At 44.1% G+C, this 57,671-nt stretch carries 50 protein-coding genes and 1 pseudogene (2 of these 51 only partly in view); 26 read left to right on the top strand and 25 right to left on the bottom strand.

All coding sequences use genetic code 11. The annotated features are described in order from the left end of the window. Both R7Q39_RS05960 and rnk read right to left on the bottom strand, forming a co-directional pair. Window positions 1–222, bottom strand: the 5' end (the start) of a protein-coding gene (locus tag R7Q39_RS05960) for a diguanylate cyclase domain-containing protein (protein ID WP_258615868.1). 738 nt of this gene lie to the left of the window's left edge; the window shows 222 of its 960 coding nt (coding positions 1–222); its start codon is at window positions 220–222; its stop codon lies off the left edge, out of view. A 237-nt stretch (window positions 223–459) separates the two neighbouring features. Next, window positions 460–867 (bottom strand): nucleoside diphosphate kinase regulator, encoded by a 408-nt coding sequence (gene rnk / locus R7Q39_RS05955; protein WP_005390213.1) that lies wholly within the window; start codon window positions 865–867, stop codon window positions 460–462. A gap of 526 nt (window positions 868–1,393) precedes the next feature. On the opposite strand from rnk, the gene nirB reads away from it, so the two are divergent. From nirB to cobA, 4 genes are all read left to right on the top strand, one after another. Continuing rightward, complete coding sequence (gene nirB, locus R7Q39_RS05950; RefSeq protein WP_205461013.1) at window positions 1,394–3,958, top strand: nitrite reductase large subunit NirB; 2,565 nt, start codon at window positions 1,394–1,396, stop codon at window positions 3,956–3,958. A gap of 13 nt (window positions 3,959–3,971) precedes the next feature. Continuing rightward, window positions 3,972–4,295 carry a nitrite reductase small subunit NirD gene (gene nirD, locus R7Q39_RS05945; RefSeq protein WP_005387969.1) on the top strand — a complete coding sequence of 108 codons (324 nt, stop codon included), beginning with the start codon at window positions 3,972–3,974 and terminating at the stop codon, window positions 4,293–4,295. A gap of 194 nt (window positions 4,296–4,489) precedes the next feature. Next, a complete protein-coding gene (locus R7Q39_RS05940) occupies window positions 4,490–5,338 on the top strand; it encodes a formate/nitrite transporter family protein (RefSeq protein ID WP_005387971.1) in 849 nt (282 codons plus the stop codon). A 206-nt stretch (window positions 5,339–5,544) separates the two neighbouring features. Beyond that, window positions 5,545–6,303, top strand: coding sequence for a uroporphyrinogen-III C-methyltransferase (gene cobA, locus R7Q39_RS05935; protein ID WP_017634651.1), 759 nt, complete (start codon window positions 5,545–5,547; stop codon window positions 6,301–6,303). Window positions 6,304–6,319: 16 nt separating this feature from the next. Here cobA and R7Q39_RS05930 read toward each other — a convergent pair whose 3' ends face one another. Beyond that, window positions 6,320–6,760 (bottom strand): DUF4174 domain-containing protein, encoded by a 441-nt coding sequence (locus R7Q39_RS05930; protein ID WP_005376058.1) that lies wholly within the window; start codon window positions 6,758–6,760, stop codon window positions 6,320–6,322. A gap of 119 nt (window positions 6,761–6,879) precedes the next feature. Between R7Q39_RS05930 and R7Q39_RS05925 the strand changes: the two genes are divergently transcribed. Beyond that, the gene (locus R7Q39_RS05925) at window positions 6,880–7,368 is read left to right on the top strand and encodes an NYN domain-containing protein (protein WP_017634650.1); all 489 of its coding nucleotides are present in this window, start codon (window positions 6,880–6,882) and stop codon (window positions 7,366–7,368) included. A gap of 86 nt (window positions 7,369–7,454) precedes the next feature. Here R7Q39_RS05925 and R7Q39_RS05920 read toward each other — a convergent pair whose 3' ends face one another. Continuing rightward, window positions 7,455–8,786 (bottom strand): anaerobic C4-dicarboxylate transporter, encoded by a 1,332-nt coding sequence (locus R7Q39_RS05920; RefSeq protein WP_005376060.1) that lies wholly within the window; start codon window positions 8,784–8,786, stop codon window positions 7,455–7,457. A 419-nt stretch (window positions 8,787–9,205) separates the two neighbouring features. Here R7Q39_RS05920 and R7Q39_RS05915 point away from each other — a divergent pair, with 419 nt between their 5' ends. Both R7Q39_RS05915 and R7Q39_RS05910 read left to right on the top strand, forming a co-directional pair. Beyond that, window positions 9,206–9,943 (top strand): siderophore ferric iron reductase, encoded by a 738-nt coding sequence (locus tag R7Q39_RS05915; RefSeq protein WP_005376062.1) that lies wholly within the window; start codon window positions 9,206–9,208, stop codon window positions 9,941–9,943. 89 nt (window positions 9,944–10,032) lie between these two features. Further along, on the top strand, window positions 10,033–12,204 hold the full coding sequence (locus R7Q39_RS05910) for a TonB-dependent receptor (RefSeq protein ID WP_318075908.1): 2,172 nt from the start codon (window positions 10,033–10,035) through the stop codon (window positions 12,202–12,204). 75 nt (window positions 12,205–12,279) lie between these two features. Here the strand turns inward: R7Q39_RS05910 and R7Q39_RS05905 are convergent, their stop codons facing one another. After that, a complete protein-coding gene (locus R7Q39_RS05905) occupies window positions 12,280–12,441 on the bottom strand; it encodes a DUF2986 domain-containing protein (RefSeq protein ID WP_318075907.1) in 162 nt (53 codons plus the stop codon). 136 nt (window positions 12,442–12,577) lie between these two features. Here R7Q39_RS05905 and R7Q39_RS05900 point away from each other — a divergent pair, with 136 nt between their 5' ends. Then, window positions 12,578–13,087 (top strand): GNAT family N-acetyltransferase, encoded by a 510-nt coding sequence (locus R7Q39_RS05900; RefSeq protein WP_005387984.1) that lies wholly within the window; start codon window positions 12,578–12,580, stop codon window positions 13,085–13,087. 14 nt (window positions 13,088–13,101) lie between these two features. After that, window positions 13,102–13,491, top strand: a complete 390-nt coding sequence (locus R7Q39_RS05895; RefSeq protein WP_005387988.1) for a nitrous oxide-stimulated promoter family protein — start codon at window positions 13,102–13,104, stop codon at window positions 13,489–13,491. Between the two features lie 49 nt (window positions 13,492–13,540). On the opposite strand, the gene R7Q39_RS05890 is transcribed toward R7Q39_RS05895, so the two are convergent. Together R7Q39_RS05890 and trxC are read right to left on the bottom strand one after the other, a co-directional pair. Beyond that, window positions 13,541–14,701, bottom strand: coding sequence for an MFS transporter (locus R7Q39_RS05890; RefSeq protein WP_151515542.1), 1,161 nt, complete (start codon window positions 14,699–14,701; stop codon window positions 13,541–13,543). A gap of 176 nt (window positions 14,702–14,877) precedes the next feature. Further along, entirely contained in the window at window positions 14,878–15,312 is a 435-nt protein-coding gene (gene trxC, locus R7Q39_RS05885; RefSeq protein WP_213877365.1) for a thioredoxin TrxC, read from the bottom strand. Between the two features lie 162 nt (window positions 15,313–15,474). Here trxC and R7Q39_RS05880 point away from each other — a divergent pair, with 162 nt between their 5' ends. Beyond that, on the top strand, window positions 15,475–16,569 hold the full coding sequence (locus R7Q39_RS05880) for a ketoacyl-ACP synthase III (RefSeq protein WP_086047382.1): 1,095 nt from the start codon (window positions 15,475–15,477) through the stop codon (window positions 16,567–16,569). Between the two features lie 86 nt (window positions 16,570–16,655). On the opposite strand, the gene R7Q39_RS05875 is transcribed toward R7Q39_RS05880, so the two are convergent. The 10 genes from R7Q39_RS05875 to R7Q39_RS05830 all read right to left on the bottom strand — a co-directional run bounded on the left by R7Q39_RS05875 (window position 16,656) and on the right by R7Q39_RS05830 (window position 30,088). Then, window positions 16,656–17,981, bottom strand: a complete 1,326-nt coding sequence (locus tag R7Q39_RS05875) for a DUF1501 domain-containing protein (RefSeq protein WP_158173096.1) — start codon at window positions 17,979–17,981, stop codon at window positions 16,656–16,658. A 9-nt stretch (window positions 17,982–17,990) separates the two neighbouring features. Beyond that, window positions 17,991–19,559 (bottom strand): DUF1800 domain-containing protein, encoded by a 1,569-nt coding sequence (locus R7Q39_RS05870; RefSeq protein WP_318075906.1) that lies wholly within the window; start codon window positions 19,557–19,559, stop codon window positions 17,991–17,993. A 407-nt stretch (window positions 19,560–19,966) separates the two neighbouring features. Then, window positions 19,967–21,229 carry a hydroxymethylglutaryl-CoA reductase gene (locus R7Q39_RS05865; RefSeq protein WP_318075905.1) on the bottom strand — a complete coding sequence of 421 codons (1,263 nt, stop codon included), beginning with the start codon at window positions 21,227–21,229 and terminating at the stop codon, window positions 19,967–19,969. A 351-nt stretch (window positions 21,230–21,580) separates the two neighbouring features. Beyond that, complete coding sequence (gene manA / locus R7Q39_RS05860) at window positions 21,581–22,798, bottom strand: mannose-6-phosphate isomerase, class I (RefSeq protein WP_318075904.1); 1,218 nt, start codon at window positions 22,796–22,798, stop codon at window positions 21,581–21,583. A 124-nt stretch (window positions 22,799–22,922) separates the two neighbouring features. Further along, window positions 22,923–24,263: an MFS transporter gene (locus R7Q39_RS05855; RefSeq protein ID WP_318075903.1), complete on the bottom strand. Its 1,341-nt coding sequence runs from the start codon at window positions 24,261–24,263 to the stop codon at window positions 22,923–22,925. A 6-nt stretch (window positions 24,264–24,269) separates the two neighbouring features. Next, window positions 24,270–25,772 carry a signal transduction histidine-protein kinase/phosphatase UhpB gene (gene uhpB / locus R7Q39_RS05850; RefSeq protein WP_318075902.1) on the bottom strand — a complete coding sequence of 501 codons (1,503 nt, stop codon included), beginning with the start codon at window positions 25,770–25,772 and terminating at the stop codon, window positions 24,270–24,272. Beyond that, complete coding sequence (gene uhpA, locus R7Q39_RS05845; protein ID WP_158155167.1) at window positions 25,772–26,380, bottom strand: transcriptional regulator UhpA; 609 nt, start codon at window positions 26,378–26,380, stop codon at window positions 25,772–25,774. Before uhpA ends, uhpB begins: the two co-directional genes overlap by 1 nt. A 138-nt stretch (window positions 26,381–26,518) precedes the next feature. After that, complete coding sequence (uhpT, locus tag R7Q39_RS05840; RefSeq protein WP_021707729.1) at window positions 26,519–27,913, bottom strand: hexose-6-phosphate:phosphate antiporter; 1,395 nt, start codon at window positions 27,911–27,913, stop codon at window positions 26,519–26,521. Between the two features lie 406 nt (window positions 27,914–28,319). Further along, on the bottom strand, window positions 28,320–29,150 hold the full coding sequence (gene fdhD / locus R7Q39_RS05835; RefSeq protein ID WP_318075901.1) for a formate dehydrogenase accessory sulfurtransferase FdhD: 831 nt from the start codon (window positions 29,148–29,150) through the stop codon (window positions 28,320–28,322). A gap of 53 nt (window positions 29,151–29,203) precedes the next feature. Beyond that, entirely contained in the window at window positions 29,204–30,088 is an 885-nt protein-coding gene (locus tag R7Q39_RS05830) for a LysR family transcriptional regulator (RefSeq protein WP_017820178.1), read from the bottom strand. 660 nt (window positions 30,089–30,748) lie between these two features. Here R7Q39_RS05830 and R7Q39_RS05825 point away from each other — a divergent pair. Both R7Q39_RS05825 and R7Q39_RS05820 read left to right on the top strand, forming a co-directional pair. Next, window positions 30,749–33,073 carry an FdhF/YdeP family oxidoreductase gene (locus tag R7Q39_RS05825; RefSeq protein ID WP_256900053.1) on the top strand — a complete coding sequence of 775 codons (2,325 nt, stop codon included), beginning with the start codon at window positions 30,749–30,751 and terminating at the stop codon, window positions 33,071–33,073. A gap of 195 nt (window positions 33,074–33,268) precedes the next feature. Beyond that, entirely contained in the window at window positions 33,269–33,745 is a 477-nt protein-coding gene (locus R7Q39_RS05820) for a DM13 domain-containing protein (RefSeq protein ID WP_256900054.1), read from the top strand. A gap of 198 nt (window positions 33,746–33,943) precedes the next feature. On the opposite strand, the gene R7Q39_RS05815 is transcribed toward R7Q39_RS05820, so the two are convergent. Then, window positions 33,944–34,393 (bottom strand): YkgB family protein, encoded by a 450-nt coding sequence (locus R7Q39_RS05815; RefSeq protein WP_005376100.1) that lies wholly within the window; start codon window positions 34,391–34,393, stop codon window positions 33,944–33,946. A gap of 147 nt (window positions 34,394–34,540) precedes the next feature. Between R7Q39_RS05815 and R7Q39_RS05810 the strand changes: the two genes are divergently transcribed. Beyond that, window positions 34,541–35,341: a PhzF family phenazine biosynthesis protein gene (locus tag R7Q39_RS05810; protein WP_025767753.1), complete on the top strand. Its 801-nt coding sequence runs from the start codon at window positions 34,541–34,543 to the stop codon at window positions 35,339–35,341. A 140-nt stretch (window positions 35,342–35,481) separates the two neighbouring features. After that, window positions 35,482–36,180 (top strand): aspartate/glutamate racemase family protein, encoded by a 699-nt coding sequence (locus tag R7Q39_RS05805; protein WP_318075900.1) that lies wholly within the window; start codon window positions 35,482–35,484, stop codon window positions 36,178–36,180. Between the two features lie 67 nt (window positions 36,181–36,247). Here R7Q39_RS05805 and R7Q39_RS05800 read toward each other — a convergent pair. Beyond that, a pseudogene (locus tag R7Q39_RS05800) lies at window positions 36,248–37,840 on the bottom strand (FAD-dependent oxidoreductase); the annotation flags it as partial. Between the two features lie 56 nt (window positions 37,841–37,896). Here R7Q39_RS05800 and R7Q39_RS05795 point away from each other — a divergent pair. Further along, window positions 37,897–39,630: a recombinase family protein gene (locus R7Q39_RS05795; protein WP_318075899.1), complete on the top strand. Its 1,734-nt coding sequence runs from the start codon at window positions 37,897–37,899 to the stop codon at window positions 39,628–39,630. 602 nt (window positions 39,631–40,232) lie between these two features. Here the strand turns inward: R7Q39_RS05795 and R7Q39_RS05790 are convergent. Further along, window positions 40,233–40,883, bottom strand: coding sequence for a HEPN domain-containing protein (locus R7Q39_RS05790; RefSeq protein ID WP_031812613.1), 651 nt, complete (start codon window positions 40,881–40,883; stop codon window positions 40,233–40,235). A gap of 400 nt (window positions 40,884–41,283) precedes the next feature. Here R7Q39_RS05790 and R7Q39_RS05785 point away from each other — a divergent pair, with 400 nt between their 5' ends. From R7Q39_RS05785 to tmk, 6 genes are all read left to right on the top strand, one after another. Then, window positions 41,284–43,779 carry a CHAT domain-containing protein gene (locus tag R7Q39_RS05785; protein WP_318075898.1) on the top strand — a complete coding sequence of 832 codons (2,496 nt, stop codon included), beginning with the start codon at window positions 41,284–41,286 and terminating at the stop codon, window positions 43,777–43,779. Next, window positions 43,772–44,680: a hypothetical protein gene (locus tag R7Q39_RS05780; protein ID WP_318075897.1), complete on the top strand. Its 909-nt coding sequence runs from the start codon at window positions 43,772–43,774 to the stop codon at window positions 44,678–44,680. Before R7Q39_RS05785 ends, R7Q39_RS05780 begins: the two co-directional genes overlap by 8 nt. Before the next feature lies 1 nt (window position 44,681). Beyond that, complete coding sequence (locus tag R7Q39_RS05775; RefSeq protein WP_262644042.1) at window positions 44,682–45,266, top strand: hypothetical protein; 585 nt, start codon at window positions 44,682–44,684, stop codon at window positions 45,264–45,266. Window positions 45,267–45,331: 65 nt separating this feature from the next. Further along, on the top strand, window positions 45,332–45,652 hold the full coding sequence (locus tag R7Q39_RS05770) for a hypothetical protein (RefSeq protein ID WP_025589001.1): 321 nt from the start codon (window positions 45,332–45,334) through the stop codon (window positions 45,650–45,652). 93 nt (window positions 45,653–45,745) lie between these two features. After that, window positions 45,746–47,002, top strand: a complete 1,257-nt coding sequence (locus R7Q39_RS05765; protein ID WP_318075896.1) for a radical SAM protein — start codon at window positions 45,746–45,748, stop codon at window positions 47,000–47,002. Further along, complete coding sequence (tmk, locus tag R7Q39_RS05760) at window positions 46,990–47,568, top strand: dTMP kinase (RefSeq protein WP_031812607.1); 579 nt, start codon at window positions 46,990–46,992, stop codon at window positions 47,566–47,568. The genes R7Q39_RS05765 and tmk overlap by 13 nt, the downstream gene beginning before the upstream one ends. Before the next feature lie 57 nt (window positions 47,569–47,625). Here the strand turns inward: tmk and R7Q39_RS05755 are convergent, their stop codons facing one another. Continuing rightward, window positions 47,626–49,935, bottom strand: coding sequence for a hypothetical protein (locus tag R7Q39_RS05755; RefSeq protein ID WP_318075895.1), 2,310 nt, complete (start codon window positions 49,933–49,935; stop codon window positions 47,626–47,628). An 852-nt stretch (window positions 49,936–50,787) separates the two neighbouring features. On the opposite strand from R7Q39_RS05755, the gene R7Q39_RS05750 reads away from it, so the two are divergent. From R7Q39_RS05750 to R7Q39_RS05740, 3 genes are all read left to right on the top strand, one after another. Continuing rightward, complete coding sequence (locus R7Q39_RS05750) at window positions 50,788–51,072, top strand: GIY-YIG nuclease family protein (protein WP_176703755.1); 285 nt, start codon at window positions 50,788–50,790, stop codon at window positions 51,070–51,072. A gap of 61 nt (window positions 51,073–51,133) precedes the next feature. Then, entirely contained in the window at window positions 51,134–51,469 is a 336-nt protein-coding gene (locus tag R7Q39_RS05745; protein ID WP_318075894.1) for a hypothetical protein, read from the top strand. 289 nt (window positions 51,470–51,758) lie between these two features. Then, window positions 51,759–52,487: a hypothetical protein gene (locus R7Q39_RS05740; protein WP_318075893.1), complete on the top strand. Its 729-nt coding sequence runs from the start codon at window positions 51,759–51,761 to the stop codon at window positions 52,485–52,487. A 64-nt stretch (window positions 52,488–52,551) separates the two neighbouring features. On the opposite strand, the gene istB is transcribed toward R7Q39_RS05740, so the two are convergent. Continuing rightward, window positions 52,552–53,292, bottom strand: coding sequence for an IS21-like element ISVch3 family helper ATPase IstB (gene istB / locus R7Q39_RS05735; RefSeq protein WP_193257227.1), 741 nt, complete (start codon window positions 53,290–53,292; stop codon window positions 52,552–52,554). Window positions 53,293–53,302: 10 nt separating this feature from the next. Beyond that, the gene (gene istA, locus R7Q39_RS05730) at window positions 53,303–54,835 is read right to left on the bottom strand and encodes an IS21-like element ISVch3 family transposase (protein WP_039425104.1); all 1,533 of its coding nucleotides are present in this window, start codon (window positions 54,833–54,835) and stop codon (window positions 53,303–53,305) included. Window positions 54,836–55,136: 301 nt separating this feature from the next. Here istA and R7Q39_RS05725 point away from each other — a divergent pair, with 301 nt between their 5' ends. Beyond that, window positions 55,137–55,466: a hypothetical protein gene (locus tag R7Q39_RS05725; protein ID WP_318075892.1), complete on the top strand. Its 330-nt coding sequence runs from the start codon at window positions 55,137–55,139 to the stop codon at window positions 55,464–55,466. A 70-nt stretch (window positions 55,467–55,536) separates the two neighbouring features. On the opposite strand, the gene R7Q39_RS05720 is transcribed toward R7Q39_RS05725, so the two are convergent. Continuing rightward, window positions 55,537–56,865: an ATP-binding protein gene (locus tag R7Q39_RS05720; protein ID WP_318075891.1), complete on the bottom strand. Its 1,329-nt coding sequence runs from the start codon at window positions 56,863–56,865 to the stop codon at window positions 55,537–55,539. A 237-nt stretch (window positions 56,866–57,102) separates the two neighbouring features. Between R7Q39_RS05720 and R7Q39_RS05715 the strand changes: the two genes are divergently transcribed. Further along, complete coding sequence (locus tag R7Q39_RS05715) at window positions 57,103–57,390, top strand: hypothetical protein (RefSeq protein ID WP_318075890.1); 288 nt, start codon at window positions 57,103–57,105, stop codon at window positions 57,388–57,390. 199 nt (window positions 57,391–57,589) lie between these two features. On the opposite strand, the gene R7Q39_RS05710 is transcribed toward R7Q39_RS05715, so the two are convergent. Further along, window positions 57,590–57,671, bottom strand: the 3' portion of a protein-coding gene (locus tag R7Q39_RS05710) for a hypothetical protein (protein ID WP_318075889.1). The gene runs 431 nt beyond the window's last position; 82 of the gene's 513 nt are visible here — the last part of the coding sequence; its start codon lies beyond the right edge, outside the window; it ends in the stop codon at window positions 57,590–57,592.

The raw sequence follows: 57,671 nt of genomic DNA, 5'->3' as shown, positions 1-57,671 counted from the left end.
CGTTTCAACCGTCGCGGTTAACTCATGGGGCTGATAACCTAGCATTTTTCCCCACTGCATATTGAATATCGTCAAAGTACCTGAAGGAATATGCTGCTCCCACAAACACAGTCCATTACTGTCGAGTGCAGCATTCAACTTTTCTTGTAGTCGCGCATTCTTCCGCTTCAGCTCTTCATTTTCTTTTTCTAAGCAGGCAATTCGAGTTAGATATTCTTCCATTTTGCGCATAATTTACGTCGTTTTCGGAGCGACAATATACGAAAAATACTTTGCAATTTCTATGATTGAGCTTGGAGATATAAATATTGAATATGCGGTAAATAATAAAGAATCGGTGATGTTACTTAAGAGCAGTAAAGTAAATGCTTGGAAAACAAAGAAGGAAATAGGGGTAAGCGAGGGGCTCTCCTGGTGCAAAGTCTTAAATGGAGGCCTTTGCACCGGGACTACTGAGGGTTAGCGGTTTAGTGCACCACAACGCTCAGGTTGGTATGTGATATCGACAATTTCAATTGTCTTCACTTGATTATTTGGCATTGGCCAGTCAAGTTTTTGGCCGACAGACAAACCGATCAGTGCGCTGCCTACGGGTGCAAAAATAGAGATATCATCACTGCTTTTCAGTTCAGAAGGGTAAACCAGTGTCTTTGTCATGGTTCTATCTTCACCTGAAAATTTAAACTCTACAGTCGAGTTCATCGTGACCACGTTATCTGGCATTTGTTCTGGCTCAAGAACTGTTGCTCGGTCGAGCTCTGCTTCTAATTCCACAAGCTCCGCTGCGATGTTTGGCATTTTATCCAACAAAGCCGTGATTCGGTTCATATCTAAGCTTGAGATGTAGATAGAATTGTTTTCTGACATTTTATGACTCCCAAATAAAAGGCCGCCTCACAAAAATGGGACGGCACTCTATATGTCAATTACGGTATCAATCATATGGACGCTATTCCATATGAACTAAACCCGATTTTAGTCTTTATAGTGCGACTTAGCTAGTAAAAAATTTTTGTTGTGAAGCTTGATTTTTCTAAATCTTTCAATCACTTCAGATATTGTTCTCTGATCACCTTGAAACGGTGAAGTCAAGTGAGTGCGTCGTTTAGAAGCAAAACAGGATTTATCGTAGGTGTGCTCGGTTTCGATGGTCAGCCTTACTTCATTAAGCAAAACGGTATAGTCCGTTGCTAGCATGGCTTCGGTTATCTCAATTTGTTAAAACTACAAATATCCGTTAATAAATTACTTTTTATTTCGCAATAGTCAGATAAATACGTTCATCTACCCCTTTAGGGTAGTTTGAAATTGTAATTGATTTACATCATGTATTAATTTTCTTTCACAATTAACAATGAGCTCAGTGATAAGAACCTAACCCTTAGGAATTATAATGAGCAAGTTGAAGCTAGTAGTCATCGGTAACGGTATGGTAGGGCACCGTTATATTGAAGACTTAGTCGAGAAAGCTGATATGTCTAATATAGACATTACGGTTTTCTGTGAAGAACCTCGTGTCGCATACGACCGTGTGCACCTTTCCTCTTACTTTTCTCACCATACTGCAGATGAACTTTCTTTAGTAAAAGAAGGCTTCTACGAGAAACACGGTATTAACATGCTGATCGGCGAACGCGCGATTAACATCAACCGTGAAAACCGCATTGTTTACTCAAGCACTGGCCGTGAAGTTCAATACGACAAGCTGATTCTTGCTACTGGCTCATTCCCATTTGTTCCACCTATCAAAGGTCACGAAAGCAAAGACTGTTTTGTTTACCGTACTATCGAAGATCTTAAAGCGATCGAAGCGTGTGCGAAGAAGAGCAAATCAGGCGTTGTTGTCGGTGGTGGTCTGCTAGGCCTTGAAGCAGCAGGCGCACTGAAAGCACTGGGTGTAGAAACGCACGTTGTTGAGTTCGCGCCAAAACTAATGGCTGAACAACTTGACCTTGCTGGTGGTAACCAACTTCGTCAAAAGATCGAGCGTATGGGCGTGAACGTTCACACCAGCAAAAATACGCTTGAGATTGCGCCAGAAGGCACAAATGCACGCAATGTTATGCGTTTTGCTGACGGTTCAGAACTAGAAACAGACTTCATCGTATTCTCTGCAGGTATTCGTCCACAAGACAAACTAGCACGCCAAATGGAGCTAGAAGTGGCACCTCGTGGCGGTGTTGCTATCAACGATCATTGTCAGACTTCTGATGAGAACATCTACGCGATTGGTGAGTGTGCGTCTTGGAACGAAATGTTCTACGGCCTTGTTGCTCCTGGCTACAAGATGGCGACAGTTGCCGTTGATCACCTACTAGGTAACACAGAAAGCAAATTCGAAGGCGCTGACATGTCTGCGAAGCTGAAACTTCTAGGTGTAAAAGTAGGTTCAATCGGTGACGCGAACGGTCGTACTGAAGGTTGTAAGAGTTACGTTTACCAGAACGAAGAACAAGAAGTCTACAAACGTCTTATCGTTTCTAAAGACAACAAGAAACTGCTTGGCGCGGTTATGGTTGGCGATACGTCTGACTACGGCGACCTGCTTCAACTTATGTTGAACGAAATCGACCTACCAGAACACCCGGATGCGTTGATCCTTCCTGCACACGCAGGCGCTGAGAAACCAGCACTAGGTGCAGACGCTCTACCAGAAAGCGCAGTGATCTGTTCTTGTTTCGACGTGACAAAAGGCAAGGTCGCACAAGCGGTCGCTAATGGTCACCACACGTTGGACGACATCAAAGCAGTGACGGGCGCGGGTACAGGCTGTGGTGGTTGTATTCCTCTAGTGACCTCTGTTCTAAATGCTGAGCTTGCTAAGTCTGGTATCGAAGTGAAGAACGACGTGTGTGAGCACTTTGCATACTCACGCCAAGAGCTGTTCCACCTAATCCGCATTGAAGAGATCAAAACGTTTGATGAGCTTCTAGAGAAATACGGCAAAGGTTACGGCTGTGAAGTTTGTAAACCACTGGCTGGTTCTATCTTGGCTTCTTGCTGGGGTGAGCACATTCTTAAGCCACAACTGGTTAAGCTGCACGACACGAACGATAACTTCCTAGGTAACATCCAAAAAGACGGTACTTACTCTGTTATCCCACGTATGGCGGGTGGCGAAGTAACACCTCAAGCACTGAGTGCACTAGCGAACGTTGCAGCAGAATACAACCTATACACCAAAGTAACCGGTGCTCAGCGTATTGGTCTGTTTGGTGCTCAAAAAGACGATCTTCCAGAGATCTGGCGCAAGCTTATCGACGCTGGTTTCGAAACAGGTCAAGCGTACGCAAAAGCACTTCGTATGGCGAAGACATGTGTGGGCTCAACTTGGTGTCGTTACGGCGTTCAAGACTCTGTTGGTCTGGGTTCTTACATCGAGAACCGTTACAAAGGCATTCGTACACCTCATAAGATGAAGTTCGGTGTTTCTGGTTGTACTCGTGAGTGTGCGGAAGCACAAGGTAAAGACCTTGGCATCATCGCGACTGACGCAGGTTGGAACATGTACGTATGTGGTAACGGCGGCATGAAACCTCGTCACGCAGACCTACTTGCAAGTGACCTAGATAAAGAAACACTAATCAAGTACATCGACCGCTTCATGATGTTCTACATCCGTACTGCTGCGCCACTACAACGCACATCAGTTTGGATGGAAAACATGGAAGGTGGCGTTGACTACCTACGCGAAGTGATTGTTAACGATAAGCTTGGTATCAACGCTCAACTAGAGGCAGACGTAGCGAAGCTTGTAGACGAGTACGAGTGTGAGTGGACTGCGACCATCAACGACGAATCACAACTGACTCGTTTCGCGCACTTCATCAACTCTGACAAGCGCGATGAAAACGTCGTGTTTGTACAAGAGCGTGAACAGCACCGCCCAGCAACCTTCACGGAAAAACACCCTGAAGCGAAAGGCGACATCCTACACGTAGCGATCACTGAAGCATAAGGGAAGGTTGATTATGTCATTTGAAAAGATTTGCCAAATAAGCGACATCGTACCGGGCACGGGTGTTTGTGCACTGGTTGATGGTCAGCAAGTTGCGGTATTCCGCCCAACACAAGCAGAAGAAGTGCTGGCGATCAGCAACACAGACCCGTTCTTCCAATCAAACGTGCTTTCTCGCGGTTTGATCTGTGAGCACCAAGGCGAGCTTTGGGTGGCTAGCCCACTTAAGAAGCAACGCTTTAACCTGACAACAGGTGCGTGCATGGAAGACGAGCGTTTTAGCGTGAAAGCGTACAAAACCCGCGTAACAAACGGCGAAGTAGAAATCTCTGCGTAAGCTTGGTTTTCATTCCCTCCTCTTAGGGGAGGGAATGAACTGAAACCTAGATTTAATAGACAAAGGCTTTCCAAGCATCAACTCAGGGGAACAGGGAAGCGAGGTGTTGTAGACAGCGTTCAGGTGTCAACGGGAAGCCTTTCTCTATTAAATCTTTAACTTTTTAACTTTCAATTTTGGATAAGGACACATTCATGTCTACTGATTTTAAGCCTGCAGAATTCGTGCAAACCATGATCAATGTTGGTGAAGCGAAAACCAATACAAGCACGCGAGATCTTCTGCTTCGCGGTACGATGGCTGGCGTTATTCTTTCGCTTGCGGTGGTGGTTGCTATTACCGCGATTGTACAAACGGGTATCGGTCTTGTAGGAGCACTTGTTTTCCCCGTTGGTTTCGTAATTCTAAGTGTGATGGGGTATGACCTAGTAACCGGTGTTTTTGGTCTAGCGCCTCTGGCTAAGTTTGCTAACCGTCCGGGCATCACTTGGGGTCGTATCTTCCGTTGTTGGGGGCTTGTAGGCTTGGGTAACCTTATCGGTTCTCTGATCGTTGCTTACCTAGTGGCTATCTCTCTAACAGGTAACTTCTCTCTAGAACTGAATGCAGTAGCGAAGAAATTTGTCGCTGTTTCTACCGCGCGTAGCCTTGGTTTTGAAAACATGGGTATGGACGGATGGATCACGTGTTTCGTACGCGGCATCTTCTGTAACCTAATGGTATGTCTAGGCGTTATCGGCAACATGACAGCACGTTCAGTATCTGGTCGCGTAGCAATGATGTGGTTCCCAATCTTCATCTTCTTCGCTCTAGTATTCGAGCACACAGTAGTAAACATGTTCCTATTCCCACTAGGTATGATTCTAGGTGCGGATTTTGGTATCGCGACTTGGTTGAACTTCAACCTTATCCCAACCATCCTAGGTAACATTGTTGGTGGTCTAGTAATGACTTGTATTCCACTGTACCTAACTCACGCTAAAACTGCGCCTTCTATCAATGCTGAAGAAGAAGTAAAAGCGCAACCTGCAATGGCTAAATAACCATTAACGGGTAATTCGCTTAATATGGTCCCGCTTCTGGATGGGCGGGACTATTCTCTAACTAGATTTCAATTTTTAACTTTCACTTTCGCGACATATTTTATTGATTTAGCTATAAAAAGTAATAACTCCTTAGAGTGGTTTTAGCCCTAAGTGCATAACGCGAGTGTTACTCTTTATATCTAAATTTTTCGATAGGCGTTGATATGACTACTGCTCACTCATCTTTAAACAGCGGCTTTGTTTCTCTTGTTGGTGCAGGTCCAGGTGATCCTGATTTGCTCACAGTAAAAGGCTTAAAAGCCATTCAAGCGGCTGAAGTTGTGGTGTACGACCGATTAGTGTCGAAAGACATTCTTGAATTGGCTCACGCATCAGCAGAGATGATTTACGTAGGAAAAAAATTGGACTTTCACTGTGTGCCTCAAGATCAAATTAACCAAATCTTGGTGCAGAAAGCGCAAGAGGGTAAACGCGTTGTGCGCCTAAAAGGTGGGGACTCATTTATCTTTGGCCGTGGTGGTGAAGAGCTAGAAGAGCTAGCCGAATTTGGCATCAAATACGAAGTGGTTCCGGGTATTACGGCGGCGGCGGGCGCGACGGCTTATGCTGGTATTCCATTAACACACCGCGACCATGCACAAAGCGTTCAATTTATCACAGGTCATGTACAAAAAGATGGTCGTGAGATTGAATGGCATTCACTAGCGCAATCCAACAACACACTTGTGTTCTATATGGGTTTGAAGCAAAGCGGCCATATTATGGATAAGCTGATCACTCATGGGTTAGATCCTGAGATGTCATGCGCCATTATTGAAAACGGTACGCGCCCAGAGCAGCGCGTGTTCCAAGGAAAGTTGAACGAGCTATCGATCATGGCAGAGCAAGCCGTGAGCCCAGCATTGATTGTGGTTGGCAGCGTGACTCAACTTCACAACAAGTTGGATTGGTTCGCAAAGTAATACTGCTCAGAAGTGACTATATTTTACAGGGGCTTTGTTGCCTCTGCATTTCTTGCTTACGCATAGGCATTTGATCAATGAGGTTGTTGATAAACGGCCAGTCTGTTTCTGCGCCCCAGCGGTGCTTTTCTAGACCATCTTTACCAAGCAAAATAGCGGTATGAGAACCTTTTTCGACCTCATAAAGACGAGCTAGCATTTTTAAGTCGAACTCTTCTTTAAGCCAAGCAGGAAAGGTATAACCTTGTTCTGTAATGACAAGTGTGACGACATCTCTGTCTTCCAACTCACACTCATTCATAAGTGTTTCTAGCAAGAATTGTTTGACGTATTCATCATTTTCCGGCGCAAAGTAGAGCACACTTCTATGTGGCCAGTATTTGGAGTGCGCTGGATAACCAAATGCTGTCGATGACAAGATACAAGAAAGTAGTATCACTAGTAACTTTCCGCCCATGACAGTTCCCCTAGAAACCCAAATAACTTTTTATACGTTAAGTTTAGTGGAATTGGCTCATTGTGCTTTTTCCAAAACTGGCATAGGGTAGGCAGCAAATAAATTGAGCGTAGAAATAGATGAGTTCGGAAAGCAAACAAAAAATCGCCATTTTGGTTGATGTACAGAATGTGTATTACACCTGTCGCGAAGCGTATCGAAGCAACTTTGATTACAACCAGTTTTGGTATGTTGCCACACAAGGGAAAGAGGTGGTATGTGCTCGTGCTTATGCTATTGCGAGTAACGACCCTAAGCAGCGTCAGTTCCACCATATTCTTCGTGGTGTTGGATTTGAGGTGATGCTTAAACCCTACATCCAGCGTCGTGATGGCAGCTCGAAAGGCGATTGGGATGTGGGTATTACTCTCGATGCAATTGAAATTGCTCCCGAAGTTGAGGAAGTGATTCTAGTTTCGGGAGATGGAGACTTTAGTCTGCTAGTAGAGAGAATTCAGCAGCGCTTCAATAAAACGGTGACCGTTTATGGTGTACCTAAGCTAACATCCCAAACTCTGATTGATTGTGCCGACAATTTTGTCGCGATTGATGACGATTTCTTGCTGTAGTTAATAGTGCAATAAAGAAAGGCGAGTCACTCAGGCTGTACGAAACGTACAATGACTCGCCTCTAATTTATCCTTGATTTGGCTAGTTACGAAGGAATGATCATTTGCCCTAGCAAGTAACCCAAGCAACACGCACCAATCACGCCGATTAAGCCCACAGACATGAATGAGTGGTTGAAGTACCACTTACCAATCTTAGTTGTGCCCGAGGTATCGAAGTTCACAGTCGCGATATCTGAAGGGTAGTTTGGAATAAAGAAGTAGCCGTATACCGCAGGCATCAAGCCGATAAGCAGCGCAGGTTCCAAACCTAAGCCGAGACCAACAGGCAGCATCATGCGAGCCGTTGCAGCTTGAGAGTTCACCACAACCGACACAATGAATAACGCAAGCGCGAATGTCCAAGGATAGTTGGTTACCATCTCTACGATGCCAGATTTAAATTGAGGCATAGCGTACTGGAAGTAGGTATCTGACATCCATGCAATACCGAAGATAGCAATCGCCGCCACCATACCAGATTTAAATACCACCCCATTTGGTACGTCACGCGGGTCAGTTTTGGTCGCAAGCAAAATGATACCGCCGAAGCAGAGCATCATCATTTGAATCACAACTGCCATGCTGATTGGCTTCGAGCCATCTACGATGGTACGAATGTCTGGCCACATCGCGATAACGACGATAACCAAGATAGAAGCAATGAACAGCAATACAGAGTTACGAGCACTTGTTGGTAGTACTTCATCAAGAGACGTCGCAGTTGTGTTGAGGATCTTTTCGCGCCACACAGGATCTTTCAAACGCTCTTGGTATTCTTCATCGTCGTCTAGTTCTTTACCACGCTTTAGGCTGTAAAGTGACATCAACAACGTACCGAATAAGGTTGCAGGTACAGTAACGAGCAGAATTGAGAGCAGAGTGATCTCGTGTTGAATATCAGAGAGTTGCGCCAAGTAGTAAACTACGGCCGCTGAAATTGGTGATGCCGTGATTGCGATTTGAGAGGCGACAGAAGCGGCAGCCATAGGACGCTCAGGACGAATGCCGTTTTTAAGTGCAACGTCGCCAATGATTGGCATGATAGAGTAAACCGCGTGACCTGTACCAAGTAGGAAGGTCATAAAGTAAGTCACGAACGGAGCAATAAGGGTGACGCGTTTTGGGTTCTTACGAAGCACACGCTCGGCAACTTGCAGCATGTATTTCAAACCGCCAGCGGCTTCAAGAATGGAAGCACATGTTACCACCGCTAAAATGATCAACATAACGGTGACAGGAGGAGAGGTTGGCGGCATCTTAAAGATGAAGACTTCAATCACCAAGCCAATTCCGGATACGACCCCAAGGCCTATACCACCATAACGTGAGCCGATATACAGCATCACGAGCAAAAATAAAAACTCAAGATACAACATGTGGATTTCCTTATTCAAAACAGAGGGCTACATAGCCAAATTACCTCTTTGTATTGTCTCGATATTCAGAAAGAAAATACTTCATGTTGTTCACAATCCGCTGGATAAGAAACAGCAATATTCAATTATTGGCAATAACTCACGCTACACAGGGAAACTGTTAACACAGTTTTATCAGGGTGTTTTTATGCTGTGTATTTTTGCGATCATGTGAGCGTTAAATGCGAAGAGGTTTAAGAGTTTGTTGCTATTCATCGCATACGTAACCAGACCTTACAGCTTCACAGAACTCGGAAATACATTCATAACTAACCCTAAGAGTGCTTCTTTGTTATGAAAACGCAAAGGATAATAGTTTGCATTGCGATTGGTGCTTGGGTATAAAGGTGTCAGAATGACTACACCAACAATAAGCCATCATGTCTGAGCAATTTTTCCCGCAACTGTTTCAAACTTCGAGTGAGATTACACCTTACCTACACGGTGATATCGGCGAGATAGGGCAAGAAGCTATCCATATCGAAAATGATATCAACCCGATCATCCAAGGCCTTTACCAGCAAATCTCGGAGGCTCATCCGGAAGCGGGAAAAGCATATTGGTTGACAAGAACGTGGGATTTACTTTGTTGGCAGCCAGTTTATGTCGCATTCATCTCTATTTACGGTTACCACACGTTGCCAAACATTCGCGAGATAGCGCAGCACCTCAAACCTTGTTTTGTTTCTGGGTACCGATTCGCTGACGAAGCGCATATACATGGCGAGCCAGAGGCGTTGATAAAAGAGGCGGGGCGTCAAATCCGAGAACTGTTCGACTTCTATCAACAAGAGATGAGTCAATGGACACGCATTCGTCCTGGCTTCACCCATCAATTGATGTCGGACGGAATCATGGCTTGTTTAATTCGTCTCCAACAGCGCTTTCCGCAAATGACTAACTCGACACTTCAGGAGCATGCGGTCTTGTGGCTAAGCGCAATGGGTTTGGATGTTGATAATAGCCGCTCACTTCATGAGACGGAATCAGATCAGTCGCTAAAGTTAGTAAGAAAAAGTTGTTGTTTAGTCTATAAGTGTGAAGGCAGAAAGCTTTGTGCAGATTGTCCTCGTTTAGAGGAAAATCGACAGCTTATGAGCAAGAAGGTTCTTAATTAACATTTATTTAACTTGTGTAACAGTGCTCGATTTGAGAGTGAGAATAAGTATCATTGCATGCTCTTGTTGACAACAAAAAGATAAATACAATGATGAAAAGGACGTTTTCTTTCAATCTCATCGTACTTGCGATGAGCAGTGGATACGCAGTTAGCTCAATAGCAGCAGAAGATCTTCAACAAACATCGACTCCAAGCGATGAGCAATTGGTTGTTGTAGGCAGTGTGATGCCGAAATCGATCTCCGATATTCCAGGAACGGTTTGGTTTGTTGGCCAAGAAGAGATTGCTCAGCAATATCGTGCGGGCAAGACACTGGGTGATATTCTTTCTGCAACCATCCCTTCTTTAGACGTCGGCACCGGTGGTCGAACTAACTATGGTCAGAACCTTCGCGGTAGAGCAATGTTGGTAATGATTGATGGTGTCTCGTTACAATCTTCTCGCCCGATTAGTCGTCAGTTAGACGCAATAGACCCATTCAACATCGAGCGAATTGAAGTACTATCTGGTGCAACCTCCATTTATGGTGCAGGCGCTACTGGTGGTGTTATTAACATTATCACCAAGAAAGCGTACTCGGATGACTTGTCGTTTGAATCCTACGTGAGTGGCACTACAGGCTTTAATAGCAGCGATGACTTTGATTACAAACTCGCTCAGTCTATCTCGGGTGGTAATGAGCGAATTACCGCTAGAGGTTCGGTTGTGTACACCGAGACACAAGGTGCATTTGACGCAAATGGCGACATTGTCACCCCAGACATTTCACAGGGCTCTTTGCAGTATAATTCAACGCTCGATGTTATGGGATCGACCGAGATTCAAATCTCCGATGCCAGCAAGTTAAACCTTGTCGCACAATACTATGACAGCCAGCAAGACTCGCCATACGGTTTGTACATTGTTAACAATAAATTTGTTGATGTACGAGAGGGGTTCGATTCCGACCGTGAACATGGTACAGAGCGAGTTCTCTTAAGTGCGAACTACGCTCACGACAGCGTATTCGGTCATCAACTGATAGGCGAGTTATCTTACCGTAGTGAAGACCAAACCTTTACTCCTTATTACCAAAGTGCCTCTCAACAAAAAACAGAAGTTTTTGCTGGGCGCTTAGCGTTAGCTAAAAGCTGGGAGTCATTCAAACTTGTTTATGGTGTCGATGCGTACTTAGACCGTTTTGAAAGTAACCAGGCTCTGTTCGATCCAACCATTGCGAACAGCTCTGGGAACTTAATTAATCGAACCTATGCCGAAGTGGGGCGTTACCCAGATGTTGATGTGGCGTCTTACGCAATGTTTGTCCAAGGGGATTACCAAATCAATCAAGATTGGTCAGTACAAGCAGGCTACCGCTACCAATACATGGACAATAAGATTGATGATTTTGTTGCCTATAGTATACAAAAGAAGATCGCATCGGGTAATGGTGTATCAGCGGATGCGGTACCAGGTGGCAGCACTGACTACTCTGTGAGCTTATTTAATTTGGGCACCATTTATCAGCTTAACGATGAATCTCAGCTTTGGGCGAACTTCTCTCAAGGTTTCGAACTCGCTGATCCTGCAAAGTACTACGGCCAAGGTAGCTACGATGCCGCGGATGCAAATGGTCACTACGCGTTGAACAATAGCATTAATGTATCTGACTCAAAAATGTCGGGCATCAAAACGGACAGCTATGAAATTGGTTACCGATTAGATACGGATACTGTCGCACTGCAAGCGGCGGGTTACTATTCGGTTTCGGATAACTCAATCAAGTATGACAAGAAGACGCTCCTAATCACCAATGTTGATGACGAGCAACGTGTATACGGTGCCGAAGCAAACATTAACTACTGGGTAAACCGTGATATTTTGTTAGGTGCATCAGGTCACTATGTGGTTTCTGAGCTTAAAACCAACGGTAAGTGGGAAGATCTAAGCGCGGGTAAAGCAAGTACATCAAAAGCGAACGCGTGGGCGGCTTACTATCAGGATGGCTATTCAGTACGTTTACAAAGCCAGACGATGTTTGATTACAAAGATGACGCAAACAATAAACTAGATGGATACACTACGTTTGATCTTCTTGGTAACGTAACACTACCTATCGGGCAGTTAGGTTTTGGTATTCAAAACCTATTTGACGAAGACTACACAACCGCTTGGGGACAACGTGCGCAGATTCTTTATGCAGCACACTACGATGCTGCAGCGTACGACTACAAAGGAAGAGGTCGCACATTCACACTGAACTACAGTGTCGAATACTAAAGCTAACTATCTCCGAATATCAAAAAAGCCGCTTGAAGCGGCTTTTCTTTTAGGCTTGATCTGTCTGCGCTGTGTCTACAACGTCGTGTGTTCTGAAGCTTGGTTTTGTTCTTCAGCTTCCATTTTCGCGCGTTCAGCTTTGGAGATATAACGCGGCTTATTGCTCTTATGTAGCTTAGCGTTATGCTTCTTCTGCTTCGCTTTCAAGATCTGATTGATTTTCTTCTTGCGGTTCATGGTGGTGGTCCTTTAATTTAGCGAGGCAGGATAGTTACTTTTTTATCAAGTTACAACTAAATAAGCGCCGGTATCGGTCGCAAAATTCAAGTACGTTCCTATGTCCAATCATCTATCGCGTTTTAATGGAGCCCAAATGAAAACACTGTACACCGAACGTTTGATACTGCGTCTTGTGAGTGTAGATGATGCACCATTTATACTAGAACTTTATAACCACCCAGACTTCTACCGTTTTGTCGGAGACAAACAAATTCGTACCGAATATGAAGCGGCGCGTTACATAAAAGAAAACATGCTACGCATGCAACAAATTAAAGGCGTGAGTTTACTCGTTGTAGAGAAGAAAGAAGATGGGCAACCCATCGGGATTTGTGGGTTGGTTAAACGTGACACATTACAACACTATGATCTCGGATATGGATTTTTACCTTCCGCTTATGGCTACGGCTACGGAACGGAGTCTGCAACCGCAGTGCTGGAATACGCTAGAGAGGAAATGAAACTCGATAATTTGGTTGCCATCACCAACAATGACAATATTCGTAGTATAAGTTTGCTCAAAAAACTGGGCTTTGAGTTTGAACGAGTTGAGCAGCAATATGATAATGGCCGCACGTTAGAACTTTACACAATGATGTTGTGATTTTTGGATAGCGCATGAGCGATATTTTACTTGGCAAACTCGCCACTGAATTTAAGACAGTAAAAGCCATGGTAGAGGTTTACTGTCATGACCATCATGGAACAAAACGTGACTTATGCTCAGAATGTCGTGAGCTGCTTGAATACGCAGAAGTGCGCCTCGACCGCTGTCCTTATGGAGAGAATAAACCGACGTGTAATAAATGTCCGATTCACTGCTACAAACCAGAGCCGAAAGAACAAATGCGTTTGGTCATGCGTTACTCTGGCCCCAGAATGTTACTGAAACATCCCATCTTGGCGGTTCGTCATTTGCTTCATGAAAAGCGAATGGTACCGGAAAAGCCTGCAGCGAACGCGTCAAACCGTCACAAGCGTTTATCTAAACAAAAATGCGAAGAATAAAAAAACGAGGGCGACATGCCCTCGTTTTCGTTGAGTAGAAGCGGCGTGGTTAGAGGCCAGCGGCCATACGCTGCTTGGTTTTGCTCGCAGCAAGTAGCATGTATACGCCAGTCGCAACCAAAGCGGCAAACAAGTAGCCTAGTAAGCCGTGTTCTTGGCCCATAAATTTATCAGCGACAACTGGGCCAGCAACAGAGCCGATGCTGTAGCTAAACAGCATGACTTGTGTCGCAGAGACAATAAAGCGTTCATCAAGACCTTCGCAACCTAAGTTGATTGCAATCGGGTACAAAGCAAAAGTAGCTGCACCTAAAAAGAATAATGCAGCAGCCAATACCACGGCTGACGAGGAAATAAAGGTCATACCGATCGAAAAAATACCCAAAATACAGAAAAACGCCATTAGCACTGTGCGGCTCATGTATTTGTTTAACGCGGTCACCATTGGTTGAACTAGCATGCCACCTAGAATCACTAGCGCCATCAATGTACCAATGTCTTGATGGCTAATTTTACGGTTAGTTAACTCAACTGGCATTAATCCGTAGATCGCACCTAAGGTCAAACCTGAAACAACACAACCAATAATTGCTGCATGGTTTAGTTTGGCAATTTGCTTAAATGATAAAGCGGTTGATTCATGGCTGTTTGGCTGCTCACAATCAATGAACATTAACACCAGCATAGCCATTAGGATCAACGTCGTGATCGCAATAAACGGAACGCCGCCACTTACGCCAAGCACGCCAATACCAAACTGGCCTAATGCTGAACCACCATAAAGCGATAGCATGTACAAGCTCAAACGTTTCGCACGCGATGCTTCGTCTCCAGACATTAGCCAAGATTCAACAATGACAAAAACACCAGCAACCGCGATACCCGCAATAAAGCGAGCGGCAAGCCACATCAATCCGTTAGCAAACACGGGTAGTGTGACGATAGTTAGCGAAAATACGGCCAAGCAACCAATAAACGCGTTACGGTGACCAACTTGACGTACGATACGTTCAATAAAAATAGCACCGGTTAATAAGCCGCCATAAAACACACTCGCCAACCAACTCGCGTAATCTGCTGAGATGTTGTATTCACCGAGCATGAGAGGGATCAAGCTCATTAAATAGCCCGAAGCCACCGCATAAAGAGACAGTGCGACGACTGGAACTGTAACTCGTGGTGATGCTGCAGGAACGACTGTGTTTTCCACTGTTTTGCGCCTATAAGTTAAATGAAATCTAAGGGTTATTCGGCGCGAATATGAGGCTAATAGTTAGGCAAGTAAAATGATAAATTTAAGTCGTTTCGACAAATAATATTTATTAACTAGATAGGTTGATAAGTTGCATAAAAACGCCAACCTACAAACAAGGTTGGCGTGGAAGATTATTTAGTAAGTGCTTGATTTAACCATTGATCGAATTGAGTTTTAGGTAACGCACCATTGATCATATCAACACGTTGACCATTTTTGAAAACCATAATGGTAGGAATGCTGCGAATACCAAATTGCGCCGCAAGTTGTTGTTGAGCTTCGGTATCAATCTTAACAAAACGAGCCGTTCCGGCTTGCTCATCAGCAACATCAGAGAAAACAGGAGCAAAACCAACGCACGGGTTGCACCATGGGGCCCAAAAATCTACTACAACAGGCATATCACTTTGTAATAGAGCAGAAAAGTTATCTTGTGTACCTTCGATAGGCGAGCCGTCTAAAAGTGCACTTTTACATTTACCGCAAGTTGCAGATTCGGCAACGCGCTCATTAGGGACACGATTTAGACCGCCGCACGAAGGGCAGCGAGTTTTAAACGATGACATGACTTCTTCCTTTATTACGTATTGATGAAAACATGACTTACCAGTCAGCCTCATTATTTGTATACTTATTTTTTAACCTGCCGAAATAACGCAGCGCAGGTTTGTATTTGAGCCTAAGGTTCTAAGAAATTTTATTAAAATACAACAATAAATAGGTCTGCGATGACAAATTACTACGCTGAAATTACAGGTTGGGGGAAATGTGTTCCGCCAGCCGTGCTCTCTAACGATGATCTTAGCACTTTCCTCGATACTTCCGATGAGTGGATTCGTACCCGCACTGGTATCGAAAACCGCCGTATTAGTCATGTAAACACGTCAGACATGGCGACCGTTGCTGCTAAACATGCATTAGCTCGAGCAGGCGTCGATGCGACAGACGTGGATTTAATCATTGTGGCGACTTGTTCACCAGATTCATTGATTCCAAATATCGCGTCTAAGGTACAGCAGAACCTAGGTATTCGTGCTGCCGCTGCCTTTGACTTAAATGCCGCATGTACGGGATTTGTCTATGGCCTAGAAACGGGCACACGTTTGATTCAATCAGGTAACTATCGTAACGCGATCATTATTGGTGCGGAAAGATTGTCTTTCTACATCGATTGGGCAATGCGAGATACCGCTGTTCTATTTGGTGATGGTGCGGGCGCCGTTGTGTTATCAAGAACGGAAAAAGAAACGGGTTTACTACAGTCTCAAATCGGTTGTGACGCAAAAGGCCGCGATATTCTGTCCGTACCAAAGTTTGGTACTTGTATGGATCGCTTTGCGGAAGACAACGGTTACTGGGATTTCAACTTTGTAGGACAAGAAATTTTCAAACGTGCAGTAAAAGGCATGGGGCTAGCTGCGAAAACCGTACTGAAAGCATCACAGTTAACGACGGAACAAATCGATGTTGTGATTCCGCATCAAGCGAATATTCGTATTATTCAAACCTTGTGTGACCTGTCTGGAATTCCACACGACAAAGCGTTTGTTAACATTCAAAACTATGGCAATACTTCAGCTGCGACGGTGCCAATTGCATTGTGTGAAGCGGTAGAGCAAGGTCGAGTTAACCCTGGTGATAACATGCTTCTTGCTGCGTTTGGTGCAGGTTTGACATGGGGGGCGGCAGTATTGAAATGGGGTGACCGTGTAACGCCAATTTCTGAGAGTGATGCTGCATTACCTGAATGTAAGCAATCGGCACTTGAGTTGTTAGAGCGCGCAATTAAGCTGTGCAACGAACGCCGTCGAGACGAGGTGTAACGGACACTCTGCAAACATAAGATGGGTAAGGGAGCGCGAGGCTCCCTTATTTAATGATGCGTTCTACAGCTAACCTGTAAAATATCTTACGACATAAAACCCAGGTTTGAATGAGTAAAATTACGGATGTTCGGGAACACGTATTCCAGTGCAGCGTTATCACTCACGCCCATCCACTGCGCTAGTGTTGAACCAACTTGATCAGCGGCAATTTTGGGTATGAGTCGGCCTTGAGAGTAATCATCGTTTCCGCCCAGTATTAGTTCCGGCCATGTACCGATAGGTTGTTTCCCATTTACCGCGCCTCCAATTAATAGTTGATGGCCACCCCAGCCATGATCGGTACCATTTCCGTTGCTCATCATCCGTCGACCGAAGTCAGACATAGTGAAGGAGGTGACTTGCTTGTTTAGCCCTAACCGTTCGACCGCACGATACATTGCTAAAAGGTTTGTCGCGAGATCCTCAAGTAACACTGGATGACGTGCCAGTTGCGAATCGTGTAGGTCATACCCAGAGTGTTTAACGAAAAAGACTTGTCGTTGCTGCTTCAGGACATCTTGGCTTGCTATCAATTTGTACACGGTTTGCATCTGCTTGCCGAGCGTCGACGACGTAAACAGCGGCTCGTCAGCAATGTGGTTGAGTTGCTCGCTCAGTACACTGCTCATTACCATCGACTCATCAACCATCAAATTAAAATGACCATTAAATGGATTGTCAGTTTGATGAGAGAGAAGGCGATCATAGATACCTTTGTATAAAGGGTTATCAATCGCGGTAAGCTGAACCGCGCGATCTTTTTTCAGGACGGTTTGGCGGTGTTCCATTGCCCGTAACCAAAGCGAGTTGCCATGCACACTGTATAGCGGTGTTATTTCTGATTCAGAGTTTAATACATCCAACATTCTGCCAGCCCAACCAAGATTTTTAGACTCGCTCATTCCACCAAGTAACCAAGCGTCTGTTTGAGAATTATGAGAAAACAGTTGCTCGGGAAGTGATGCTTCACCTTGCTCAATAGCTTGTTTGGTGACGGGATGGTTGAGAATGCCACTATTGAGCACGATGCTGGCATCGCCTTGTTCGAAAACGGAAGTTAACGCATTTAACTTTGGGTGTAAGCCGAGCTTCACTGGGTGATTTGAGCTATCGACAGCACTCAAATTGATAGGGAGTATGTCTTCTTTGGCGACAGAGAGTGGGCCTCTGACTTTGGAATATTGATGATAGTGCGCCTCCGATAATGGCAGTATGGTGTTGAATGCGTCGTTTCCGCCTGCTAAATACACACATATTAATGCTCGAAAGTCATTGGATGGCGCTGCGAGAGAGTAACCTGGCAGACTAAGAGAGGCTAGTGCGCCCATCGATAGCGTGCTTTGTATAAAATGTCGTCGTGAAATATCCATAATTCACTCCTAATCCTGAATATAGAATTCGTCGCCAGAAATGGCGGTAAATATCACTAGAGCGAGTTTTGTTGTTGGCACATAGTCCCCACGATAATCATTCAGGGCGGTGAGCATGAGCTCTTTCAATTCAGCAGAAGCCGTTCCAGCAAAGAAACGCTCGTTAACCAATTCGACTAAGGCACGGTGATTGTCCAGAAGAAGATAAAACTCGTTAAGATCGAAGTGGTAGGAATCACCACCTCCTCTACGAGTGCTGGTTAACATATAGTTGACCAAATCGGTATAAACAGACCAATTGAGAAGTTCATACTCTGGAGAGTTAATACCAGACTCCGTAAACTCGTTAGACGGCTGATAGTCTGGAGAGTAAAAATTAAACACGGAAGGAGAACGAAGCGGCCCTTGATTAGCGATGTTCATCATCGTTGTTGCGTCTTCGTAACGTGATCCTTTAACCGTAAAACCTGATGCTCGATGAAAATTAGTCAGGACCAGTATCGGTTCTTTCACTTTTATAGGCCGGGTATCCGTCATCCCTAATGCTTCAGGGTCGAGCAATATGGCTCGAACAACGGCGGTTAGATCGCCTTTTTCTCCTTCCCCATTGTTGTTAAATATCGTAGCAACACGCGCGACGTACTCTGGGCTTGGATTTGAACTGACCAAACGTTGGATAAGTAACTTTGAAACAAATGGAGCAACATTTGGGTGAGACATCAACATATCAATCACTTTTGAAAGCTCTTCTTGTGCGGTTAGACCCGGTGGGATCACGTTCCCTAGAAATCGCTTCTCGCCGGTGTCGTGTCTTTGACTGATAACTCGCATCGGTTTCACGAATGCGATGTCGGAATTTTTCCATCCAGTTAATGCTCGCGCGAGCTCTTGAATATCAGTTTGATTGTACGTGGGGATAGGTTTGCCTGTTGCGTGGTTTAGCTTTTTACTGCCATCTAAATTGAGTTCATACAAACCGATAGTGAATAACTGCATTAACTCTCGAGCAAAGTTCTCATCGGGAAGCGTTCCTGTCGCACTATTTTCTTTTGCACTACCGAGCATAGACAAATAGCTCCCCATGACTGGATGGATGGAAACGTCATACAACAGGTCTCGGTAGTTGCCAAACGCATGCTCAACCAACAGATCGTAGTAATTCACTAACCCTGTAGGTTTGCTGGAAAGAACGCCGCCATAACGAGAAACGACTACGATCTGACTCAATGCATAAGCCGTTCGCTGCCTAAGCTGATCTTCAGCAGTAACAACAATTTGATACCAAGCATTTTCGCGGTTTGACTGTAGGCCTTTAGAAAAAGGCGTTTGATAAAGTGGTTGATGGTAGGTTGCTGGCAGGTTGATTTGTTTCTGTATCCAATCCTCTAACCCGTTTTCCCTAACCTCATTAATTAACGCAGGTGTTGGTCCAAAAGAGGTTTGATAGAGAAAACGCGCAACGGTTTGATCGGATGGGGATTGCTGTATTTGTGCTGATACATTAGACACATGGCTCAGCAATAAGATAGCCAATCCTAGTACCCAAGCAGAGATTTTATTTAGCTTCTGACGTCTCATAGTTAACTCGCTTACCCGAAGTAACGATTTAAGTCCATTTAACGGGAGTTATTAAGCTCTTTTGAGCTGTTTAGTAAATTTATGAAAATCAAGCAGCTGCATAGGCGAGTATAGTAGCTATAAGTGGTGAACAAAAAACTCAAACGATGAATTTGGTACTATAGTGCTAGAAGTTTTTGATGCTATTTTTTCTAAGATACTGATATTAAATATGGCCAGTGAAGAGTAATAAGCAGAGATATCGCAATGGATATAGAAGGGGGACAGCTAAAGTACTGTTAACAAGAGATTGGTATGTTTGTTAAGGCTTAAGTTAGTTTCAAAAAATTATTGAGCCAATAAATAAAGTCCATTGGTTTGCACAAGAGAAAACCACACGGATGTTCTCTTGTACAAAGCAACAAAGGTTATTTTCGGGCAAGCTTATGGTGAGCACGAGAAAAGTGATCGGCACAAAATGCGCCCACAATCGAGAGTTCGCCAGCCAGACAAAGCGCAGCTGCGACTTCGGCTAACGCTTTCGCATTACCGTTGCCGTGCAACCCCAAAATATCCAAACATGCTTTTTGCGTTGGAAGGCCAGTGCCCCCGCCAACTGTTCCCACCATGATGTTTGGCAAGGTCACGCACGCGTACAAGTTGCCTTGAGCGTCCACATCCATACGAGTGATTCCAATGGCAGACTCTGCAACGCAAGCGGCATCTTGACCACAAGCAATGTACAGCGCGGCAAGGGCGTTTGCGTAATGCGCGTTGACGCCAATTGTCCCGCTGAGTAAACCGCCCACTGTGGTCATTTTGCCAAATTGAACCATAGACTCCGGCGTCGTATGCAGATATTTTTCCACCAACTCAGCAGGAATGGTCACTTCGGCGGATACTTTCTTACCGCGTACCGAGCGCAGTGTGTGCGCGTTTGGTTTTTTGTCGCCTGATAAGTTGCCATCCAAGAATGCTTGAGTTGGTTTGATTGGGCTGGTCGCCAAAATATGATGGAACACTTCGTTTGTTGCGATGGTCACCATGTTTTGTCCGGAAGCGTCACCAGTCACGTATTCAAAGACCAAATAAACATGGTTTCCTTCGATATTTACATTGATGTCTTTGAGTTTGCCATGTGAGGTGGTGGATTCCGCAATTTGACGAAATACGTCAAACTGGGTCACAACCCAACTGACGAACTGGCCAGCGTCGGCAAGGTTATTAAAGGCGAACACTGGTGTTCGGCTCACCCCTTCACTTAGTAACAATGCGCTCGCGCCACCAGCGGCGGTGATAAGATTTGCGCCACGGTTGTAGGAAGCGACTAACGCGGCTTCTGTCGTTGCAAGCGGAACCAAAAAGTCATCGTTCGCATACAAGCCGTTGACGCGCAAAGGGCCTGCAATGCCGACCGGCACATTAACAGTACCAATGAAGTGCTCGATGTTGTTGGAGTAAGCATCGCAATGTGACTGCGTGAAAGGATCAAGGAGATGATCTTTATTGGTCACGTGTTCCAATACTTGCCAACGGCGCGCCAAATGCTTATCCGATAGGCCAGGGCTTAAGCAGAGACGTTTCTCTGGCTTGTGAAACTTCGGTTCTAATGCCGATTGAATCTTACTGCTGGTTTCGATATCGGAAAGGGCGGAGCTTTGAACAGGGTTATCTTGGTTTAACTTCGGCATACAAACGTTAACTGAAAAATCGAACCAGAGATTGTAGTGATTGAGGCTTTGATTACAACGTTGATTATACGTTTTGCAACAAATACCACTGTGCAAGCGCTTTTATTATCCAAGTGATTTGATATTGGAGCGACGAATTTATCGGACATAAATGGGTTTTGACAATGAATGTTGAGTAAATGGTAGATCCGGGAGGTTATGGCTTTTAGAGAAACTGGCCTGTAGGTGTTTGGATTCGACAAGGTGTAAGCATGAGTGCCTTAAGAGCGGAATGGTTCAATCTATGAAAGGAATAAATTGTCTAACCCAGTCCCTTGGGTCAGACGTTAGTTTGAATCGGTTGTTCAAAAACTAGTTGAAGGCGCGAGCCACACGTGCCGCACTTTGAATACGGTAATGGCCAACGTAAGCAGGAACAAATACAGATTGTCCCTTCGCGGCGGTTAACGTCTCACCGTTATCACTGATGAGTGTCAGGTCGGCATCAATCGCTATCAAAATCTCTGCGCTGTTTGCCTCAACCACGTCGTGATTCGGTTGGTTAAGAATGCTGAAACTAAAGTCTTCCACTGGAACGGGGTAAAGGCTTTGGCAACCATTGGCATTGGGTTCTAGAACAAGGCTGTCAAAAGGCTTAGGCACAAAATCTGTGCATTTAACCAGTTCTTCAACATCCATATGTTTCGGCGTGAGTCCTGCACGTAAAACGTTATCTGAGTTCGCCATGATCTCTAATCCCGTACCTTTAATGTAAGCGTGTGGCGTTCTTGCGCTCAGGAACATCGCTTCGCCAGGTTGCAGCGTGATGACATTCAACAGTAATGGCGCAAACAAGCCGACATCGCCGGGGTATTGAGTGGATAGATCCAAGATGAGCTGGAAAACGTCGCTGCCAGTGCCTTGCTCCGATTGACGTGAAGCGTGGGCAAGAAGCTGTTTCAGTGCTCGCTCTTTTGTTTCTCCTTCCATGGTAAGAATGTGCACAAAGAAATCGCGTAAACCTTGTGAGTTGATTTCGCGTTTGAATGTGTCAAGAGGCGCGCGTAGCTCATCGATATCGCAAAGGCTAAATGCCTCAATAATCTCGGCATACGAGCGAAAACCGTTCATGGCTTGGTAACTTGTCAGCGCGTACACCAACTCAGGTTTATGGTTTGGATCCTTGTAGTTACGATGGCTTGCGTTTAGTGGGATCCCGGCACTTTGTTCTTTTTCGAAGCCTATTTCGGCATCTTGTTTGCTTGGGTGAACTTGAATCGACAGTGCATGTTCGGCCGCTAAGATCTTAAACAGAAAGGGCAGGTCGCCAAATTTCGCTGCGGTTTCTGCTGATAAGTAAGCGGGTTGGTTTTGTTTGATCAGTTCAGACAAAGGCAGCGTGTTTTGCTCAATCTGAACTTCAGAGCAGCCGTTTGGGTGAGTACCCATCCATACTTCTGCTTGAGGCTCATTCGTTTCGTTAGAAAAGCCAAACAAATCTTGAATAGAAGAGGTGCTTCCCCAAGCGTAGTTTTGGATTTTGTTGTTCATTTGAAAGAAGCTATGCGATGAAATAGTGTTCAAATTCATGAATTTTTCCCATAGTTAACCCTCCGAACTGAATCGGAAGAAAAATTGAGCAGAGATACGTTAAATAAGGAGGGCGAGCGCGGTTAGGTCACTCGCCAATTTGCCCGAAGGGCGATAAGTCGATTTACAACCGAGGTTTTGGTTCGAGTGGTTTTCGTGATGGTTGCGCTTGCAAAAATGGCAGCAACAAAAGGCCAATGACGGCTGCACAAACTGAAATGGTGATGAAGAAACCCGTCCAATGATATTCTTCAAGAATTAACGCCAGCGGATAGCCAGACAATGCTGCGCCCATGTAGGCGAACAAGCCCACGAATCCTGTTGCCGCGCCGGCAGAGTCTTTGTGAGAGCACTCCGCCGCCGCCATACCGATCAGCATTTGTGGTCCAAAGACAAAGAAGCCGATGGAGAACAATCCCGCTGCTTGGAATGCAAAGTTGGTCAGAGGCATTAGCCAAAGCGCGGAGACAGATAAGAAAATCCCAATCGCGAACAGCAAGTTCATTGGCCCACGGTTACCGCCAAAGAGTTTGTCTGAGCCCCAACCCGCAACCAATGAACCAACAAAACCGCCGATTTCAAACATAGACAGAGCAGCGTTGGCATTAATCAGGCTATAGTGATGCTGCTCGGTCAAGTACAGGTTTCCCCAGTCATTGATTGCGGTTCGGACGATGTAAACCAACACATAACTGAACGCGAGCAGCCAGATGTATTTGTTGTTAAATACGTACGATTTCAGAATTTCGCGGTAGGTGAGGCCACGTCCGTAATTTTCTTGCGCAAGTTCTAGTGCGTCGTTGCGCCATTGGCCGACACTTGGTAAACCCATTGTTGTGGGTTTGTCGCGCAATCGCCAACAAACGAATAGACCGAGCAATACCCCGATGATGCCGGGTAGAATAAAACCTTCACGCCAGCTGTAGTGCAACGTTAAATAGCCCACCAAAATAGGGATCAGCGCGCCACCAACGTTGTGTGCGGTGTTCCAAATCGCCCATAAGAAGCCACGCTCGGAACGTGAATACCAAGTGGTTAACAGCTTGGAGCATGAAGGCCAGCCCCAGCCTTGGAACCAGGCGTTTAAGATCCACAGAGTAATGAAAGCCGCGAGTGAGCTAGAAAAACCGAACGCGATATTGACCAGACCTGTCGCAATCAATCCTAATCCCATGAAATAACGAGGGTTAGAGCGATCCGAAATCGTGCCAGAAATAAACTTCGAGCAGCCGTAGGTGATGTAGAAAAGTGTACTGATAAGACCCAAATCGCCTTTATCTAAGCCAAGATCGGTAATCATCGCTGGTGCGGCGTAGTTAAAGGTCTTACGGGTAAAGTAGAAACCTGCGTAGCCGATGTACATCCCCAACATAATGTGCAAACGCCAATGGTGGTAACGCTGGTCGATTTGCTCGTTGCTCAGACTCGGTTGAGTAAATTTAGGTGAACGTAAAAATCCAAACATCTTGGGTTACACCTTAGGTAAAGTAATGCTGATTTGTGTGCCGATCACTTGATCGCTGGTGGAGTAGATAACCATTTTTCCACCTAACGCGTGCACACGCTCTTGCATGCCGCGAACGCCCATGCCTTTCATGCTATCCTGAACTTTGAAACCGACACCATCATCGTGAATCATCAGTGACACCGCCGTTTCTCCAATTGTCAGCTCAATATTGATCAACTGCGCTCCTGCATACTTGGCTGCGTTATTCAATGACTCTTGGCATAAACGGAATAGGGTGACTTTGAGTGTGTCACTCAGGCTGGTGTAATCGCCTTGCCAGTTCAGTTGAACAGTCGTTCCGTGATTGGCGAATTCCATCTCTCGCGTCAGTTGCTCGACGGATTCTTTCAAGTCCAAATCATCCAGCATTTTGGGTCTTAGCTTGCTTAACAGTCGCTTAGTGGTGTCGTACACGTTGAGGGAAAGCCCTTCGATCATGTCGGCGCAACCCACGCGTGTTTCAGCGTTGTTCACTCGTTTAATGATGTTGGCTTGTGTGCGGATTGCCGTGATGTTCTGTCCGATTTCGTCATGCAGTTCGCGCGCAATATCGCGTCTTACGGACTCTTCCGCTTTGATAAGCTGGCGAGACAAATTCTGATTGCGCGCAAGTTCGCCGCGCAGTTTGTGATTGAGGTCTTTTTGTTTCTGAACCCCTAAGCCGAGCATAATGCCGGTGATGGTTTGCGCCGAGAGAGATAATAACAAATCGGTGATTTCTAGATTTGATACGCCGCTGCGAGCCGCAATCAGCGCTATGCTGTTGAGCATGGTGGCGAGCAGAGCACCTTGCCAGCCGTAACGCAGAGCAAGCACGATGATTGGAATCGCCATACAAAACGGCGCAAATCGTTTTAGCTCTTCAGGCAAACTGGTTTGCACCAAAATACTGCCGATCAAAAGCAGTGCATAAAGCACGATATGACGCACCTGAAATACAACGGCATTGCTAAGTAGGAGAGAGCTAAGCGGAGACCAACGACTTTGGAACAAATAGCTCCACAACAGGTAACACATAGGAACCAGCATCAGCCCACCAGAAATACTGGCTAACCACACCATATAAACAGAAGGCACGTGAAAGCCGACCGCCATTACGTTGATGAAGGCGGTAATGATGATCACAACGCCCATGACGGCTAAGTGGCGGTTTTGGTCACCGTAGTAGTATTTTTTCGCAATCAGAGTGACCGGGATACTGGCAATGCTCGCAATCAGCACGGTAAGCCACTGCGGTTGACCCAGTAAGATCGCAAGTGCGATGGAAAGTCCCCACTCCGAAAGGTAAATCGTCGGCCAATAAGCGGTGCGAGTGTGCAGGGCGACACCTAATCTTAAAGCGAAAGGAAACAATAAGATCGCCAGTTCGGGATCATTGACAAAGTAATAGGCAATCACCCATAAGCAGAACCAGGCGCAAGCCATAACAAATAGTCCGCAAATGGTGGTAACAGCGTAAGCTCGCATTAAAAGGACTCTTGAGAAAATAGTTTGGCGAGCTCAACGTTGTTTTTCACGCCGAGTTTGTCGATAGCATTCGCACGATGAACATGAACAGTCTTGTGGCTCAAGCCAAGCTCTGCCGCGACAGACTTTACATCCAACCCAGTGGCAAGTAGATGACATACCTCGTTTTCACGTTTTGTTAGTTGGCATAGAGAGGTGGTGTTGTCGCTAGGCGTTGCAAGTTTAAGTGCAATATCTGATGTGAGGTAACAGCCGCCAGAAGCACTGGTTCTTACGGCTTGAATAAGTTCGTCTGGGCTACAGCGTTTACTAAGATAGCCTTTTGCACCTAGCTTTAGTGATTTTTCCACCATCGCAGGGGAGTCATGCACGCTAAGCATCACGCAGGCAATGCCAGTTGGTATTTCGCTGAGAAAGTTTAAGCCGCTTTCATCTGGCATGGAGATATCTAGGATGACGACATGTGGGTGTACCGCAGGCAACCCTTTTCGCGCTTCGGCGACAGAGCCGAATTCACCAACAACGGTAATATCACTTTCTAAATTTAATAATTGTGCGAAACCCGAACGCACGATGACGTGATCATCAACTAGAGCAACATGAATCATTATTACAACCAAATAGAGCAGACGACTAACAACAATAAGCTCCAACAGGAGCCAATAGAAAAATCTTTAATGATACTGAATTGAGCCATGCTTTTTAATGATCTTGCGCGCTTTACCGAAGTAAAGCGCGCAGAGAAGTTAGGCTTGGTTTTGTGCAAGTTGAAGCTTCTTCGCGTGTCGAATCTTCTTCTCTTCCGCGATAGCGACGAAAGCAAGCAAAACAATACAAATCATGGCGGAGGTATCTAGGGCTGCGAAGGTACCTTTCCAACCTGTTAAGCCGAAGATAGGTGTACCGTCTGCAATCATACCGAGACCAAGTTTCGCGAAGCTGTCACCGATTAGGTAAGCGAATGTACCTTTTACTCCGTCAGCTACACTGATTGCTTTTTTAGGGACAAAACCAACCGCGGCAACACCGATAAGAAGTTGCGGACCAAACACCAAGAAGCCCAATACAAATAGAGAGGCTAAGTACATGAACTCGCTAGTGGCGTGTTGGTAGAACTCAAGCGATACGATGATCAAACCAAGAGACACACAAGCAACCAATGCGCGGCGACCGTTTGCTAAGTCAGATAAGTAACCCCACATCAAAGTACCCACAAGCGCACCGACTTCGAATAGAGTAAAGCCAGAGATTGCCGTTTCTTTTGACAGACCAAGTTCTTGGTACGCGTATACCGTTGACCATTGGTCGATACCAATACGCACGATGTAAAGGAAGATGTTGGCAAAGCAAAGTAGCCAGATAACTTTGTTTTTAAGAACGTATTCAACAAAGATTTCTTTTTTGGTCATCTGGTTTTCTTCAGCGGCGGTGTCTTCTTCACTCACTGCTTCATCGAAAAGTTCTTCTACTTTACCTAGACCGTAAGCTTCTGGTGAGTCGCTACCAAAGCGCATACCGATAAAGCCAACGATGATCGCGATGATAGAAGGGAACACGAACATGCCGATTACGTGGCCGTCGAATAGGTAGTTGGCACCGAAAAGAGCAACACCCGCTGCGCCCGCACCACCAACGTTGTGTGACATGTTCCACAAGCCTAGGTAAGAGCCGCGCTTGTTACGAGGTGTCCATTTTGTAATGGTTGAGTAACTAGAAGGGCCACCAGTACTTTGGAAGAAACCACTCAGAGCGTAGAAAGCCACCATCAAGAACAGGCTTGCACTACCGCCGCCCATGCTGAAGCTGAAACCAAGCATTGCAAGACCAGAAAGGATCAGCATAAAAGGGAGGAATTGCTTGGTGTTCTTACCGTCAGCGTAGTAAGACACAACGGTTTTACCGATGCCGTATGTGATGGAGAAGCCAAGGCCAATAAGACCTAGGTCTGTCATGCTCAAACCGTAAGTTGAGATCATGTCGTTTTGCGCGACATTGAAGTTCTTACGAATCAAGTACATGGTTAGGTAGCCGATGAATACGACCAAGTAAGATTGGATGAATGGTTTAAACCACATCTTTCTTCTAACTTCGACAGGAAGATCGAGGGTCGGCTTCCGCACCTGTTCGAGGAATTTTAACATGATGAACTCTCTTGTAATTGTTTTAGAAACACAACGGAGACCGTTATGTGCTCTTGTTACCTTTGACTGAGCGGAATTCTAGAGAGTGGTTTTGTGAGGCACATGAGATGGTTGCCTAGATCGGCTAGGAAAAATTCCTAGAAATGCCTAGGAAGGCGGAAAAGCGTGAAAAGAGTCACACAAAACCCTTACTAATTTATGGTTTTTTGACAGCGTTCTTATCGGATTGGAAAGCGTTCAAATGCAAGCAGGTTAATATACGCAAGCTTAGTGCTGACAAGGGGTGAGCTCGTTTGGTTGGAGAGAATAGTGTCTTGTCGCTAAGTATCAATTGGGAACGAGAAGCAAACAACAGAGACCCAGAGGTCTCTGTTAGAAATATTAGGAATTCGGCTAGGTTGACGTGTTAAGGTGCAGGGCTGTATAGACGCGGCGAGCTGTGTTTTGGCAAGTGAATTAGGTTCAAATGGTTTCTTCTTGCCCATTCGACAGTTAACGCTGTAGGTGCAGATAAGCAAACCAGAGTGGGGATACGCGCGCGAACGGCTTTGTGGATCAACTCCAAGCTGCAACGGCTTGTCATGATTGCGAAGCCACTTTGAGGCTCGATGTGATTGTTGGTCAATGCGCCAATCAACTTATCTAGCGCGTTGTGACGGCCGATGTCCTCTCGGCACAACTTGATGTTGCCTTGTAAATCTGCAAATAAAGCGGCGTGTAACGCGCCAGATTCACGTGCGGCTTCTTGATGCAGTGCGACTTTGTCTCGCAGCCCTTCGAATACATCGGAGCGCGGAGGAAGAGACGGTGTTAGCGGTGCCAAATCAGGCAAAGCTTGTTCCAGAGCCTCTACACCACAAATGCCGCATCCGGTTGTGCCGGCAAGATTTCGGCGCTGTGTTTTTAACGCCCAGAAAGCGCGGTTGCTGATTTCCACTTCCGCATAGTGAGATTCGTGATCGCCACCAATTTCAATGTCTTTAATCTCTTTGAAATCGTGGACGATGCCTGTGCTTAGGCTAAATCCTTTCACGAAGTCTTCCAGATGGCCTGGCGTCACCATCATGACCGCTTGGCTAATGCCGTTAAAGCTGATAGCTAAGGCGGATTCACTCGCCAGCGACATTTGTTGCACTGGGCGGCCATCAATCAATTCTCGGTAATTGAACGCACTTGGTTGAGGTGGTGCTTGATTGAAATCGGACAGTTCTAAATAAGATTGAGTAGTACATCTCATGAAATCACCTCATAAGCCGTTATGTATGCCAAAAATTGACGTGTGGATTCTTGTTATCGATTGAATATGTTTTTTGCTTCTGCGAAGCACTGATCGGTTAGCGCGGAGAAGGGTTCTTGTTTTCGCTTTAACAAACCTAGCGGGGCGTGAACGGCGGCTTCTTCGATAGGGATAATGCGAAGCGTATCGTTCAACTCTTCCAATCCACAATTCAGCGGCATAATGGCGCAACAAAGGCCACTGGCTACTGCTTGGATCAAGTGAAAGGTGGAGTTACTTTCAATGACGGTTTGCGGAACCAGCCCTTTACTCACAAAGCTAAGATCAATGGAGTGGCGATAGTGCATGCCCTTCGAAAGCAGCCCTAGCGGAATGTTATTGAGTGACTCCCACAACACTTCAGATTCGGCAAAATCAAAATGACGCTCATCGAATAAAACGCCAAGTTTGGTTGAATCTAGTTCGATAACATCGAAGTAAGCGGTGTTGACTTGATCGACATAACACATCCCCAAATCAAGTTGATTGCGATTGAGTTGGTCTATGATCTGTTCGGTCGTCATGGAGAGTATTTGAAAGCGTAACTCAGGGAACTGTTGAGCTAATGGTTTAAGCAATTGCATAGGGTTTTGGCTGGCGAGTGGCACCATTCCAAGCCGAAGAGAGCCTACCAACTGACCACGGCAGTTGGCGGCTTCGGCTTGCAATCCATCATGAGCTGCTAAGACGGTTTTTGCCCAAGCTAAAATGCGTTCTCCGGCTTCAGTAAATCCTTCAAATCTTTGACTTCTTTGGATTAATTCGAGATCGAGCTCTTCCTCTAAGCTTCGGATTCTCATGGACAAAGTAGGCTGCGTAATGTGGCACAATGCGGCGGCTTGACCAAAGTGTTTGGTCTGTTCAAGTGCGATGAGATATTTAAGTTGTTTGATATCCATAATGGCTTGTTAACCTTGCGTTGTGAGTCACATGTACGGGGGAACTCCCTAAAAAGGGCACAGCACTACCGTACTTTTTAAGCGCTGGAGCGTTTTAACTGGGGAATGAAAAACCAAGTCAAGAATAAAACCACACTCAAAATTGATCTGAATCAAGGCTATTCCTGATATTAATTAGGGTCAAATTTAAAGTATCTATAGTGTGATAGATATTATCTATTATCAAGAGTACCGATTTTATTGAGCTCGTTAAGCGAACTAGGTGGAATCGGATGGGAAAACGATTAACCTCATAAATTGTATTGATTAAAAATGTTATGACCGTCAGTGGAAAAATTCGTCATAGATTTTGTTTATCACTCGGTCAGGATTATCAATTGGACGCATATTGAATAACGACTTAATCTTTGATTTAGATCAAGACGCAACAATGCGAATTGAATCTACCAGTCTTAGAAACAGTAGGCGGGTATCCGATATCAAGAATCTAGATAAGTAAACGCTCGGACAAGCGAGAGCATGTTGAGTGGTTACTTATTTGGATTAAAAAATACATGGATTAGAAACTAAGCCCTTCAATACTTCCGCATTATCTCAATAAATAACGCGCTTGTTTTCACGGGCACCCTGCTTGCTGGTATATCTGCGAGGAGTAAAGTCGTGAGCCAAAAAGAACAAATAAAAACATACAAAGGTCCAGCTGGTGGTTGGGGTGCACTGAAAGCCGTAACCAGAAGTTGGTGGGGCAGTGAAAATGCAGTTAAAAACATTCGCACTATGCTCAAAACCAACCAAAATGGCGGTTTCGACTGCCCGGGATGTGCATGGGGTGAGTCGCCAGATAGTGGTAAAGTCAATTTCTGTGAGAATGGCGCGAAAGCGGTAAACTGGGAGGCGACTAATCGTCTGATTGATCCTGAGTTTTTTTCCAATCACAGCGTTTCTTCTCTCTCAACTCAAACCGATTACTGGTTGGAATACCAAGGCCGTATCACGCACCCAATGCGATACGATGCTGAATCCGACCACTATGTGCCTGTCTCTTGGGATGAGGCTTTTTCTCTTGTGGCTAAACATCTCAACCAATTGGATTCACCACACCAAGCGGAGTTTTATACCTCTGGCCGTGCAAGCAACGAAGCGGCGTTTTTATATCAGCTATTTGTGCGCGCATTCGGTACCAACAACTTCCCAGATTGTTCCAACATGTGTCACGAAGCCAGTGCAATCGGGATGAAAGACACCATTGGCGTTGGTAAAGGCACAGTGATCTTTGATGATTTTGAAGAAGCCGACGCGATTTTTGTGATTGGTCAAAACCCGGGCACGAATCACCCACGAATGCTTGAACCTCTGCGCGAAGCGGTAAAACGTGGTGCTCAGGTTATCTGTCTAAACCCGCTGAAAGAGCGCGGATTAGAGCGTTTCCAAAACCCACAAATGCCGATTGAGATGTTGAGTAACGGCTCAGAGCCTACAAACACGGCGTACCTGCGTCCTGCTTTGGGCGGAGACATGGCAGTATTTCGTGGCATCGCGAAATTCTTGTTGCAATGGGAACGCGAGGCATTGCAAAACGGTGGCAAAGCGGTATTTGACCGTGAATTCATCAAGCAGCACACGATAGGTATAGATGACTATTTGGCTGAAGTGGACGCAACCGCTTGGGAACACATCACGGAACAATCGGGTCTTGATTTAAGTGAAATCGAGATGGTGGCGAGCATGTATCGACGTGCAGAACGTGTGATCATGTGTTGGGCGATGGGGTTGACTCAGCATCGTCACTCTGTACCAACCATTAAAGAAGTCGCAAACGTGCAAATGTTACGAGGTAACGTTGGTAAGCCGGGCGCGGGTCTTTCACCAGTACGTGGTCACAGTAACGTTCAGGGCGACCGTACGATGGGCATTGATGAAAAACCTTCAGATCTGTTGTTGGATCGCATTGAAAGTCGATTTAACTTTGCCGTCCCGCGCGGTGAAGGCCACAACACTGTGCAAGCCATTAAAGCGATGGAAGAAGGGCAAGCGAAAGTATTTATCGGTTTGGGCGGTAACTTTGCACAAGCAACGCCAGACACAGAACGTACGCACAACGCGATGCGAAACTGTAATTTAACCGTACACATTTCGACGAAGTTAAATCGTTCTCACCTTGTCACAGGTAAAGATGCGCTTATTCTTCCGTGCTTAGGCCGTACCGAGATTGATCAGCAAGCAACTGGCCCACAAGGCGTGACGGTTGAAGATACTTTCAGCATGGTGCATATCTCATTTGGTCAGCTAAAACCGCGTTCGGAGCATTTGCGTTCAGAACCAGCGATTATTGCCGGTATTGCCAATGCTACACTCGGGGCAAAACCAATTGATTGGTTGTGGGCGATTGAAGATTACGACCGTATTCGCGATTTGATTGCCGACACGATTCCGGGCTTTACCGACTTTAACCATAAGCTTAAACACCCGGGTGGATTCCACTTGGTAAACCCAGCTGCTGAGCGTCGATGGAATACACCAAGCGGCAAAGCACAGTTCAGCTCTAGCGAGTTGCCGAAGCAGTTGATCAGCGAAGCGATACTCGAAAAAGGCCAAAAGCCAGATTTGATCTTGCAAACCATGCGCTCACACGACCAATACAATACGACACTTTACGGCTTGAATGACCGTTATCGTGGAGTATTTGGTATGCGCGAAGTGCTGTTTATCAATGAAGCGGATATTCGTAAACTCGGTTTTGAACCGGGCGACAAAGTGGACATGGTGTCATTGTGGGAAGATGGCGTTGAGCGCCGTGTGAGCGGATTTACGCTTGTTGCCTATGATGTACCAGCAGGTCAGGCGGCGGCTTACTATCCAGAAACAAACCCATTAGTTCCTTTGGACAGTTATGGGGATAGAACGTTTACGCCAACCTCTAAGTTTATTGCGATAAAATTGGAAAAATCGACATCCGATAAGATCGCTTTGGTGGAAGCGGAATAGTGACCAAACCGGCACAACGACATTTCCGATAAGCAAACGGCTGATATTAATTATCAGCCGTTTTTAATTGCGCTCAGTCTGCATTTAGTGCGCATAGCTTGTGTATAATGTTAATGACATTATGCTGCTCGATAATAGACAGATAAGGCCGATTTGAATCTAATTTCAAGTAGTAAAACTAATAAGAAGATGCTTATGACCTTGAAAAATATAATTAAATTAACAATCAGTCACTTAGTGGCAGTTTCTATTGGCATTGCGATAGGTATCTATACTTTACCGATCCTTATTGCACCACCTGCGCCGACCGATGAACAAGTTGCTAAGAGCAAGCAAGGTGCAGAATACAGCGCAGTGTTTAAGAGGGAACTCAAAGGTAGCGATGCTTTTCATTGGGGAGAGGGAGAAATTCATTTGAGTTCTGAAGTCATTACGTTGGTAGGAAAACTCGCTCCCGGACCAGACTATAAACTCTATCTATCTCCTAAGTTTGTCGAAACGGAACAAGAGTTTAATGACCTTAAATCTGAGATGGGCTTAATTGGTGATGTCAAAACGTTCGATAACTTCGTTGTTGAGGTTCCTCAAAGCACTTCAATTTCTGAATACAATACGGTTGTTGTATGGTGCGAGACATTCGGTGAGTTCATTACTTCGGCAAAGTATCAATAAACCTTAGCAGTAGAGTGAAAGGCTTTTCTTTTCACTTTACGCTAGGATGTTGTTTCGCATAATTAAGAGGCAAAGACTCTTAAACATTCTAAATTTAAGAGCCTTTGTTTAGAGTTATTGACAGAACCATTCGACTTGTAAGTCGTTTGCACCTTTCAGGCTACGTTCTGGAAAAACAAGATTTCGAACTATTTAGAGTTATTCTCTGTTTGGCTTGTTTCGTTCGATGACGCTAATCGCAATGGCTAAAAATAGAATATCTTTTACTAAAAAGAAGTTTGTCACCAAAACCCCATCAGACACTTTCCATGTATTCGGTGTCGTAATTAGAAAGCTGAGTGTCGCAAGAAAAATAATTGCGGCGGCTATGCCAGAAAAATAAGCGACTCGTGTGTTTTTAAGGCCAACGATTAATCCAATAGCGACAATGATTTCTGTTGCGCCAATGATGTTTGATACGGCTTGAACTGACATCACATCATACAACCAACTCATCAGAAAATGATTTTCAACGAGCGGTTGTATAAGCTTGGCCTCTGTAGGTGTGAATTTATAAATACCAATCCATATTAGAACTAAAGAAACGCCGAAAACTCCGATAAGATATCCAATTGAGTCACATTGATGATGGCTTTTTACGTTTTGCATAATTAACTACATTCTCCTGTTTGTTAGCGCTTCCAACAAGACCTATAAGGTTGGTAGAAAATTTCATAGGTTTTTTTCGCTCAAACAACAGATATTAAAAATCACGTGATACAGAATTACGTGTTTGATAGAACTTAAGGATATTTCGTGGAAGTTAAAATTTTTCAGGTTGACTCGTTTACATCAGAGGTTTTCAAAGGTAATCCCGCGGGTGTTTGTATCACAGAGTCAAGCTTTGATGAGGAAACGATGTTGGCCATCGCGGCCGAGATGTCGTTATCTGAAACGGCATTTCTGTCACTCAATACAATGCAACTTCGTTGGTTTACACCGAGGACGGAAGTTGCTTTGTGTGGACACGGCACACTTGCAACGGCGCACGTTCTGAAAGAGCAGGGGTTATATAATACTGGAGATACGATTGAGTTCGTTACGCTATCTGGGGTTTTAACTGCACAACTCGATCATGAAGAAATTCATTTGGTGTTTCCTGCGCCAACTTTAGATATGAGAGCGAGTATTAACAAAGACTTACTTCATGGCTTGGGGCTAGATGCCGCCAATGTAGTCGCCTACGGTCAGTTTGATAATAAGCAGTTGATCGTCATTAATGATGAATTTGTGCTTGAACAGCTCGACCCTGATTTTGGTGCGCTGCTTAAACAAAAGGGCCGTGGCGTCGTCATCACTGCTCAATCAAGTACTGACGCCGATTTTGTCTCTCGATACTTCGCGCCTTGGGTAGGTGTTAATGAGGACCCAGTTACAGGCTCTGCACATTGCGCTTTATGTGTTTACTGGGCTAAAGAGCTCAACAAAAAGCAACTGAAAGGCTTCCAAGCCTCCGAGAGAAGTGGGGTCGTCCATACAGAGTTGTTAAGCACTGAGCACGTTAAGCTTTCTGGAAATGCAGTAACGATATTGCGAGGATATATGAGAATCGCGTAGCGGTCCTTGTGGGAATGATTTTATTTTCGTGTTACCCAATGCTCAATAGTGAGGACGCTTGAATGCTACTTATTTAAGTGGCTGATTTTTTTTTGTAAAAACACCCCTGGCACGGTGGTGTATAACGATTGGAGAGTTATATGAAAACTATCGGTCTTCTAGGTGGTATGAGCTGGGAGTCGACGCTTAGTTATTACAAATTGATCAACGAAGGAGTCAAAGAGACGTTAGGCGGCTTAAATTCCGCAAAAATTTGTATGTATAGCGTGAATTTTTCGGAGATAGAGAAACTTCAACATCAAGGTAAATGGGAAGAAACGGCAAGCATTCTATCTGATGCTGCATCTTCAATAGAAAAAGGGGGCGCTGACTTCATTCTTATTTGTACTAACACAATGCACAAAGTTGCGCCTCAAATTGAAGCCAGTATTAATATCCCCATACTACATATCGCAGACGCGACTGCTGAGTTACTTCGTGAGAAAGGGGTTCAAAAGGTCGGACTCCTTGGTACTCAATTCACAATGGAGCAAGACTTTTATAAAGGAAGGCTTTCAGACCTCTATGGGCTTGATGTCATCATTCCCGATCAAGACGACCGCTCTAAAGTACATAACATTATTTATAAAGAGTTATGCCAAGGTGAAATCAAAGAGGAGTCAAGGACGATATACTTGCAAATTATTGAAAAACTAAAAGAGCAGGGAGCTGAAGCTGTGATTCTCGGGTGTACTGAAATTGCCTTACTTGTAAACCAAAGTCACACCGATGTTACACTACTCGATACCACTTCTATCCATGCTCAAGCAGCAGTCCGTTTGGCAATTGAAGGTGAATGATCTACGCTTTCTTTCCTGCAAAAAAAGAGAAAACCAAGCACGTGGTTTTCTCTTTTTTATTATCAAGTTATAAGCGAGCAAATTTGAGAGTTCTGTATCCACCAATCAAGTTGCGGGCTTTGTAACCATTGTTGACCAGCTGACGGTATGCTACGTTACCGCGTAACCCAACTTGACAGTAAATCACGATCTCTTTGTCTTTAGGAAGTTCGTGCATGCGACGACGTAGTTGATCGACAGGAATATTAATTGCACCTTCAAGATAACCAACGGACTCCAATTCACCAGGATTACGAACATCAAGTAACAGTTGGTCTTCTGTCAGTGAATCCATTTCATCATAATGAATCGCGGTCGCATCGCCTTTGATGATGTTATTTGCCACAAACGCCGCTTGGTTAATTACATCTTTAGCAGAGCCATAAGGTGGCGCGTAAGTTAGCTCGAGGTGTTGCAGTTGCTCTACCGTCATACCAGCACGCTGAGCAACTGCCATTACGTCGATACGTTTATCAACACCGTCTTTACCTACTGCTTGTGCACCTAATATTTTACCTGTTACTGGATCAAACAGCATTTTGAATGACACGGTTTCTGCACCTGGGTAGTAACTCGCGTGACTTGCTGTATGCACATACACTTTTTCATAAGCGATGTTTTCACGTTTCAGCTGTTTCTCGTTTTTACCAGTAGAAGCGACGGCTAAATCAAAGATCTTACAGATCGCCGTGCCTTGCGTACCTTGGTAAGTTTCTTGGCGGCCAAGCATGTTGTCTGCTGCCATTCGGCCTTGACGGTTTGCCGGGCCCGCAAGTGGCACTAGAGTTTGCTCGCCAGTCACGAAGTCTTTCTTTTCTACCGCGTCGCCGACAGCGTAGATCGAAGGATCGCTGGTTTGCATGTATTCATTGGTATAAATACCACCAAGAGCGCCGATTTCTAAGCCAGCTTCTTTTGCTAATTTGGTCTCGGGGCGAACACCAATTGCCATAATCAGAATATCGGTGGTGAGTCTTTCACCATTGTTTAGTGTTAATTCCAATTCACCTTCTAGATGTTGGTGTTTTTCGCTCTCACCAGAGTCGAAACTTGCCACGTGCTCGTTAGGTACGAATTTCACCGACTCAAGTGCGACGCCAAGTTTAAGGTCGATGCCTTTCTCACGAATTTCAGCATGTGCGAAGCCAGCCATTTCACGGTCAACGGGCGTCATCACTTGATCCGCCATTTCAACTAATGTGGTTTTTATGCCTAGCTGGTGGAAGGCTTCCATCATTTCCAAACCGATAAAACCACCACCAACGACCGTAGCGTGTTCAACTTTGTTGGTTTCGATCGTTTTAATGATGCGATCCATATCTGGAATATTGCGCAGCGAGTGCGTTAACGGGTTATCAATACCCGGAATAGGCGGCACAACTGGACCTGCGCCAGGGCTGAGTAGAAGAAAGTCGTAGCTCTCTTGGTATTCAGAGCCATCAAGCAAATTGTTAACCGTAACCGTTTTGTCTTGACGGTTAATAGAAACCACTTCGTTCATCACACGGACATCAACATTGAAACGCGCTAAAAAGCTCTCAGGCGTTTGAAGAAGCAGTTTGCTGCGCTCTTGGATATCGCCACCAATGTGATAGGGTAAGCCACAGTTTGCAAAAGACAACTGTATGATAAACAACTCTATGATACTATGAAGTATAGATTTGTTGTGAGGTAAATATGAGTAAATACTTTCTTTATCACCGAGTTTCAAAAAAAGTCCAATCTACCGATGGTCAGGGCATGGAGCGCCAAACGGAAGCTACTGAAAAATGGATTGAAATTCACAATGAATCAAGGATAAGCGAAGGGCTAAAACCATATATCTATGGTCGTAGGTATGAAGATAAAGGGCGATCGGGCTACACCGAAGAAAACATCAAGAAAGGGCAGCTAGGGAAGCTATTTTGTGATATTGAAAATGGGCGGATTGAGCCTGGAGATATCATTGTTTTTGAACTTATAGACCGATTTAGTAGAGCTGAACCTGGTATCGTTCGTGAACACTTAGAAAAAATAATGAAAGCAGGTGTAAAGGTAGCGATTACAAAGTGGAACATTGTTTTCTCAAGCGAAATGCAAGGGCCTCTAGGGTTGAGTGCGAGGATTATGCTTGAAATCGGACTCTATCTTGCGAATGAAGAAAGCAGAATCAAGTCTGAAAGGATTCAAGCAACTATAAGACAACTCGAGAGGCAAGGGATAAAGAGCGTAGCGAAGACGCCTATTTGGCTTCATAGAACAAAAGATAGACGAGACTATCGGTTAATAGATGATAATGTAAAGGTCATTCAAAAAATTTTTGAGTTGAGAAAACTGGGACTTGGAGCCAAAAGGATTATCAATGAAATAGGGCCAGTTGAACTACCTCGCTATCGGTATGATGAGAACGGTGATCTAATAACGACAACTTCAAACAAACCGCTGTGTGAGTCTGCTGTGAATCGGTATTTGAGAGATGAGGCGGTACTTGGATATAGAGACGGTAAAAAGATCTATGATGCTATTGTAGATGAAAAAACATTCAATTCATGCCAGCAGAAAATATCGAAGACCAAGGGAGGCAAAGTTACAGTCGTCAAGAATGTGTTGAGCGGCATAGTGTATTGCGATCACTGCAATAAAAAAATGGCTTTTGGTGGTGAGCAGGTATCTAAGTTCGGGAAGGTTCGTTCTTATATAAAATGCAATGGTAAAACAAAGGCAAATGGTTGCAATGCCAAAGATATAAAATATGCCCCTTTAGAAAGCAGTGTATACAACTTGCTCAAACATATTGAAGATAAGCAAGAAACGACAGTCGATATAAACGCTTTGGAGTCAGAGATGCATGCCGCCAGTTTAAAGGCTAAAAGAGCGATGACGTTTATGCTTGATTATGATTATGACAGTCAATGGAAAGATGTTTACGAAGAGCAGCACAAAATTATTAACGAGTTAAAATCCAAGTTATCACAGGCAAAAGCAGAAAGAGCGGGAAAGCTAACGGAGCTAGACTTAGATTTATCCCAGCATAAGGAAAAAGCCAAGTTCAACCAAATTCTCAAAGATTATGATGTTAAAGCTTATTTAGGTCATGACCCTGTAACAAAAGATCCATATGTACGTTTGATTATTGGCGCTTGGAATGATTTCGAAGCTAGAACCACAATTGGTAAAGATGTAAATGCAAAACGAGTTAAAGCTGGGATGAGGCTTGGTGCGAAAGGTATCAACTTTGATATTCGGGAAAGAGGTCACATCGAATTTCACGAACCAGAAGTCATTGCTGACCAAGATTTAGCCATGCAGCTTCGTATTGAAAGAGGCGCTAATCTAATGCTCAAAGTGTTAACTGATGAGCAAAAAAAAGATTTGGTGAATAGGGTAAAAAGTCAATCTAAAGATGCTGATATCGAATCAGAATCAGACTAAATTCACGGACGAGTTCGATCGTAAGAGCTTGTAGATGCTCTCTCTTTATGAGTTACCATTATTATTCGAAGCCAAGAAGAGCTCGCGCTGATGTATCACAAGCGACGATCAGTTGGTGGCATTGCCCCTTTGTTTATTGAATTCATATGTGGAAGTGAGCAAAATTCACAGTCCCAGGTTTAAAGTTGAAAGTAAGGTGAACAGCTTAGGCTGTATATATCTTCGTCAGAGGGCAAACTGATGGCTCGCGATTTAAACGAGATTTCATAAACATGGTATTGATGACGTCTGAAAGCTTTCGAGGTTCACCTAATAGGCATACCAAAAGCGGTTGGTGAATGCATTACACGAACTCCCAATTTGCCGCTCGAAGACAAACAGACACCGACAGCGCAAGTAAACGATTGATTACACAGTCTTTGTATCTTTTATGTGATGGGAAAAGTGTAGGTAAGTGGCTCATGATGATACTTCCAAGAGTGTCGATTTTTCGTTGATGAAATTTGATTAGTGACAATAAGTTCAATCAGCAAGTTCAATCAGCTTTGCTGAGTCCGCAGGCTGATTGACTTGAGATGACAATTATCATGCTCCTGCACCAGCTACGGTGACACCAATGGATAAACCGCATCTCCCCAAAGCTCATCAGCCCCATCCATCATAATCTCAATAATTGCTGGAACAACATTTTCGAGTAACGCAGTGCAGTCGCGAATTTGGTCACGATTAGCAGAGCTGTTGTACGTGGCCCCACCGTGTATCAACTGGTTGCGTAATGTGTAAAGCCTTGAGAAAACGACACTCAATACAGTGGCGGTGTCACCCCCTGACAGAGCTTTGTTTGCGATAGATTTAGCCTGAGAACGCTCTTTCTTCCATTGATCCTCTGTGATGAGTCCAGAGTGAAACTTCCAGAAGGACTGAAGGATATATTCATTATCTAGAATCAATCGTATGGAAGATGAATATTGAGACCAAACTAGTTCTGACAGCTTATTTCCGCCATCTAAAGATGCGACCTTGGCAAGAAACTCTTGGTATAAGCCTCGTTCACCGAAATCAGCCTTGTACTCGAAATCTTGAGCATATGCGGCGTTAAACGCAATCCAAAGAAAGATGTATTTCGAGTCGTGGTCATCATCACACATCTCTGCCTTTTTTAGCCAACTAAGAGCGCGGTGGACTCGCAGAGACAGCGCTTGAGGGTAAGAGTCTCTCTCTTGACGGTGGCGCTCTTTAAGTATCTGATACATATGCTTTCCCAGAAGTTATTTGACTGCCTTAATGTTACCCTTGTTGGTATCTTATGCAAGTTGGTTATTATGGTGTTATGAGTTAGAGTAAACTTTTAATTGATTCAAACTGTTAGCCTAGATATACAACAGGTATAGCTTTCAGAAGTGTAAGAGAGACGGTTGTCAAAAATGGTAAAAATATTAATGAGGAAAGTGAATGGGTTTCTTCTCTTTACAAACTGAGCAAGCTATAGAGTACAGTGCTATGCAAGACCTACAGCTTCGTTGTCTGGTAACACGTAAATGGTTCGATCTCACTGAAACCGCAAAGCAACTCATAAAGTCAAAAGATGCCAAATCTATCGCGAAAGCAGAGAGGTTATTGTCCAAAGCATTGAAGATCGCTCTTAAGGAGCCATTGGCAAGAGCATCAACTTGCCATGATTTAGGGGTCTTGCACTTTTCATATCACACTGAACTACCAGGTGGTACTTACCATAACCTAAATAAGGCTATTCAGTATTTTAATCGAGCAATAGACACTCCTCAAAGGCAGCTTATCCCTGAGAAGCACGCTTCCAGTCTCTCGCAGTTAGCCGTAGTCTATCGGAGGGCTGCACATGATTATCTTTGGCCTGATAAAGATTTAGATTGCATAGAAAAGGCCAAGGTACTTCACATTCAAGCTATTGATTTATTAATTAATAGTGAGATTCCTAAGGTGATTAGAGATGGCCAGCTTTCAATTGTTCACTTTAATCTAGCGAGCGTTCTTTTCGATCAAGGGCTTAACCAGAAAGCATGTGAGTCACAAGCGAAATCAGTTGAGTTGTACTTAGGCTACCTGAACTACAATTTGCCACCTTTTATGAATGTCATGGATCCAGAACAAGGGCTAGGACTAAGTTTTGCGAGGTTGATGCATTTCTCAGACTCCCCAAAACACAAAGAACTATGCGAGACCATTTTAGATATAGCGCCTCGGTTCGGAGTTGACCCTATTAAAATTATGACAATTAACCCTGAGGTCGATATAGCTAGACCTGAGCAACAAATTGATTACTTGTTACGAACAGCAAAAGCCAAACCGTCACCTGAAAACTTAAAGCAGCTATTCAAAAAGCAATATGAATTGATGGAAATTCGACGAACTTGCAAGAGTGATGCAGAAGCCGATGTATTAGCATCTCTAGTTCAAAGAACATGTTCAGGACTTGCTCGTATACTAATGGAACAGGATGATTTAACTGCTGCATTCAAGTTACTTGAAAATTGTAGTGCTCTACGTTTTTGTGAAAGCGCAAACAAACATTGGCAAGTCCCAGAAAAAAAAGTTTGTTTGCCTTTACGTAGTGATTTACTTCAGATGGGGTCTACTTATTTTAATCTGAACGAACTTGCGCTGATGTTAGATCATTTAAGTGCAGAGGATGCTGAGGCAGCACTAACTGAGGTTTTTGAAAGATCACAGAAAGATACAATCATAGAAGAAGTGGGGGAATCTACTTACTTCTACGAGCCTGCATTGTATCCTGCGGTGCTTAAGGGGGCGATAGATGACAAAGATTCAATTGCATTTCTACGACATAAATCAAATGAATGTTTAACTGACTTTCTTAAGATTGAAAGTTTAATTGACGAGCTAGACCCTGCATTTTTGAAGCGGAGAAACAGTGACTATTCAGTTCAAATTGAGCACTTTGAAGAAGCCTTAAGCAAGAACCCTAATTTGACGTTGGTCAGAATTGACATTGAGTCGAATTTTGACGACGTACTCATTTTGGTCGCTATGATGAATGCTGGAAAACTAGTGGTAACAGGTCATAGTGTTAGCTTACCAAGAAACTTAGTTAATGATATTGGTGCATATGTAAAAGGAAACGCTGATGGTCTTAGAACTTGGGTTCTAGATTTCATAAACTGGCGTGAAATATTACCTGATGACTGTAAACGTGTTGGTTTGTTAACCTCATTTTTTGCATCACAGATACCGTGGGCTGCCACGGGCATTGAGGGGGAAGAGCTGTATACATTGGTGGATGAGATCAATTGGCTCCCAACAGTTCTATATCTTTGTAATCATGTGACGCACTTTAATAAGCGTAATGGATCTAAATGTATCAATGGCGGTGAAACACGTTTTCACAATGTAGCGAACAAACACGCTTCAGGTCTTATGACTGATGTTCAAAAAGATGACTTTGTTGAAGTGGTTCGTACCAGTGAAGTCATATCCTATTATGGCCATTGTGCACATGAACTTCCTAATAGGCCTTGTCTGAAAACGGCACACTTCGACATGAATGACTTAGAACTGGTTAACCAAGTTGCTGGTATGGAGCGTGTCGAATTCTGGGCTTGCCAAAGCGGCAGTAATATCCCCCTGAGTGTCTTCTCTATCCCTGTAAACGAAGCATTTGGTTTCGATATGCGGATGATAGAGTGGGGAGCTGTTAGCTCAATCGGTTCATTGTGGGCATTGCCAGATATTGTTACAGCACATATCAAATCTTACTATGACCAACTTGTGAATATTGGTACTTCACCATCAAAAGCTCTACTTGCAGCTCAACGCTGGTGGGTTTCACAAGGAGCAAAAGCCGAACTTAACAAAATGAGAGAGCTAGGGGGGGTGTCGCCATACCTTAATACCCTGAGATGTAATGAATCTCTTGATGGTTTATTAGGGCCAATGAAGACACAAGAGTCGCGGAATGAAGATGAACTACAACAAGCTGAGAGACTATTCTTGCATCCTTCTTCTTGGGCTGGTTTAAGGTTTTGTGGAGTTGCAGATCAAATCAACAGAGCTGTTTGTAAAGAACAAGTAGAGCTGACAGCTGATGAAATGAATTACCTAAAAAAACATTTAGCACAACAACAACTAAAGTCTGGATTTATTAAGTATGCGTGATGTAGATTTGTCGCAAATTAACGATTGGAGCGTAGAAGGTCGAAAACAGTATCTTGAGGAGCACAGAATAACGATTGAGGTGATTTTATCTAAAGCTCTAGAAGAATTTAATGGGCCAAAGCTATCAAGTGTTTTTGGTTGTCAGGATAAAGCGAAAGATAAAATTCTAGATATGTTTGTCTCTGAGAGGCTTGATCAGAAAGAGCTGCTCAAAAGAAGTATTCCTTGTAATTTAGGGCTTTTCAATCAAATCGATTTCTGGTGTAAATACAAAACAGGTATCAGTGTTAAAGGCATTCAACAAATATCGTTAGATTCCAATCTTTTAGATTATGATGGTTTGGCAGGCGATGATATTGAGCGCGATATTGAAAAGCTCTCAAACTGCTTACCTTTGTACAGTCATTCTGTCGCGCCAGACATGGTTGGTTACTGGTTCCTAGCGAACAAAAAATTATTAGATGAGCTGAGCGGCTTTATCAATGTTGACGTAAATGTTGCTAAAGAGCTAAAGGGGTCACCCGCCAAATTGTCCAAGTACAAAGCTGATGCATCTTTCAGGTATCTTTGCCTTTACCTTAATGTTGAATCAAAAGTGTCTGATTTTCATAAGTACCAGAAGAAGTACTTAACTAGAGGGAAAAATAAGCCTCAGTATGTAGCGGATGGAAATGAATCACACATAGAAAAACATGAAGTTCGTAAATCAGTTGCTCAAGTTATAGATCATTTTCACCGTGTTAATAACGATGGCACCACGGTTCTGTGCCATAAATTACTCAAATCTGCTGGCAGAAAAAGTTTATTAGATCAATATGAGATTGGCCGTGACTTTGCTCAGTATGAAAAACTAGAAAATCAGCTCTCAGAATTGAAGTCCCCACGAAAGGAGGAGGCTTGATATGCCGTTAGATAAACTTTCATTGGATGAGATGGTTCAAGGTCGAAATAGCAATACTGATGACTGGAAAGAACTGGTTAGAGATCCAGAGCGTGAGCGGGTCTGGAGCGATGCGGTTAAGCGTAGAGAAAACTTAGATCGGTTTTGTTATTTTGCCGCAAAGTGGCCACAGTATGTTTGCTATTACCAGCAAGCAAAGCGCTTTGTTAAACAGACTATCAATTCTCCAATAGTATCTCTGATGAGTGAAGAGGATCTATTAGGTGATTTAGCTTTATCATTAAATGATAAGGACGAGGTAAAGGAACCATTTTTGATCACCGTCGAGTGGGGAAATCAGCAGCTAATTGAGATTCAAGGTGAGCAAACAGTGTCGTTCAACACTGAATCACAGGTTCAAATACACTATAGATACGAGGACTTAGAAGGCTGGATAACTTCTGATGATAAGTGGGAGTTTTCACCTGATGAAGGAGCTGTAATGCTCACATTTATACATGGTGATGTGATAAGTGATGATCTAACAGAAAGTTTAAATAAAGCAAAATCAGTAGGTTACATTGTTCTGTTGCCTTTATTGAAATAAAAAGCGAAAAAAATCATTTTTCTATGCGTATAGACGTACCAACACAAAAAAAAAGGTACGTCTAAATGCAAAATATCGTATTCAAATACCAACCACGCAGTCCTGAGCTGACCAGCTCTAACTCTGACTGTATTTGTCTTGTTGACAAAAAAATCTGGCGCGATTTGCCAAACTCCACTCGTCAAAAAACACTGAGTGTAGTGAACTCAATTGCTGACGGTACGCCATTCACTGTGCTTGGCGGCAAAAACATTAAATCTAATCCATCCCTGATTCGATTCAGAATCGGGCGCAGCTTTCGCTTAATCCTATCTAAAGGGAACAAACGACTTACTTTCAAGCTATGTCGACGACAAGGCTATGAGCAACAGTTTAAGCATTTTTAATAGTGTTATTAATTGGTTATGAGAGTACGAAGCTTGAAAAAGTGAGTTTTATAGCTTTGTAGTTGCCGCATAGTTAGGACTATGGATTTAGTTATGAGTAAGAATAAAAAATGCCTGCTAGTTACGTTTGATTACACCCAAAAAGGTAAAAGTGCGACTAGTTTTGCAGCAGGGGTGCTTCTATCCGAGTGCAGGCAGCACAAGGACTACGGTAAGAAGTTTACTGCTGAGCACCTGTCAATTGATATGAATAAAAATAAGGCACTTAACCTGTCAGCAGGGGAGATAGCAAACAGAATTAATGAGCAACATAAGCTGGAAGAGATTGATGGCTTAGCTTTAGGTTGTTACGTATGGAACAGCGAGCTAATTGAGCCCTTGATAACGCAACTGAAGGATAAAGGCTTTAAGGGAAACATTATTCTTGGGGGATACCAGGTTCATGAGTCGAGCTGTGAAGCACTTTATCCTGGTGGTGATATTTACTTGCCCAGCTATGCAGAAGCCTCTTTGCCAGAAGCGTTTATGCAGGACAAATTGATCCGCAAACTTATTTTAAACAACAAGTTCGAGTTTGCGTCACGTCATTCACCATATTTAAATGGTTCGATTGAGCTTGATGAATATCAGCCAATGGCGCACTGGGAAACGCAACGTGGTTGTTATTATGCGTGTTCATTTTGTGCTCACCGTGATGTGGCTGGCAATAAAGTACATGATTTCTCGATGGAGACCATAAAGAAGGAACTGGACTTATTCAAAGAGAAAAAAGTTCAGCGAATTAATGTGTTAGACCCGATCTTTCGAAAAGGACGCAGATCATACGAGATTTTGGAGTACGCGATTGGTATTGGACTAGAAGCAGAACTCGTCTTTCAAGTGCGTTTTGAGGACATTAATGAGCGCTTGTTAGCGTTGTTTTCAAAGCTAAATACTCATCTCGAGTTTGGTTTACAGACTGCAATCAGGTCTGAATCTATCATAATCAATCGACGCAACAATATTGAGAAAGTATCTTCGGCCATCTCCATGCTTCACGACAAGAATATGTCTTTTGAGGTCAGTCTAATTTATGGGTTACCGACGCAAACATTAGATAGTTTTACTCAAAGTCTTCAATTTCTTCAGGATCGAAAAGTATCGAACATAAAGGCATTTCCCCTAATGCTACTGGAAGGGACGCAACTATCAGACGACAGAGAATCATACGGCATTAAAGAAGGCCATATCGATGATTCAGGGATCTCGCATGTTGTCGAAAGTGACAGCTTCACTAATGAAGAATGGAAAGCAATGAGAGAGCTAGCAAAGAAACTAACAGTTGAGGATTTATCAGAATGTTTATCGTAATCGAGGGTCTAGATGGTAGCGGGAAGTCTACAGTATCAAAGTGCTTGGCCAAGAAACTCAACGCAAAGTGGTTGACTACACCAGGAACTGACTTCAAAACCACACGCAAACATCTCGATGCTGTGTTTAAGAATAATCCCAAGGCAAGGCAGTTGTTCTACATGGCTACTGTGCTCAACGTGGCTGATGAAGCTCAACGTTTGATAGATTCTGGCCAACACGTCGTGTTAGACCGTTATTGGTTGTCAACTCAGGTCTATCATTGCTGGATGTCCAATGGACAACACTACAAGCTTCATGAAATAGAAAGTGAACTCTTGAGACCAGATCTTACCGTTTACCTAGACTTGCCTATGGATCAGCGTAACGAAAGAATTAACGCTAGAAACAATTGTACGCTTGAAGACAGAAAGACTTTAACCCTTGAGGCAGATCGTGAATTGCGTGATCTATACGAAGGTATGTGTTATTCACAACCAGTTGGGAAGTGGCTCCTCGTTGATGCCTCACAGGGCGTTGATGCTATCGTTGATACTATATTGAATAGTGGTTGCAAAACTGTCTAGCTCAGGTCAGTGAAAATCGGGCGCATATGGTGCCCGATTTCCACCCGCTGGTTCCTGTTACACAAGGCTGTTTTTGTAAGCTAGAGCCCTCGCGTCCAATGAAAGTTTCACTTTTTTAGGCTCGCTTTGATAGCCCCCCTTTGGCCAGATATACCCTAATGAGGTCATCATGGCCTTGAAGAGTTTGGTTGCAGCAGTCTGCGTGCAATCTTTTTGTTGCTTGCTATCTGGTAGCAAGTGTTTAAATGTCTCCCAATTGTCGAAAATTTCTGTGGCGATGCCATGAACGTGGGGGCGAGAAAGGACAAGTGTGTCATTATCACCTTGGTAGTCTGGATTTTGTAAAATCTGTGACTTAATGAACTTAGCTGGCTCAACAAGGTACTTGTTTTGGTTAACCCCGTTGGGACTCCAAATTTGTTTGTACAGTGCTTTGTTACAGAAATCCTCATCAAATAAAATGTCCTGTTTGGTGATCTCCTCTAGTTGATAGTCGCGCATAATCTCGTACCTCTTGAGCATTGCCAATTCTTCAAAACCGACTTGGTTACTCATGATCAGCCTGTCGGCCTCGGCCCGTGTAATCAGGCGTGCCGCTAAAATAGCCTTGATTCGAGCTTCGAGATCCTGTGCCTTTAGGAGATTGAATCGAAAAATACCTTCTTCAAGTTGTTCATTGCTTGATTGCTGTATTTGGACATTGAAACCAAGCCGATTCAAGTTCCACATCATGCTAAGAGGTTGATTAGCATTGAATAATTTCTTCTTGTCTTCAAATTCATTGCGTAGGATGTCGCGGTCAGAGTCGGTATCACAAAGTTGAGTCGGGACATAATTAAAATGGTCATTTAGAGTCAAGTAGAACGTAATATTTTTACTTGCACGGAAGCGCCTTGAGAAATTGACCAACTCATCGATCCCCAGCACTAGGTCACTGACTACGTTAACATTGTCTGTATAATCAGATTCACATGAGTAGCCAGAAGCCAGGCACGGTGATGCCATAATCATGTCGTACTGGGTGCACTCTTCTGAAGGTGATGTCAGAAAACTCGCTTGAGCTTCCATGTTCTTGTTGCTGCCAGTTAGTACCAAAACCTGTTTCTTAAGTGCAACTTTTTCACAAGCTTGCCCACTCTTATCAGTCAATCCCATGTCGATCATTGTCATGCGCATTGACCTTAGAGAGTCGAAAAGGATGACATTTTCCCCTTTGAGCTTGCTCGATGTATTGCCAAAAGCGGCAAATTTATTTGCGATAGTGACGTTGATGTTGCTGTATGGGTTTTGCGTCGCGCGGATGATTTGGATGCTTTTACGATGCTTACGCAACCAGCGTAGGGTGGTATCTGTAATATCGGCATCGGCAACAACGACCTTGGGAACCTTCTGGATCGCTAGAGTCAGTACGTCAAATACCTCGTCACGCATCGTGTCGTTGTGCCCACAGACATTAGTCATAACCTTTTCAAATTCATCAATAATGAGTATGTCGCAGTTCAGGATGACTGAAGCTAGATGATCTTTATAGGCACTGTTAACGACAACACCCAGTGACGTTGCGTTTTCGATCTCAAATAATGAGTCATTCTTGTAATTTACTGCTCCAACAGATTCACAAAGCTGCTTTACGAGGGGAATTAGGTACGAGAGATAAACTACCTTTTTGTTTTCAGTGGCTGACCTTATCAGTGGCTGCAATGCAAGTTTTGTTTTCCCTGTGCCTGTTTTTCCTAGCAATACTGTTGTATCAAATTGAGTGTCCTCGATGAGGTAGCTGACATTGTCGAACGACTCAACTTCAACAAATCGGTCGAATTCAGTCACTTTCGTAGCATCACTAAGCATCGACTCATAATTGGTCGTTGTTTTGTTTAAGGCGTTGAGGAGCTTCTGGTAACCATTCGAACCAGCATCAAGGTAGTGCGATAGGCAAGATTCGGAAGTTTCGAAATGGAGTGGAATTTTCTGAATCAGATTCCTCGAGATTGAGTCAGCAAGCGTTGTGCTTCTGAAAAGTTTGTAGCCTTCGAGCAGTGTTTGAACTGTGCTGAGCCTGTCAAAATGGATTCCAGTTGCCAAATCAAATATTGGCAAGCGAGCATTTGCCACGTTCTCAGCTAGTGCTTTTTCTGAAAGTTCAGGGTGCTTCTTAGAATCGATTACTATTTCAATATCACGAATACTGGCTTGCTTATAAGACCTCGCAATCTCAAAAAAATTATTTTTTCCATACATCGGAGCGACGATTCTTCGGTCTGAACATACATAATTTATACCATTGGATATGAGGATAGAGATTTTGTTCTCCTGAAGGTTTTTGATTCCGATATGTTCGCTAGTTGTTGATTTATTTAAAATTTTCATAGTGTAATTTCTTATTGTTATGATTTTTGGGTACGCCTCGCCTGACGTCAGATTGATGATCACTCAGTATCTGAACGCTAGAACAAGGGATTGGATTTTGATTGAACTAGGTTTGCTAGGTAAGCATCGATGTGCCCTTCAAACTGTTGAACCTGTTTGAGGGCATTGCATTGAGTAGAAGCAAGTCACCTTGATACCAGCTAACCCAAAACTTCGTTTTGAATTGTTCGATTTGGCTCTGTAGGCGGCGTATGCACTTAAAGTTCAACCAATTGTTTGGCGTGAGTGAAGTACACCTAAAAAAGGAGTAGACCACTTTGGTTGAACGGTTGGTTCCGCTTGATAAGACCGTTGAAAGTGTCTGTTTTGTTGAGTTCCTGTCGAAGTTTCGCATGACTTTATATCGTTGATTTGAGCGAATCATACCCGCCTAACAATGTGGTCGTCCATATACTACTACTTATATATTCAATGGCTTAGCATGCTATTTTTGGATTCGACGTGTAATCAATCATTTATGCGCTGGAATTTTTGTACAAAAAAGGCCACTTTCTCTGTTTTATTATAAAAATGACAAAGTGGCCGCCCAAAGCTGTGCTTTGAAGTTCGTCGAATGGTTCATGAGCGAAGCTCATGGATTTCGTCCTTAGTAACCTTAATTACTCTAAATTCGGGTGAGTCTGTGTCGGAGGGGTGGTTCCTAAATTGCGGTTCGGGTTTTAGGAACTAACAAGGCTTTGCCCCAAAACAACTTAGAGTAGATGCTCTTCATTAAACAAGCACGATTGTGTTGACCAACTTTTTCCAATGTTAGAAGCTCATGTTACATAGCTTGTTTCCTTGAAGGTCAATATGGATAGTAATAGTAAGGTTATCTATAAAATTACATACCCAAACGGGAAGATCTACATCGGGAAAGATCTCACAAATAGTATAAATTACTGGGGAAGTGCTAAAAGTGATGTAATCGCTGAGGATTTCAGCTTTGAAGAACGGATGAATATGACTATTCACCGTGAAATCATCTTCTTTTCTGACAGCGCTGATGAGGTCAACAAGAAGGAAGCTGAGCTGATTCGTCAGTACAACTCTAACAACCCTGATATAGGGTATAACCGATGGCCCAAGTACAAATGAAAGATATCCTTTTTGAGTTGGCGGAACTTAACTTAGCTCAATGTGAATAGGCAACTTTAGCATGAACAAAAAATCAGTATTGTTAGTTACAATGTTCACAATGATGCCAGCAATTGCTGGCGTTAACCTTCAATGTGATGTGAGTACAAAGTGCAATGCGTACGTAAAGAATTGCGAAAAATCACCTTACCAATTTTCCGTTTTCATTGAACCCGATAATAAAATGGTGATTTTGGGCAATACTAATATTCACGCTGATTTCACGAACCAATCAGAAGTTACCTTTCAGCACATTGGCTACACGTTCTCTATCAATAAGTACGAGTATTCCGCGACTCTTACAAATCAAGAAGAAGTACGTTTTGGGACATGCAAGAAAGTCGAACCAGCATGGTGATTACACTTAACAAATAAAGATTAAACTCTACGCTACAAGCGCTTTATTTTAAGCCACTTTTTGGAAGGAATTGTGCGTTGGTTGTCTCCTGAGTGTTTTTGCTTTGTGGAGCCTTGTCACAGGTTTGTCCTACCAGAGCTTATCCGATGATTCTTAAACTATCAGAAAAGGAAACCCATTTCTGTCCAAGGACGTGTTGACGGCGACTTCGACAAGCATCAAGGGGGTTCTGATTAATCTGATTCTGATTTTTGACTACAATTAAATTTATTAGTCAGGAAGCGTAAGTATGGATGGCTTTAGTCTAGTGATGCTGTTTATTGCTGGGGTATTGATTTCACTTAGCCTTTCAAGCTTTCGTCGTACAGCAGAAAAAAATCGGCAGGAAGAGATAAACCGCAGCTCTAGGCGAATTAATCAAAAGGTGAATGAGTATCTAGAACTCGGAATTAGGCCTATCGATTCAGAGATTCGCAGTAAGCGTAATGAGTATATGCTTGAAGAAGCAAGTTTTGATTTATATCGATACAAGTCGACTGGTCGAGTCGCAGGGCATGGGTTCCGATACCGAATGAGAATTGCTAAAGGGTTGACGTACAATGCTGGAGTGGGACAACTGCACGCAAATAAAGACTGGGTGAAGGATGACAAGGCCCTAGTTACTATATCCAATCAAGCAATAATCTGCACATCAACCACGAGTTCTAAACGATTTACCTGGACATCATTGGCAAAGTTGGAAGTCTTTGCTAATGGGTTTGTTTTGACGCCCTCAAGAGGGGCGGTGTTAATGTTTGAATGTGAAGAGCCTACATCTATACACCATTCTGTTTTAGCCCTACTTTGTATGGAGCAAGAAGAATCTGGCACTCTAGCTACAGCGCATATTCTACAGGGAGAGGATGATAACGGTAATGAAGAGTCTCAAAGTTCAGACTCCTCGAACGACGAGTCCATCCATACAAACGATTTTGTAAATGAAGATGGAGTTAACTCTTTCCATTGCGTATTTCGGTGATTGCGATCGCTCGTTTCGGTTTATTCCGATCACCTGATCCTGCCGTTTTTCTCTCTTCCTATTTTTACTCTAAGTGATCGGATTGCGCCAGTTTTCTCATTGACTCGCCTCCCAGTTCTATTCGATGACTATTGTGAACGAGACGATCCATGAGAGCGTCAGCGACGGTGGCGTTGCCGATCATGTTGTACCACTCCTTTACGGGTAGTTGACTGATGACGATTGTGCTGCTGTTTTGGTAGCGGTCTTCAAGCACTTCTAACAAGTGACCTGCATGTTCTTGAGTCAGTTTCTCCATCCCCCAGTCGTCGAGGATCAGTAGAGCTTTCTTAGCCAACGATTGAAGTTGCTTTTGATAACTACCATCCAGACGACCTGCGGTCAGGTCATCGAGCAAGCGAGTTAATCGGTAGTATCTGACCGTTTGCTGTTGGTCGCAGGCGCTGGTTGCCAGTGCGCAACCAAGATACGTTTTACCTGCGCCTGTTGGGCCTGTGATCAAGATGTTCTGGTGCTTGTGCAGATAGCCCCCCGTTAGCAGTTCGCTCATCTGCTTGCGGTTGATGTTTCGTCCCTCCTTGTAAATAAGTTGGCTCGGCTGAGCATCCACTCTCAGCTTGGCTTGTCGTTTCAGGCGTTGGATTTTGGTTTGATTGCGATTCAAGATTTCACTTTCCAGAAGTAGGCTTAACCTCTCCTCGAAGTCCAGCTCTGCGTAGGTGGTCAGTTGCTCTTGTTGCTGCTCTAACGCTTTCGCCGCATGACTTAAGCGCAGGGTTTTGAGTTGGTCATTCAGTGCGTTCATATCCTTTCTCCTAGTGATAACAGTTCGGGCCACGAACATTGCTGTGAACAAGGTTCGGCGTATTCGCTTTATCTTTACTCAGTTGTCCTTCACGATTGTTCTTGAGTAGATTGTTGACGAAGGTGTAATTGGGTTTTGTCAGCATCAATGCATCTTTACAGGCTTGTTCTAGGCGCGACTCGCCATAGGTTTTACTCAGATTGAGCAGCCCAAGACAGGAACGGTAGGCCTGCTCTGGATGAGGTTTGGCGTTCAGCATCTTATTGACGACCTCTCGTGTGGCTGGGCCGATATTGGCTCCCCAGTTGAGCAAGCGTCCAGGCGACCACTTTTGATGTTGATGGTTACTCGGCATGTGCTCTGGTTGAGTGCTGTTTCCACGTTCCCTTTGGCTGCGTGGATGTTGAGCGATCAAGTTACCTTGGTGGTAGATCTGCACCAGACGGTTGGAGGCTTCCAGCTCGACATGGTGGCCAACCAGTTGATGGGGAACCGAGTAGTAGTGACGGCGATATTCGATGTGATAATCAGGCCCAACTTTGGCTCGCTTGGTTTCGGTATAGAGATATCGCTGTTTAGGAAGGGGCTTTAACGCGGGTTTATCGAGTTTGTCGAACAGTGCTTTGCGGCTCGCACCATACTGCTTCATCTCACGTTCGTTTAAGTCATTCATAAGCTCACGGATGGCGAGGTTCAGCTCTTTGAAGGTATGGAAGGTTTGATGGCGAAGTCGCATCATGATCCAACGTTCCACTAGGAGGACGGCATTCTCTGCCTTGGCTTTGTCTTTCGGTTTGTAGGGGCGAGCTGGCATTACGGCGGTTTGATAGTGATTCGCCAGTTTCTGATAGCTGTCGTTCAGTCTCGGCTCATAACGATTCGCTTTGGTGACCGCGCTGCGTAGATTATCGGGGACCAAGAGATGGGGGACGCCACCGAAGTGCTCGAAGGCATTGGCATGCGCCTCTAACCAGTAAGACTTCCCTTGGCTGGGGAAGGCTTCCACATAGGTGTAGTTGGACGCGCCTAAGCTTGCTACGAACACTTCTGCTTCGCGCACTTCGCCTGTGTCAGGATTGACTACCTGAAGCCGAGGCCCACAGTAATCGATAAACAGCTTATCACCTGCCACATGGAGCTGACGCATACTGCGCTTTTGGGTTTTGAACCAACGAGTGAAGTGTTCACAGAACTGAGTGTAAGCGTAGGCCTGCTCTTGATATTGCTCATGATATTCCTGCCAGAGCAGCATCTTCGTCATGCCTTTGCGTCTGAGTTCGACAGCGTATTGCGTAAAGTCTGGCATCACCTTATCGCGACAGGCTTTCTTGCCGTGATACAACACCTGAGTGAGTTCTGTGTCACTGCAACCTTCGGGTAGAGGCCAGCCAAGTTGGCTTTGTTTAAAGCGAGTGAGGAGTTCCGAGATGGTGGACGGCCCGAGTTTAAGGCAAGAAGCGATGCTGCGATTTGAGAGACCGCAGTCGTACTTCAGGCGTAATACCTCTTTAATTTTGTTCATTGGAGTTCTCTTTTTAGCCATGGTCGCTTCCTTACGTTCTTGTTTAAGAAGTAAAGAATAGCGAGTGATTGATTTAAAAGAGAAAAAGGAAGGATTTCGGGCATTCCGATCGCGGTTTTCGCTATTCCGATCACCGATTTCGGAGTTAGGCTAAAAGTGATCGGATAATCGCGGAATCAGTGATCGGTTTAAACCGAAATGGGTGATCGGATAATCCCGAAATGACTGATCGGAATGCTCCGAAATATGCATCCATAAGCGAAGTGCAACTTGCGACGCTCATGGTATTCGCTCTGGAGATCATGAAACTACAAGTAGTTCTATGTCTTATGAGGTTGTTAGAGAAAAAGAGAAAGTTGCGAGAAAGCTGAAGAAATGGGCAGTAAATCAGCATCAAATCAATGCGCAGATTCTTAATGCTTTCCTTAAGTTAAGGCGATATGGGAGTGACCGAGTCACAGTATCGATGATGCGGAATCAACTGCCGAACATAAAGAGTTTTCAATCAAACTTTGATCAAATGAAGTCCATCTCTTCCAAAAATCATGGCAAAGTATTTGATGTATCAGGAGACGAAGTGACTGTTTGGTCTATAGTTGAAGCAGAAGTACTCGAATACGAAAGGGTAGTATTTCCTGATATTGATTGTTGATTGATCAATTTGTTTGGCTTGCAATCATATGGATATTGGCACAGCTTTGTTCAAATGTTTGAAACAACCCTCAGCCTTCGATATTTCTTAGGTGTTTCATTAAAAACTCTGTGAAATACAGTGGCATTTCAATGTGTTGGGACTCGCTTTCAGCGGAACCTTGAGTACCCGTTAGTTTGATAGTTTTGTGTGGGCTGCACTTGGTTATGTAAGATGGCAGCGATTTCGCGCGGGTGCGATTACTACTTTTGATCTCCACAGGAATAATGCGACCAAGCTCGTCGCTGATGATGAGCTCCATCTCGGCTCTAGCATCGCTCCATGAAAAAGTTGGTTCAATGCCCAACGACGCTAGTTCCTGGTGAACAAAGCTTTCAGCAATATACCCCTTGTATTCATGGCCTTGTCGTTTGATCTCAAGGTAACTCGTGTCCAGCAAATGGTGTAGTAGACCGACGTCAAGTAGATACAATTTGAATGTATTTTCTTTTATATGTGCGACGAGTGGAGCCTTTAGCTGCCCCTCAATAGGGTAGTTCTTTAACACCAACTGGCGCTTTTGAAGCCAAGTAATGGCGCTTTCGTATTCTGCATAACGTGATTTTCTCTCGTGGACACCTTTAAACTTGAAGCGCTTTACTGACTTGTCATGAACTGATGAGAGTTGGGCTGGGATGCTTCGAAATACAGACTCAAGTAACATAGCGTTAACGCTACCAGAGTGTTGTCTGAAATCATGCATGTAATCTTCAATTAGTCTTCTGTGGACTTCAGAGACAGCTTCTATTCGTTGAAGAATACTGGTTTCGGAGTTTTCGAACCATGTTTTAACGGCTTCAGGCAGGCCGCCGACGAAGTAGTAGTCATTCAGAAGGTCAGTTAGTTTGGCGTGTGCAACTGGCGAGTTAAGCTGTTGTTCAAAAGCTTTTTGCAATGTTTTTTCACCCGACGCCCAGACAAACTCTCTGAAGCTTAAAGGTCTTAAACAATGTTGCTCGACTTTGCCTACGGGGAATGATGTAAGAAGACCAACAGTAGAGCCACAAGCTGCGATATATGCCCCTGGGGCTTGTTCTGCGAAGTATTTGAGGGAGGTAACGGCTCTCGGGCACTCGCCAATCTCATCCAGAATGAGAAGATCTGTGTCTAAATTGAAGGCTTCTCCAGTTAGGAGCTCAATGTTAGTAATGATGGCCTTTGGGTTTAGAGACCCAGAGAAAGCTTCCATTAACTGAGGGCTTTCTAAAAAATCGATTTTTAGAACTTTTTTAAATTCTCTGCCGAGAAGATCTTGCAATAGGAATGTCTTGCCTGTTTGCCTAGCCCCTTCAATGAGTAGAGGTTTCCTGGTTTTGCTATTTTTCCACGCGATTAGTTTTTGCAGATGTTTCCGATTCACCGAGGCATCCTATTTAAAAGCTTTGAGCATATATAATTACACCTTAATGCGCACAAAAATGCAAAGTCAAATCATTATTGGCGCATAAAAGTGTATTGTAGTTCTTTTAAGTGTGCATAAAACTGGGGTAAATTTTCACGTTGGGCATCTAAGCTCGCCCTTAGAACGACGGGCTCTCTACAAAACCATACTTGTCTGGTATTTTGAAAACTCAGGAATCTTCGCTGAAGGAAAACGATGCCATATTGCAAAACCGCCTTAATTGTAACCGAGCAAATGAATACGCCATTGGTACTAGACCAACTGGCCCAAACAATGTTCAATGCCCCCTGTGCTGTTCAGTGTGAGTGGAATCCTGATCAATTTGCTATAGACAATGGCATGAACAACATTCGTGCTGTGGTTGATAATGATAGGGGGCTCATTATGTTGCATTGCCGCTACTCACCATACATTGATATAGGCGAAGAGATAGTCAAACAGTTCGCAGAAGAGCAAGGGTACTCAACGGAAAGCTTGGAGTGATAGATTAGATTCCTGCTCTTCAAAAATGGCCACTTTCTCTGTTTATATATAAAAATGAAAAAGTGGCCTGGCTCAAAGCTAACCAAAGCTGGCGCTTTGAATTAAGTCGACCTCTTCATGAGCTATGCTCATGGTTTACCATTGCTAGAGACTTTTCCTGATTTTAATAACTTCTCTGTGTTGTAAGCGTAGTCTCACTTCAGTACGCAGACATCTCTGGTAAAGCCCCAAGGCGATTAATGACCTCCAGATGACCTGCAAACTTTCGAATGCTCAATGCA

Source organism: Vibrio sp. 947 (assembly GCF_033339115.1).
Classification (GTDB): domain Bacteria; phylum Pseudomonadota; class Gammaproteobacteria; order Enterobacterales; family Vibrionaceae; genus Vibrio; species Vibrio alginolyticus.
Note: the sequence above shows the minus strand (reverse complement) of the source record. Positions and strands in the feature narration are given on the sequence as shown.

What these genes read in the sequence shown, in the direction of transcription:
- rnk (WP_005390213.1), bottom strand. Translation starts at nt 867, where the DNA reads ATGTCAGAAAACAATTCTATCTACATCTCAAGCTTAGATATGAACCGA.
- nirB (WP_205461013.1), top strand. Translation starts at nt 1,394, where the DNA reads ATGAGCAAGTTGAAGCTAGTAGTCATCGGTAACGGTATGGTAGGGCAC.
- nirD (WP_005387969.1), top strand. Translation starts at nt 3,972, where the DNA reads ATGTCATTTGAAAAGATTTGCCAAATAAGCGACATCGTACCGGGCACG.
- R7Q39_RS05940 (WP_005387971.1), top strand. Translation starts at nt 4,490, where the DNA reads ATGTCTACTGATTTTAAGCCTGCAGAATTCGTGCAAACCATGATCAAT.
- cobA (WP_017634651.1), top strand. Translation starts at nt 5,545, where the DNA reads ATGACTACTGCTCACTCATCTTTAAACAGCGGCTTTGTTTCTCTTGTT.
- R7Q39_RS05930 (WP_005376058.1), bottom strand. Translation starts at nt 6,760, where the DNA reads ATGGGCGGAAAGTTACTAGTGATACTACTTTCTTGTATCTTGTCATCG.
- R7Q39_RS05925 (WP_017634650.1), top strand. Translation starts at nt 6,880, where the DNA reads ATGAGTTCGGAAAGCAAACAAAAAATCGCCATTTTGGTTGATGTACAG.
- R7Q39_RS05920 (WP_005376060.1), bottom strand. Translation starts at nt 8,786, where the DNA reads ATGTTGTATCTTGAGTTTTTATTTTTGCTCGTGATGCTGTATATCGGC.
- R7Q39_RS05915 (WP_005376062.1), top strand. Translation starts at nt 9,206, where the DNA reads ATGTCTGAGCAATTTTTCCCGCAACTGTTTCAAACTTCGAGTGAGATT.
- R7Q39_RS05910 (WP_318075908.1), top strand. Translation starts at nt 10,033, where the DNA reads ATGATGAAAAGGACGTTTTCTTTCAATCTCATCGTACTTGCGATGAGC.
- R7Q39_RS05905 (WP_318075907.1), bottom strand. Translation starts at nt 12,441, where the DNA reads ATGAACCGCAAGAAGAAAATCAATCAGATCTTGAAAGCGAAGCAGAAG.
- R7Q39_RS05900 (WP_005387984.1), top strand. Translation starts at nt 12,578, where the DNA reads ATGAAAACACTGTACACCGAACGTTTGATACTGCGTCTTGTGAGTGTA.
- R7Q39_RS05895 (WP_005387988.1), top strand. Translation starts at nt 13,102, where the DNA reads ATGAGCGATATTTTACTTGGCAAACTCGCCACTGAATTTAAGACAGTA.
- trxC (WP_213877365.1), bottom strand. Translation starts at nt 15,312, where the DNA reads ATGTCATCGTTTAAAACTCGCTGCCCTTCGTGCGGCGGTCTAAATCGT.
- R7Q39_RS05880 (WP_086047382.1), top strand. Translation starts at nt 15,475, where the DNA reads ATGACAAATTACTACGCTGAAATTACAGGTTGGGGGAAATGTGTTCCG.
- R7Q39_RS05875 (WP_158173096.1), bottom strand. Translation starts at nt 17,981, where the DNA reads ATGGATATTTCACGACGACATTTTATACAAAGCACGCTATCGATGGGC.
- R7Q39_RS05870 (WP_318075906.1), bottom strand. Translation starts at nt 19,559, where the DNA reads ATGAGACGTCAGAAGCTAAATAAAATCTCTGCTTGGGTACTAGGATTG.
- R7Q39_RS05865 (WP_318075905.1), bottom strand. Translation starts at nt 21,229, where the DNA reads ATGCCGAAGTTAAACCAAGATAACCCTGTTCAAAGCTCCGCCCTTTCC.
- manA (WP_318075904.1), bottom strand. Translation starts at nt 22,798, where the DNA reads ATGAATTTGAACACTATTTCATCGCATAGCTTCTTTCAAATGAACAAC.
- R7Q39_RS05855 (WP_318075903.1), bottom strand. Translation starts at nt 24,263, where the DNA reads ATGTTTGGATTTTTACGTTCACCTAAATTTACTCAACCGAGTCTGAGC.
- uhpB (WP_318075902.1), bottom strand. Translation starts at nt 25,772, where the DNA reads ATGCGAGCTTACGCTGTTACCACCATTTGCGGACTATTTGTTATGGCT.
- uhpA (WP_158155167.1), bottom strand. Translation starts at nt 26,380, where the DNA reads ATGATTCATGTTGCTCTAGTTGATGATCACGTCATCGTGCGTTCGGGT.
- uhpT (WP_021707729.1), bottom strand. Translation starts at nt 27,913, where the DNA reads ATGTTAAAATTCCTCGAACAGGTGCGGAAGCCGACCCTCGATCTTCCT.
- fdhD (WP_318075901.1), bottom strand. Translation starts at nt 29,150, where the DNA reads ATGAGATGTACTACTCAATCTTATTTAGAACTGTCCGATTTCAATCAA.
- R7Q39_RS05830 (WP_017820178.1), bottom strand. Translation starts at nt 30,088, where the DNA reads ATGGATATCAAACAACTTAAATATCTCATCGCACTTGAACAGACCAAA.
- R7Q39_RS05820 (WP_256900054.1), top strand. Translation starts at nt 33,269, where the DNA reads ATGACCTTGAAAAATATAATTAAATTAACAATCAGTCACTTAGTGGCA.
- R7Q39_RS05815 (WP_005376100.1), bottom strand. Translation starts at nt 34,393, where the DNA reads ATGCAAAACGTAAAAAGCCATCATCAATGTGACTCAATTGGATATCTT.
- R7Q39_RS05805 (WP_318075900.1), top strand. Translation starts at nt 35,482, where the DNA reads ATGAAAACTATCGGTCTTCTAGGTGGTATGAGCTGGGAGTCGACGCTT.
- R7Q39_RS05795 (WP_318075899.1), top strand. Translation starts at nt 37,897, where the DNA reads ATGAGTAAATACTTTCTTTATCACCGAGTTTCAAAAAAAGTCCAATCT.
- R7Q39_RS05790 (WP_031812613.1), bottom strand. Translation starts at nt 40,883, where the DNA reads ATGTATCAGATACTTAAAGAGCGCCACCGTCAAGAGAGAGACTCTTAC.
- R7Q39_RS05780 (WP_318075897.1), top strand. Translation starts at nt 43,772, where the DNA reads ATGCGTGATGTAGATTTGTCGCAAATTAACGATTGGAGCGTAGAAGGT.
- R7Q39_RS05775 (WP_262644042.1), top strand. Translation starts at nt 44,682, where the DNA reads ATGCCGTTAGATAAACTTTCATTGGATGAGATGGTTCAAGGTCGAAAT.
- R7Q39_RS05770 (WP_025589001.1), top strand. Translation starts at nt 45,332, where the DNA reads ATGCAAAATATCGTATTCAAATACCAACCACGCAGTCCTGAGCTGACC.
- R7Q39_RS05765 (WP_318075896.1), top strand. Translation starts at nt 45,746, where the DNA reads ATGAGTAAGAATAAAAAATGCCTGCTAGTTACGTTTGATTACACCCAA.
- tmk (WP_031812607.1), top strand. Translation starts at nt 46,990, where the DNA reads ATGTTTATCGTAATCGAGGGTCTAGATGGTAGCGGGAAGTCTACAGTA.
- R7Q39_RS05755 (WP_318075895.1), bottom strand. Translation starts at nt 49,935, where the DNA reads ATGAAAATTTTAAATAAATCAACAACTAGCGAACATATCGGAATCAAA.
- R7Q39_RS05750 (WP_176703755.1), top strand. Translation starts at nt 50,788, where the DNA reads ATGGATAGTAATAGTAAGGTTATCTATAAAATTACATACCCAAACGGG.
- R7Q39_RS05745 (WP_318075894.1), top strand. Translation starts at nt 51,134, where the DNA reads ATGAACAAAAAATCAGTATTGTTAGTTACAATGTTCACAATGATGCCA.
- R7Q39_RS05740 (WP_318075893.1), top strand. Translation starts at nt 51,759, where the DNA reads ATGGATGGCTTTAGTCTAGTGATGCTGTTTATTGCTGGGGTATTGATT.
- istB (WP_193257227.1), bottom strand. Translation starts at nt 53,292, where the DNA reads ATGAACGCACTGAATGACCAACTCAAAACCCTGCGCTTAAGTCATGCG.
- istA (WP_039425104.1), bottom strand. Translation starts at nt 54,835, where the DNA reads ATGGCTAAAAAGAGAACTCCAATGAACAAAATTAAAGAGGTATTACGC.
- R7Q39_RS05725 (WP_318075892.1), top strand. Translation starts at nt 55,137, where the DNA reads ATGTCTTATGAGGTTGTTAGAGAAAAAGAGAAAGTTGCGAGAAAGCTG.
- R7Q39_RS05715 (WP_318075890.1), top strand. Translation starts at nt 57,103, where the DNA reads ATGCCATATTGCAAAACCGCCTTAATTGTAACCGAGCAAATGAATACG.